Consider the following 55841-nt stretch of genomic DNA (forward strand, 5'->3'; position numbering starts at 1 on the left):
GACTCTCATCATCCTTCCCAGGATTGAGAGCCTCCATCAGACCCGGGGCGATTCAGTCGACCGCGCCTCCGCATAGGCCGCGAGCGCACGGAATCCACTCCAGGTCGTGTTTCCCCATACGCCCGCTTGGGCCCCGGTGTTGATGCCGACGAGCTCGCGCTCCGCGTCGTCGTGGATCTCGAGCCAATCGGTGAGGTAGGCCCTGGCCGCGAGGATGGCACCGTCCACGTCGTCGACGACGTCGGGCACGCTGTCACCCGGGTCGAACTCGGTCTCCCAGAAGAGCGTGTGGATCTGGCGTTCGGCCAGCGCGAGCCGAAGCCGGTCGAGGTGACCTTTCGCCTGGTTGAGCTGAACGTGGACCGAATCCAGTTCCTCTCGAAGTTCCTCGAGCTCGAGTTCTTGGTCGAGGTGAACGAGGCCGTCGCCCATGGCCTCGGGGGTCAGCGGCGTGGGCCGCTGGCTCGACTGGCGCTCGAACACCGTGAAGACCTGGTGCAGGGGGCGCCGCGTCGACATCGTCGCAGCGGCGTAGAGAATCCGGTCGACCACCGCGCTCTCGCGGGACTCGAGGAGCATGCTGGTGTAGTACCGATGGCGGTACGCCTGACTCGGCGCCAGGGGAGCGCCGGGCGCATAGACACGGATGGCGCCGTCCCAGACGGCCAGCGTGTCGAGCCGGTCGCGGAAGGCGCGCGTCGCGTCGGCGTCGAGGACGACGACCGTCGCGATGCCGCGAGCGCGGGTCGTGATGCGATCCGCGATCCGGGCGAGCCCCGCCGCCCTCACCTCGTCGTCGACGCCGCTGACGACGATGACGGGGAGGGATCGGGCTTCGTCCTCGAGGAACGTGACGAGCAGCTCGATTCCGTCGGCGTTGACGTCGACCGTGTCGAGGCGAACAAGAGAGTTGCCGAGTCTCGGCCTGGCACAGGCGGCGACGAGGCCGTCGACGACACGTGGCCGGCCGACCGACACCCGCCGAGTGACGTCCTCGGTCTCCACGTGGTTCTCGACGCAGATGTGCGTGTCAGAGCCGGTCAGGGCGACCCGCACGGTCGTCACCCAGACGGTGCGTGGCGCGTCGGTGCTCTCATCTGCAACCGAACCCTCCCACGCCGCCGTGACGCCGTCGGTGTCTCCGAGACCCTCGGCAGAGACATCCGCAACCCTCACCGTGCGGCACCCACGACCGTCCGGCCGGTCGAACTGCATCTCCTCGCCCTCGACGGCGGTGGCGCCGGTTCCCTCCAGCGCCCACTGCTCGAACACCCGGCGGCACGGGTCGATCCCGGGTCGGTCGTCGCCCGCGTCCGCCCATGACGCCCGATAGACGAGACTCACGGCGTTCACCTCCTCGACCCGGAGGTCGGCAGCCCCGCGCCACCGCCGCCCACAGCGGTAGCGTGATCGCCATCGTCACACCGAACACTGCGAGAACGACCCCGAAAGCATGGAGGAACCAATGGACTTCGGCACGTACGAGACCCTCCTCGTCGAGCAGGACGGGGACGCCCTCGTCGTCACCGTCAACCGCCCGTCGGCGATGAACGCCCTCGCGGCGCAGGTCGTCGAGGACCTGTGGGCGCTCACCGAGGTTCTCGCGGGGGTGGGGCGAGACGGCGAGTGGCCCGTGCGGGGCGTCGTCGTCACCGGCGCGGGGGAGAAGGCGTTCGTCGCCGGGGCCGACATCGTCGAGATGAAGGACATGACGCCCGAGCAGGGCGAGCACTACAGCCGCCGGATGCAGGAGGTCACGACCCGCCTCGAGGGGCTTCCCGTGCCGGTCGTCGCGGCCGTCAACGGCTTCGCCCTCGGCGGCGGCTGCGAGCTCGCGATGGCGTGCGACTTCATCTACGCGAGCCGCAACGCCAAGTTCGGGCAGCCCGAGGTCAACCTCGGTCTCGTCCCCGGCTTCGGCGGCTCGGTCCGCCTCACCGACCGCGTGGGCATCGGCATGGCCCGCGAACTCATCTACACCGGCCGTGCGATCACCGCCGAGGAAGCGCACCGCATCGGCCTCGTCAACGCGCTGTTCGACGCTCCCGCAGACGTGGTGGCGGGAGCCAAGGCCGTCGTCGCCGAGATGGCAGGCAAGTCGGCGGTGGCGATCGGCCTGTGCAAGAGGCTCGTCGACGAGGCGGCTCCGCTGCCCACCGCCGCCGGCCTGGATCTCGAGGCCAAGAGCTTCCGGGAGGCATTCGGCACCGAGGACAAGGCCGAGGGCGTGCGCGCCTTCGTCGCCAAGGAGAAGCCGAGCTTCCCGGGCCGCTGACCCCATCCCACCTGAGACCGGAGGGTGGCGCTGAAACCGGAGGTCTTCACCTCCCGTTTCAGCGCCACCCTCCGGTGTGAGGTGACGAGGCGGTCGGGGGAGTGGCCCCGAAAGCGGGCCACCACGCCCCGATTTGGCTCTGGCACGCGGGTCTGACACACTAGGACGGTTGCTTGACGGCAGCATGCGCTGATTCGCGCCCCTTCGTGGGTGGGCAGATCGCGCAGACGCCGTCCCTCGCGAGAGGTGACTAGCACACGGATCCGTCCGTGAACCGGCTGGCTCTCGCGATCATCAGACCTCCGGTTCCGGCCGGGGCGACCAATACCGAAGGTGAGCACTTCGTGCTGCCTTCGGCCCAGCGGTACGGTGCGACACACCCGACCGCGGGGGTCGGCCCCACCGAACCGGATCCGCAGTGGAACGACAGGGAAGAGAGACGTAACGACGATGGCGGGACAGAAGATCCGCATCCGGTTGAAGTCGTACGACCACGAGGTCATCGACTCCTCGGCGCGCAAGATCGTCGACACGGTGACCCGTGCCGGTGCCACCGTGGTCGGCCCGGTGCCGCTGCCGACGGAGAAGAACGTCTTCGTCGTCATCCGGTCGCCCCACAAGTACAAGGACAGCCGCGAGCACTTCGAGATGCGCACGCACAAGCGCCTCATCGACATCGTGGACCCGACGCCCAAGGCCGTCGACTCGCTCATGCGTCTCGACCTGCCGGCCGACGTCAACATCGAGATCAAGCTCTGAGGGCAGTGCAGATGAGCATTTCTTCCAAGATCGAGCGCCCCGTCACGGGCGTGCTGGGCGAGAAGCTCGGCATGACCCAGATGTGGGACGCCGACAACCGCCTCGTTCCCGTGACCGTGGTCAAGGCCGGCCCCTGCGTCGTGACGCAGGTGCGCACCGAGGACGTCGACGGCTACAACGCCGTGCAGATCGCCTTCGGCGCCATCGACCCGCGCAAGGTGAACCAGCCCATGTCCGGCCACTTCGAGAAGGCCGGTGTCACGCCGCGCCGTCACCTCGTCGAGCTGCGCACCTCCGACGCCGGCACCTTCAGCGCCGGCCAGGAGGTCACCGCCGAGGCCTTCGAGGCCGGGCAGCGCGTCGACGTCGTCGGCCGCACCAAGGGCAAGGGTTTCGCCGGTGTCATGAAGCGTCACGGCTTCGCCGGTGTCTCCGCCAGCCACGGCGCGCACCGCAACCACCGCAAGCCGGGCTCCATCGGCGCCTGCGCCACGCCCTCGCGCGTGTTCAAGGGCCACCGCATGGCCGGCCGCATGGGTGGGGTCCGCCAGACGACCCAGAACCTGCAGATCCACGCCGTCGACGCCGAGCAGGGCCTCCTACTCATCAAGGGTGCCGTCCCCGGCCCCCGCGGCGCCGTCGTGCTCGTCCGCACCGCTGTGAAGGGAGCGTGACCAGACCATGACGACGATCGACGTCCGTGACCACACGGGTGCCGCCGCCGGTCGCACGGTCGACCTGCCCGCCGAGATCTTCGACGTGCAGACCAACGTGCCGCTCATCCACCAGGTCGTCGTGGCCCAGCAGGCCGCGGCCCGCCAGGGGACGCACTCCACCAAGACGCGCTCCGAGGTCCGTGGTGGTGGCCGCAAGCCGTACCGCCAGAAGGGCACCGGCCGCGCCCGCCAGGGTTCGACCCGCGCGCCGCAGTTCGCCGGTGGTGGCACCGTCCACGGCCCGCAGCCGCGCGACTACAGCCAGCGCACCCCCAAGAAGATGAAGGCCGCCGCCCTGCGCGGGGCCCTCTCCGACCGCGCGCGTCACGACCGCGTGCACGTCGTCACCGGTCTCGTCGAGGGGGAGTCCCCCTCGGCCCGCAACGCCGCCACGCTGATGGCCGCGCTCACCGAGCGCACCAACCAGCTCGTGGTCGTCGGTCGCGGTGACGAGACCGCGATGCTCTCGGTGCGCAACCTGCCGTCCGTGCACGTGCTGTTCGCCGACCAGCTGAACACCTACGACGTCCTGTGCGCGGACGACATCGTCTTCACCGAGGACGCCCTCGAGGCGTTCGTCGCCGCCGCCACGAAGTCCAAGGAGGTCGCCAAGTGAGCGCCCTGAACAAGGACCCCCGCGACGTCCTGCTCTCGCCGGTCGTCTCCGAGAAGTCGTACACGCTGATGGACGAGGGCAAGTACACCTTCCTCGTCGATCCGCGCGCCAACAAGACCGAGATCAAGATCGCCGTCGAGCAGATCTTCGACGTCAAGGTCTCCTCCGTCAACACGTTGAACCGCCCCGGCAAGACCCGTCGGACCCGGTTCGGGATGGGTAAGCGCAAGGACACCAAGCGCGCCATCGTCACCCTCAAGGAAGGCTCGATCGACGTCTTCGGTGGCGCGCGCTGAGCGCGCGCCCGAAGCCGATCGAATCGCTAAGGGAGAACTGATCTCATGGGTATCCGTAAGTACAAGCCGACGACGCCGGGGCGTCGCGGGAGCAGCGTCGCCGACTTCGTGGAGGTGACGCGCGACCAGCCCGAGAAGTCGCTGGTGCGCCCGCTCGCGAAGACCGGTGGTCGTAACAACCAGGGCCGCATCACGACCCGTCACATCGGTGGCGGCCACAAGCGCGCCTACCGCGTCATCGACTTCCGTCGTCACGACAAGGACGGCATCCCGGCCAAGGTCGCTCACATCGAGTACGACCCCAACCGCACCGCCCGCATCGCCCTCCTGCACTACGCGGACGGCGAGAAGCGCTACATCATCGCGCCGAACCGCCTCAAGCAGGGCGATCGGATCGAGAACGGCCCCGGGGCGGACATCAAGCCGGGCAACAACCTGCCGATGCGCAACATCCCCGTCGGTACCGTCATCCACGCGATCGAGCTCCGCCCCGGCGGCGGGGCCAAGATCGCCCGCTCCGCCGGTGCGCGAGTCCAGCTCGTCGCCAAGGAGGGCCGCTACGCCCAGCTGCGTATGCCCTCCGGTGAGATCCGCAACGTCGACGTCCGCTGCCGCGCGACGATCGGCGAGGTCGGCAACGCCGAGCAGAGCAACATCAACTGGGGCAAGGCCGGCCGCATGCGGTGGAAGGGCAAGCGCCCCACCGTCCGTGGTGTCGTCATGAACCCGGTGGACCACCCGCACGGTGGTGGTGAGGGTCGCACCTCCGGTGGACGTCACCCGGTCAGCCCCTGGGGCCAGCCGGAGGGTCGTACCCGCCGTCCCAACAAGGAGAGCGACAAGCTCATCGTCCGTCGTCGTCGTACCGGCAAGAAGCGCTGATAGGAGCCCGCTGATATGCCTCGCAGCCTGAAGAAGGGCCCCTTCATCGACGACCACCTTCAGAAGAAGGTGGACGCCCAGAACGAAGCGGGCAGCAAGAACGTCATCAAGACCTGGTCGCGCCGGTCGGTCATCGCGCCCGACTTCCTCGGCCACACCTTTGCCGTCCACGACGGTCGCAAGCACGTGCCGGTGTTCGTCACCGAGTCGATGGTCGGGCACAAGCTCGGCGAGTTCGCGCCGACGCGCACGTTCAAGGGTCACGTGAAGGACGACAAGAAGGGTCGTCGTCGCTGATGGCCGCTACGAAGTCGAAGAAGAGCCAGGAGGACGCCGTGATGCTCGAAGCCCGGGCACAGGCCCGTGGCGTGCGCGTCACGCCGATGAAGGCCCGCCGTGTCGTGGACCTCATCCGTGGCAAGCAGGCCCCCGAGGCCCTCGCCACGCTGCAGTTCGCGCCGCAGTCGGCGAGCGAGCCCGTGTACAAGGTGCTCGCCAGCGCCATCGCCAACGCCCGTCAGAAGGCCGAGCGCGAGTCGGTGCCGTTCGACGAGCGTGCGCTGGTCGTCACGACCGCGTACGTCGACGAGGGCCCCACGATGAAGCGGTTCCAGCCGCGGGCCCAGGGCCGCGCGTTCCGCATCAACAAGCGCACGAGCCACATCACCGTGCAGGTCAGCCAGCTCGAGACGAATGGAGGCGTTCGCTGATGGGTCAGAAGGTCAACCCGAACGGCTTCCGTCTCGGCATCACCACCGACCACGTGTCCCGGTGGTTCGCCGACAGCACCAAGGACGGCCAGCGCTACCGCGACTACGTCAAGGAGGACGTGGCGATCCGCAAGCTCATGTCCACGGGCATGGAGCGCGCCGGCATCAGCCGCGTCGAGATCGAGCGCACGCGTGACCGCGTCCGCGTCGACATCCACACGGCGCGTCCGGGCATCGTCATCGGTCGCCGCGGCGCCGAGGCCGACCGCATCCGCGGTGAGCTCGAGAAGCTCACGGGCAAGCAGGTGCAGCTCAACATCCTCGAGGTCAAGAACCCCGAGATGGACGCCCAGCTCGTCGCGCAGGGCATCGCCGAGCAGCTCTCCGCCCGCGTCTCCTTCCGTCGCGCGATGCGCAAGGGCATGCAGTCCTCGCTCCGCGCCGGCGCCAAGGGCATCCGCGTGCAGGTCTCCGGCCGTCTCGGCGGCGCCGAGATGAGCCGCACCGAGTTCTACCGCGAGGGTCGTGTGCCGCTGCACACCCTCCGCGCGAACATCGACTACGGCTTCTACGAGGCCCGCACCACCTTCGGCCGCATCGGCGTGAAGGTCTGGATCTACAAGGGCGACCTGACGTCCAAGGAGCTCGCGGCCCAGCAGGCCGCCGCTCCGGGTCGCGCCGGCCGTGGTGGCCCGCGCGGCGAGCGTCCCGCCCGTGGGCGCCGTCCCGGCGGCGAGCGTGGCGGAGACCGTGGGTCCCACGCGCCGCGCACGAACGAGAGCACGGGTGGCAGCGAGACGGCCGTGACGTCGGGCGCCCCCGCGACCACCGAGGGAGCAGAGTCCTGATGTTGATTCCCCGTCGAGTCAAGCACCGTAAGCAGCACCACCCGACCCGTCGCGGCATGGCGAAGGGCGGCACCGAGATCGCGTTCGGTGACTACGGCCTCCAGGCGCTCACGCCGGCCTACGTCACCAACCGTCAGATCGAGTCCGCTCGTATCGCGATGACCCGCTACATCAAGCGTGGCGGAAAGGTCTGGATCAACATCTACCCGGACCGCCCGCTCACCAAGAAGCCGGCCGAGACCCGCATGGGATCCGGTAAGGGTTCCCCCGAGTGGTGGGTCGCCAACGTCAAGCCGGGCCGCGTCATGTTCGAGCTCTCCGGCGTCAGCGAGGAGGTCGCTCGCGAGGCCATGCGCCTGGCGATGCACAAGCTCCCCATGAAGTGCCGATTCATCGCACGTGAGGGTGGTGACAACTGATGTCGAAGGACCTGGCAGCGGACGCGATCCGCGAGATGTCCGATGAGAAGCTCGCCGACGAGCTCAAGAAGGCCAAGGGTGAGCTGTTCAACCTGCGGTTCCAGTCCGCCACCGGCCAGCTCGAGAACAACAGCCGACTTCGCGCGGTCCGCAAGGACATCGCGCGGATCTACACGATCATGCGTGAGCGCGAGCTCAACATCGGCGGCCCGAAGGTGGCGAGCTGACCATGACGACCACTCCGGAGGAGAACACCGTGACCGACGAGACCGTCGAGACCGGCGAGGGCCGTAACTTCCGCAAGACCGCTCGCGGGTACGTCGTCAGCGACAAGATGGACAAGACCATCGTCGTCGAGGTCGAGGACCGCGTGAAGCACGCCCTCTACGGCAAGGTCATGCGTCGCACCAGCCGCCTGAAGGCGCACGACGAGAACAACGAGGCCGGAATCGGCGACCGCGTGCTCATCATGGAGACGCGTCCGCTGTCCGCCTCGAAGCGTTGGCGCCTCGTGCGCATCGTCGAGAAGGCCAAGTGATCCCGGGGGCGTCAGCCCTCCACCAGGCCCTCTCAACAGACCTCGGCCAGGCAGCTGGCCAGTAAGTTCCGCAAGGCTCACCGGGGGATTCCCCCGACTGAGAACCGGCGCGACGACAGGAGTATGAAGTGATCCAGCAGGAGTCGCGACTTCGCGTCGCCGACAACACCGGTGCCAAGGAGATCTTGTGCATCCGCGTGCTCGGTGGCTCCGGCCGGCGGTACGCCGGTATCGGTGACGTCATCGTCGGCGCGGTCAAGGACGCCATCCCTGGCGGCAACGTCAAGAAGGGCGATGTCGTCAAGGCCGTCATCGTCCGCACGAAGAAGGAGCGCCGTCGTCCCGACGGTTCCTACATCCGATTCGACGAGAACGCGGCCGTCATCCTCAAGAACGACGGTGACCCGCGTGGTACCCGCATCTTCGGCCCGGTGGGCCGCGAGCTGCGTGACAAGAAGTTCATGAAGATCATCTCGCTGGCCCCGGAGGTGCTGTAACCCATGGCCAAGATGAAGATCAAGAAGGGTGACCTCGTTCAGGTCATCTCCGGCCGCAAGCAGGACAAGGGCGGCGACCGCGGCAAGCAGGGCAAGGTCATCGAGGTGTACCCGGAGACGCAGCGTGTGCTCGTCGAGGGCATCAACCGCATCACCAAGCACACCCGTGCGAGCCAGCGCGGCGCCGGCGGCATCGTCCAGGTCGAGGCCCCGATCCACGTGAGCAACGTGATGATCGTGGACCCGGAGACGAAGAAGCCGACCCGGATCCGCACGCGGGTCGAGACGGTCGAGCGCAACGGCAAGACGAAGACGCAGCGCGTCCGGGTCTCCGTGCGCTCCGGGAAGGACCTCTGATGAGCGAGACCACCATGAGCACGGCCCCCGAGGCCCGTCTGCGGCTCAAGTACCGCGACGAGATCAAGGGCAAGCTGCAGGACGAGTTCTCCTACGAGAACGTCATGCAGATCCCCGGTGTCGTCAAGGTCGTCGTCAACATGGGTGTCGGCGAGGCCGCCAAGGACAGCAAGCGCATCGAGGGCGCGGTCCGCGACCTCACGGCGATCACCGGTCAGAAGCCGGTCGTCACCAAGGCGCGCAAGTCGATCGCCCAGTTCAAGCTCCGTGAGGGCATGCCGATCGGCTGCCACACGACGCTGCGTGGCGAGCGCATGTGGGAGTTCCTCGACCGTCTCGTGACCGTGGCGCTGCCGCGTATCCGTGACTTCCGGGGTCTGTCGCCCAAGCAGTTCGACGGCCGCGGCAACTACACGTTCGGTCTCAACGAGCAGTCCATGTTCCACGAGATCGATCAGGACAAGATCGACCACGTGCGCGGTATGGACATCACCGTCGTCACGACGGCGACCAACGACGACGAGGGCCGTGCGCTGCTGCGTCACCTCGGATTCCCGTTCAAGGAGAACTGATCGTGGCCAAGACCGCACTGATCAACAAGGCCAATCGCAAGCCGAAGTTCAAGGTCCGCGCCTACACCCGCTGCCAGCGGTGCGGCCGGCCCCACTCGGTGTACCGCAAGTTCGGCCTGTGCCGAGTTTGCCTGCGCGAGATGGCTCACCGCGGTGAGCTGCCCGGCGTGACCAAGAGCAGCTGGTAACAGCTCGTCCACTCAACACACTTCTACACCGAAGGTCTGCCGCACAGCAGGTGCGGGAGAAACCGCGGTGAGGAAGGGCGGAGAAGCCCAAAATGACGATGACAGACCCCATCGCGGACATGCTCACCCGCGTGCGTAACGCCAACTCGGCGCACCACGACGCAGTGTCCATGCCGTTTTCGAAGCTCAAGTCCAACATCGCGGAGATCCTCACGTCCGAGGGTTACATCGCGGGTTGGAAGGTCGAGGACGCCGAGGTCGGCAAGACGCTGACCATCGAGCTGAAGTACGGCCCCAACCGTGAGCGCTCCATCTCCGGCGTGCGCCGCGTGTCCAAGCCCGGACTCCGCGTGTACGCGAAGTCGACCAACCTGCCCAAGGTCCTCGGTGGTCTCGGCGTGGCGATCATCTCCACGTCCTCCGGCCTCCTCACGGACAAGCAGGCCGCCAACAAGGGTGTGGGTGGGGAAGTCCTCGCCTACGTCTGGTAATCCGAGAAGTAGGAAGGAGACCAGGCAATGTCCCGAATCGGACGACTCCCCATCACCATTCCCTCCGGCGTCGACGTGACCATCGACGGCCAGGCCGTCTCGGTCAAGGGCCCCAAGGGCCAGCTGGCCATGAACGTGTCCGAGCCGATCCGCGTCGCCCGCGACGAGGACGGGGCCATCGCGGTCACGCGCCCCGACGACGAGCGCGAGTCGCGTTCGCTCCACGGCCTCACCCGCACGCTCATCGCCAACATGGTCGAGGGCGTCACCAACGGGTACGAGAAGAAGATGGAGATCTTCGGCACCGGTTACCGCGTGCAGAACAAGGGGGGCAACCTCGAGTTCGCGCTCGGCTACAGCCACTCGATCACCGTCGAGGCCCCCGAGGGCATCAGCTTCACGGTCGAGGGACCCACGAAGTTCGCCATCCAGGGCATCGACAAGCAGCTCGTCGGTGAGACCGCTGCCAACATCCGCAAGCTGCGCAAGCCCGACCCCTACAAGGGCAAGGGTGTGCGGTACGCGGGCGAGCACATTCGCCGCAAGGTCGGAAAGGCTGGTAAGTGATGGCACTCACGATCAAGCGCGGCAAGAGCAAGGCCGCTGCCCGCACGCGTCGCCACTTCCGTCTGCGCAAGCGCATCACGGGGACCGCGGTCCGTCCGCGCCTCGTGGTCACGCGCTCGTCGCGACACATGTTCGTCCAGGTCGTGGACGACGCCGAGGGTCGTACCCTCGCCTCGGCCTCCACCATGGAGGCGGACCTGCGCAGCTTCGACGGCGACAAGACCGCCAAGGCGCGCAAGGTCGGCGAGCTCGTGGCCCAGCGGGCCAAGGACGCCGGCATCGACGCGGTCGTGTTCGACCGCGGCGGCAACAAGTACCACGGGCGCGTCGCGGCGATCGCCGAGGGCGCCCGAGAGGGAGGTCTGTCGCTGTGAGCGCGATGTCGACCCGCAACGAGAAGAAGAGGAACGTCTGATGGCTGGACCCCAGCGCCGAGGCACCGGCGCCGGCGACTCCGCCGGCGCCACCAACGAGCGGGGCGACCGCCGCGGCGGTCGCGACCGCAACGACAACCGTCGCGGTGGACGTGACGACGAGCGCGGCCAGTTCCTGGAGCGCGTCGTCACCATCAACCGCGTCTCCAAGGTCGTCAAGGGCGGACGCCGGTTCAGCTTCACCGCCCTCGTGGTCGTCGGCGACGGTGACGGCACCGTCGGCGTCGGTTACGGCAAGGCCAAGGAAGTTCCGGCGGCGATCGCCAAGGGCGTCGAGGAGGCCAAGAAGGCCTTCTTCCGCGTCCCGCGCATCCAGAACACCATCCCGCACCCGGTCCAGGGTGAGGCCGCGGCCGGCGTCGTGCTCCTGCGCCCGGCGTCGCCCGGTACCGGTGTCATCGCCGGTGGTCCGGTGCGCGCCGTGCTCGAGTGCGCCGGCATCCACGACGTCCTGAGCAAGTCGCTCGGCTCGCAGAACGCGATCAACATCGTCCACGCGACGGTGGAGGCGCTCAAGCAGCTCGAGCAGCCCGAGGCCGTGGCCGCGCGCCGTGGTCTCCCGCTCGAGGACGTCGCCCCGGCGGCCATGCTGCGCGCCCGCGCCGCGGGGGTGAACGCCTGATGGCTCAGCTCAAGGTGACGCAGACGCGTTCCGAGATCGGTTGCAAGCAGAACCAGCGCGAGACGCTGCGCTCGCTCGGTCTCAAGCGCATCGGCGACGTCGTCGTCAAGGAGGACCGCCCCGAGATCCGCGGGATGGTCCGGACCGTGACGCACCTCGTCACGATGGAGGAGGTTGACTGACATGGCCGACGAGACCCAGGCCACCGAGCCGACCTCGGGCGCGGGCAAGGCCCACGCGCTCAAGGTCCACCACCTTCGCCCGGCTCCCGGCGCCAAGACCGCACGCACCCGCGTCGGTCGCGGTGAGGGCAGCAAGGGCAAGACCGCCGGTCGCGGTACCAAGGGCACGAAGGCCCGCTACCAGGTTCCGGAGCGCTTCGAGGGCGGCCAGATGCCGCTGCACATGCGCCTCCCGAAGCTGCGCGGGTTCACCAACCCCTTCCGCACCGAGTACCAGGTCGTGAACCTGGACAAGATCGGGTCCCTCTTCCCCGAGGGCGGCGACGTCACCGTCGACGCGCTCGTGGAGAAGGGTGCCGTTCGCAAGGGGCACCTCGTGAAGGTGCTCGGCCAGGGCGACATCAGCGTCGCGGTCAACGTCTCCGCCCACCGGTTCTCCGGGTCGGCGAAGTCGAAGATCGAGGCCGCCGGAGGCTCCGTCACGGAGCTCTGAGCGTCGCGCTGACCAGCGGCGATGAATGACGACAGCACCCCGCGTGCCGGTGACTCCGGACGCGGGGTGCTATCGTTTTCAAGGGGATTCGCCAGCCCTGTTCGTGATCGATCGACTTGTCGGAGCCGGCGAGGGGGACCCGCCGCCACGTGCTCCAGACCCCTGGGAGGGTTCACCAGTGCTCACCGCGTTCGTCCGTGCCTTCAAGACGCCGGACCTGCGTCGCAAGATTCTCTTCACCCTCATGGTGATGGCGATCTTCCGGCTCGGCTCGTTCATTCCCACCCCCGGCGTCAGCTACAACGACGTACAGCAGTGCGTGCAGACCGGCGGGGCGCAGGACAACCAGTTCCTCGGGATGGCCAACCTCTTCAGCGGCGGCGCGATGCTGCAGCTGTCCATCTTCGCGCTGGGGATCATGCCGTACATCACGGCCAGCATCATCATCCAGCTGCTCACCGTCGTCATTCCGCGCTTCGAGACCCTCAAACAGGAGGGGCAGAGCGGTCAGGCCAAGATGACGCAGTACACCCGGTACCTCACGATCGGTCTGGCGCTGCTGCAGAGCTCGACCTTCGTGACGTTCGCCCGCAACCCGGGTCACCTCTTCGGTGGCGGTTGTGAGCGCGTCCTCGTCGACGAGCACTGGACGACGCTGTCGCTCATCGTGCTCACGATGACCGCCGGCACGGGCCTCATCATGTGGATGGGTGAGCTCATCACCGAGAAGGGGATCGGCAACGGCATGTCGTTGCTCATCTTCACCTCGATCGTCGCCGGCTTCCCCGGGTCGCTCTGGGCCATCCAGCAGAAGGGTGGCAGCTGGGACGTCTTCTTCATCGTCATCCTCATCGGGCTGCTCATCATCTGTGCGGTCGTCTTCGTCGAGCAGTGTCAGCGCCGCATCCCGGTGCAGTACGCCAAGCGGATGATCGGGCGCCGGATGTACGGCGGCACCTCGACCTACATCCCGCTCAAGGTCAACCAGGCCGGCGTCATCCCGGTGATCTTCGCGAGTTCGATGCTCGCGCTCCCGGGCCTGGCCGTGCAGTTCTACCAGAGCAATCCCAACCCGCCGGCGTGGGCGACGTGGGTCAGCCAGAACCTCGTGCGCGGCGACCACCCCGTCTACATGGCGGTGTACACCCTGCTCATCATCTTCTTCACGTTCTTCTACGTCTCCATCTCCTTCAACCCCGAGGAAGTGGCGGACAACATGAAGAAGTACGGCGGCTTCATCCCCGGGATCCGGGCCGGTCGGCCTACGGTGGAGTACCTCAGCTACGTGCTCAATCGCGTCATCGTCGTGGGCGCCACCTACCTGGCGCTCATCTCGTTGATCCCGCTCATCGCCTTCGCCGGTCTGGGGGCGTCGCAGAACTTCCCCTTCGGCGGCACGTCCGTGCTCATCATGGTCGGCGTCGGGCTGGAGACGGTGAAGCAGATCGAGTCGCAGCTGCAGCAGCGCCACTACGAAGGGTTCCTACGCTGATGCGACTCATCATCCTCGGTCCGCCCGGTGCCGGTAAGGGCACGCAGGCCTCCCGTATCGCCGACCGGCTGTCGATCCCCGCGATCTCCACCGGCGACATCTTCCGCGCCAACATCAAGAACGAGACCGAGCTGGGTCTGCAGGTCAAGGAACTCCTTGCCGCAGGCCGGTTCGTGCCCGACGACGTCACCAACTCCATCGTCGAGAACCGTCTCGCCGAGGACGACGCGCGCAACGGTTTCCTCCTCGACGGGTACCCGCGGACGCTGGAGCAGGTCCGCGCGCTCGACGACATGCTCGCGAAGCACGGGACGGAACTCGACAAGGTGCTCGAGCTCGTCGTCGACGTCGACGAGGTCGTGGGTCGGCTGCTGCGTCGCGCCGAGATCGAGGGTCGCGAGGACGACACCGAGGACGTCATCCGTGAGCGGATGCGGGTCTACACCGAGGAGACGGCGCCGTTGTCCGCCGTCTACCGGGAGAAGGGTCTGCTCGTCGAGGTCGACGGCATGGGTGAGGTCGACGAGATCACCGCGCGGATCAGCGACGCCCTGGGCGCCTGAGCGTGTGGTCACCCCCGTGGTCCGAGCGGCTGCCCGCGCGCTCGCCCGATGAGGTCGAGGCGATGCGGGTCGCCGGAACCGTCGTCGCCGAGACGCTGGCCGCCGTGAAGGCGGCGTTGCGCCCCGGCGCGACCACGGGGGAGATCGACGCCCTCGCGGAGGCGTACATCCGCTCCCGCGGGGCCCGGCCGTCCTTCCCGGACGTGCCCGGCTACCGCCACACCCTGTGCGTCAGCGTCAACGACGAGGTCGTCCACGGGATCCCCGGCCCCCGCCGTCTCGAGGCGGGCGACGTCGTGAGCGTCGACTGCGGCGCGAGCGTCGAGGGTTGGCACGGCGATTCCGCGATCACCGCGGTGGTCGGTGGAGCACAGGCGGCCCGCCCCCAGGACCTCGAGCTCATCGACGCCTGCACCGACGCCCTGTGGGCCGGCATCGGGGCGTTCGTCGTCGGTGGCCGGCTCTTCGACGTGGGGGAGGCCGTCGAGGCCTCGGTCGATCACTCCGCCGCCCGACTGGGCCGGGAGACCTTCGGAATCCTCGACGGCTACGAGGGCCACGGGATCGGGCGGGAGATGCACGAACGGCCCGGCGTGCCCAACGTGGCGGTCCGCGCCAGGGGGCCCCGCATCCGACCCGGCGCCACCGTCGCGATCGAGCCGATGATCACCCTCGGCACCGAGGTGGGGCACACGCTCACCGACGGGTGGACGGTCGTCACCACCGACGGGTCCCGCGGCGCCCACGTCGAGCACACCGTGGCGGCCACGCCCGAGGGGCCGTGGGTCCTCACGGCGTCGGACGGGGGCCGGGCCGAACTCACCCGCCGGGGTCTGCCCTGCGGCGCACCGGCCTGACGTCGCGCCTCCTGGCAGGCGATTCGCCCGGCACGCACCTCGTGCACTAGACTTACACGTCGGCTCAGGTGTGTCGTCGTGCCCTCATGCCCGGAGGTCCCCTCCAGGTCCGCAGGCCGCGACGCCGAACCCCCGCTGCGGGGTGTCGACACACACTCATGAGACGAGTTTCCCCCTCCGACCGGTGGGGGTCCGACGGTCCGCCGTCGGAACGACAACGCCCCGATCGGGGCAGTCAGGGATTGCGGAGGACATGGCCAAGAAGGACGGCGTCATCGAGGTCGAGGGCACGATCGTCGAAGCCCTGCCCAACGCGATGTTCCGCGTGGAGTTGAGCAACGGCCACAAGGTCCTCGCTCACATCTCGGGCAAGATGCGTCAGCACTACATCCGGATCCTCCCCGAGGACCGCGTCGTGGTGGAGCTCAGCCCGTACGACCTCACTCGCGGCCGCATCGTCTTCCGCTACCGCTGAGACCCGCCGCCGGCGACCGCCGGTGGTACCGAACACCCTCCGGTGAACCAGGCGCGCGATCCGTCGCGGGCACGGTGAGCCGGAGACCGATCTGAAGACGGCAGGCACATGAAGGTTCAGCCCAGCGTCAAGAAGATCTGCGACAAGTGCAAGGTGATCCGCCGCAACGGCCGGGTCATGGTGATCTGCGAGAACCTGCGCCACAAGCAGCGCCAGGGCTGATCCCCCCACCACGCACCACCCGCTGATCCCGACGCGAGACAGCATCACGCTTCACCCGGCCCCGAACGAGAGTTCGGACGTCACCCCCGGCTCGGAGGCCGGGGACCGGGCGCCCCGCGCGCATCCGGAACGGTGAGGCCCCAGACCTCCGAGCGACAACAGGAGAACCACCTCAATGGCACGTATTGCCGGAGTCGACCTCCCGCGCGAGAAGCGCGTCGAGATCGCTCTCACCTACATCTTCGGCGTGGGCCGCACTCGCGCGAAGGAGGCTGTCGCCGCCGCCGGCATCGACCCCTCCACCCGCGTGCGCGACCTCTCCGAGCAGGACCTGGTCACGCTGCGCGACTGGCTGGACGAGAACGTCCAGACCGAGGGTGACCTCCGCCGCGAGATCGCCGCCGACATCCGCCGCAAGGTCGAGATCGGTAGCTACCAGGGTCTGCGTCACCGCCGCGGGCTCCCGGTCCGCGGCCAGCGCACCAAGACGAACGCGCGCACCCGCAAGGGCCCGAAGCGCACGGTCGCCGGCAAGAAGAAGGCGGGTAAGTGACGCACGGCTGAGGCCGATCGTCACCGGCGAGTCCATCGGATCACCCGATGCTCACCGCCTTCGACACGTCCACCCGGGCGAGCGCTCACCGCGCCCGCAGCGGAGTCGGACAGCCGGGGCTGCAGCCTCCGGACACCCACCCGAAGATTTCGTAGGAAAGAGAACACATGCCTCCCAAGAGCAGGACGGCCGGTGGCGCCAAGAAGGTGCGCCGCAAGGAGAAGAAGAACGTCTCCCACGGCCACGCGCACATCAAGAGCACGTTCAACAACACCATCGTCTCGATCACCGACCCCACCGGGGCCGTGATCTCGTGGGCCTCCGCCGGCCAGGTCGGCTTCAAGGGCTCGCGCAAGTCCACCCCGTTCGCCGCGCAGATGGCCGCCGAGGCCGCCGCCCGCCGCGCCATGGAGCACGGCATGCGCAAGGTCGACGTGTTCGTCAAGGGTCCCGGCTCCGGTCGTGAGACCGCGATCCGTTCGCTCACCGCCACCGGCCTCGAGGTCGGCGCGATCAGCGACGTCACGCCCATGCCGCACAACGGCGTCCGCCCGCCCAAGCGCCGCCGCGTCTGAGCGAACGAGAGGACTGAACACACATGGCTCGTTACACCGGCCCCATCACCAAGAAGTCGCGTCGCCTCAAGGTCGACCTCGTCGGCGGCGACAAGAACTTCGAGAACCGCCCGTTCCCTCCCGGACAGCACGGCCGCGGCCGTATCCAGGAGAAGGAGTACCTCCACCAGCTCCAGGAGAAGCAGAAGGCCCGCTTCACCTACGGCGTCATGGAGAAGCAGTTCCGCAACTACTACGAGGAGGCCGTGCGTCGGCCCGGCAAGACCGGTGAGGTCCTGCTGCAGATCCTCGAGTCGCGTCTGGACAACGTCGTGTACCGCGCGGGTCTGGCCCGGACGCGTCGCGCCGCCCGTCAGCTCGTCACCCACGGCCACTTCCTCGTCAACGGCCAGCGCGTCGACGTGCCGAGCTACCGCGTGAGCCAGTACGACATCATCGACGTCCGCCCCAAGAGCCGTGAGCTCTTCCCGTTCGAGCTGGCTCGCCAGACGTTCGGGGAGCGTCCGATCCCGGCGTGGATGAAGGTCGTGCCCGGCACGCTGCAGATCCTCATCCACCAGCTCCCGGTGCGTGAGCAGATCGACACGGTCCTCACCGAACAGCTGATCGTCGAGCTCTACTCGAAGAACTGATCGTCAACCGTGGGCCCGGTCGTGCGCGACCGGGCCCACGGTTCGCGACTCCCCGCCCGCCGGTGCGGACAGAGGCACCGACGGGCGACCGGCCCCGCGCCGGTCAGCTTGCACGAGCATCAAATAGCGGTTGCTCGTGGAAAGGAAGAATTCAGTGCTCATCGCACAGCGTCCCGTCCTCTCCGAAGAGGTCATCTCCCCGGCGCGTTCGCGGTTCGTCATCGAGCCGCTCGAGCCGGGCTTCGGGTACACCCTCGGCAACTCCCTGCGTCGCACGCTCCTCTCGAGCATCCCCGGCGCGTCCGTGACGAGCATCCGCATCGACGGTGTGCTCCACGAGTTCTCCACGATCCCCGGGGTCAAGGAGGACGTCACCGAGATCATCCTCAACATCAAGGGTCTCGTCGTCAGCAGCGAGCACGACGAGCCGGTCGTCATGTACCTGCGCAAGCAGGGCCCCGGCCCCGTCACCGCGGCCGACATCGCGCCGCCCGCCGGCGTCGAGGTGCACAACCCCGACCTGCACATCGCGACGCTCAACGACAAGGGCAAGATCGAGATGGAGCTGACCGTCGAGCGTGGCCGCGGCTACGTGTCGGCGCAGCAGAACAAGTCGGGGGAGGCCGAGATCGGCCGCATCCCCGTCGACTCCATCTACTCGCCCGTCCTCGCCGTGACCTACAAGGTCGAGGCGACGCGTGTCGAGCAGCGGACGGACTTCGACAAGCTCGTCGTCGACGTCGAGACCAAGAACTCGATGGCCCCGCGTGACGCGCTGGCCTCCGCGGGCAAGACGCTCGTCGAGCTGTTCGGTCTCGCCCGTGAGCTCAACGTCGAGGCCGAGGGCGTCGACATGGGCCCCTCGCCGACCGACGCGGCGCTCGCCGCCGACCTCGCCCTCCCGATCGAGGACCTCGACCTCACCGTGCGCAGCTACAACTGCCTCAAGCGTGAGGGCATCCACACCGTGGGTGAGCTCGTGGGCCGCAGCGAGGCCGACCTCCTCGACATCCGCAACTTCGGCGCGAAGTCGATCGACGAGGTCAAGGCGAAGCTCGTCGGCATGGGCCTGGCGCTCAAGGACAGCCCGCCCGGGTTCGACCCCTCCGCGATCGCGGACCGGTACGACGAGGACGAGGACAACGCGTTCGTCGAGGACGAGCAGTACTGACCGATCAGTGACTGGCCGCGTGCACGCGGATCGGTCAGCGACCATCACAGGAGAGATTCATGCCTACCCCCACCAAGGGTCCCCGTCTCGGAGGCGGCCCGAGTCACGAGCGCCTCATGCTCGCGAACCTCGCCACGGCGCTGTTCGAGCACGGCCGCATCCAGACGACCGAGACGAAGGCCAAGCGCCTGCGTCCCGTCGCGGAGCGTCTCATCACGTTCGCCAAGCGCGGCGACCTTCACAGCCGTCGCCGGGTCATGACGACCATCCGCGACAAGGGCGTCGTTCACGTCCTGTTCACGGAGATCGCCCCGGCCATGGCCGAGCGTCCCGGTGGCTACACGCGCATCACCAAGGTCGGCAACCGTAAGGGCGACAATGCGCCCATGGCGGTCATCGAGCTCGTGCGCGAGCCCTACTCGCCCAAGCAGGCCACGGTGAAGGAGGCGGAGGCCGCGACCAAGCGTTCCGCCGCCGACCGCGCCGAGGCGCCGGCCGCCCCCGCCGCGGAGGAGGTCACGCCCGCGGAGGAGTCCACGACCTCCGAGGCCGTGGAGCCGGAGATCACCGAGGCCCCCGTGGCCGAGGGTCCCGCCGGCGCCGAGGTTCCCGCCGAGGGCGAGGGTGTCACCGACGACGCGCCGGAGTCCGACGCGAAGGCCTGACGCCCACCACGACACGGCGGCGCATTCCCATCCGGGGGTGCGCCGCCGTCGGCGTCCCCAGGTCCGATCGTGATCGTGATCTTGGTGACGCACACGCGTGCTCGGACACCAGGGGGCTGCTCCGATCGGGGAGAGGAGGTCTAAGCTGAAGGACGACTGAAGGATCGTCGACAGGAGTGCAGGATGCGCGCATGGAGCAGCAGTCGCGGCGCCGGGGTGATCGGCAGTGTCGTCGTCGCCGCGTTGGCGGGCACGCCTGCGGTGGCCGCTCCTCATGCTGCGGCGTCGGCGCCCGCGGTGGAGATCGGCCCCTCGTTCGCCTCGACGGTGGGAGGCGCCGCTTCCGAGGAGGCCGGGCTGCCGTTCAGCGACCGTGACGTGCGACGGATGCTCGGCAAGTCCGCCGATGACGTCTCGTTCTCGGTGCGTGACCGCAGGACCGGGCAGACCTACACCTACAACGGGAGCTTCCGGAACTCCACGGCGAGCATCGTCAAGGTCCTCGTCCTCACCACTCTCGTCCACGAGCGCCGTGAGCAGGGACGTGGTCTCAGCACGTCGCAGAAGCGGCTCGCCGAACGCATGATCCGGTACAGCGACAACGACGCGACCTCCGCGCTGTTCCGGCAGGCCGGGGGCCGGTCGGCGGTGCAGCAGATGGCCGACGACCTCGGCATGACGCGCACGACGGTGCGCGGTGCCTGGGGCACGACGACGACGAGCGCGGCCGACCAGCGTCTTCTCATGGACAAGCTCGTCGACGGCACTCCGCACCTCAGCAAGGGCGACCGGGCGTACATCCTCGACCTCATGGGTCGGGTGACCCCCGAGCAACGGTGGGGCGTCGGGAGCGTCCCCACGGGCACCAAGGTGGCCGTGAAGAACGGGTGGTTGCCGCTGTCGCCCCACGGCTGGCGCATCAACAGCATCGGCAGCGTGCGCGGCTCGGGCCGCGACTACACCCTCGCGATCCTCAGCTGGGACAACGGCTCCATGGACTCCGGCGTCGCGCAGGCGCGCAGGGTGTCGAAGTACGTGTGGAACACCCTCGGGGGGTCGGCGGACGCCGGCTCCGAGCAGGCGACGCCGTCGGGTGGGCGCGCCACCCCGCCCTTCTGGGTGCGTCCGGGTGCCGCGGTGCCCCCGCACCCCATCGGCTGACGTGCGGGTTCGTCTCGACTTCGCCTACGACGGAACGGATTTCTCCGGCTGGGCGGCGCAGCCCGGACTCCGTACGGTCGAGGGCGAGTTGTCACTCGGCCTCGGGCGCATCCTGCGGGCGGATCCGTCGCCCTCGTTGACCGTGGCCGGTCGCACCGACGCCGGCGTCCACGCCCGCGGGGCCGTCGCCCACGTCGACGTCGAACCGGCCGGGTGGGCCGCGCTTCCGGGGCGTTCGGACCTCCCCCCGCACGACGCCGCGGTCCGGCGGCTCGCGGGGGTCCTGCCGCCGGACGTGGTCGTCCGACGCGCGCGTGAGGTGAGCGAGGACTTCGACGCGCGATTCTCCGCCCTCACCCGGCGGTACTCCTATCGGCTGTGCGACGCCCCCGAGTTGCTCGACCCCCTGCGTCGCCGCGACACCGTCACCGTGCGTCGGCCCCTCGACGCCGAGACGATGGACGCCGCGGCTCGGTCGCTCTGCGGCCTGCGAGACTTCGCGGCCTTCTGCCGACGACGCGAGGGAGCGACGACGGTCCGCACGTTGCTCGAGTATTCCTGGAGGCGGGAGGGGCCGCTGCTCCTGGGGACGATCGTCGCCGACGCGTTCTGCCACTCCATGGTCCGCGCTCTCGTCGGGGCGGTCGTGCCGGTCGGGGAGGGGCGACGGCCCGTGTCGTGGCCCGCCGAGGTGCAGGACCGGGCCCTGCGTGATCCCGGTGTCACCGTGATGCCTGCTCACGGGCTGTGTCTCGAGGAGGTCGCCTACCCCGACGACACCGCCCTCGCCGCCCGCGCCCGCACCGCCCGCGCGATCCGCACGCTGCCGGAGGAGTAGGGGGCGGCGCGCCCACGGGTGGTGGCGCCCAACCACCAGCGAGTCGACGTGCGGCCCATACGACGAGGTTGCCGTCGACGAGGGGAACTCCGACCAGGACGTGGCAAGGCCGTCTCGGACACGATGGGGGGCAGAGCGCTGCCGTCCCTGCTCGGGGGACCGGTGTCGGGGCCGGTGGTCGAGGTGGCGTCTGAAATGCAGCGGCACGGACGGTGGGCGACCCCTACCCTCGTGGGGGGCCGCCGTCGTCGCGCCCGGCCCCACCCCGCCGATGCCGACAGGACCGCCGATGCCCACCGCCGCACGCCCCCCGCTCGATCCCCGCACCGCGCAGGTGTTGAGGGTGCTCGTGGTGGCGACGTTCATCGTCATCCTCAACGAGACGATCATGGTCAACGCGCTGCCGGTGCTCATGGAGTCCCTCGCCATCGACGCCCGCGCCGCGCAGTGGATGTCGACGGGGTTCATGCTCACGATGGCCGTCGTCATCCCGACGACCGGGTGGTTCCTCCAACGTGTCGGACGCCGCACGGCGTTCGTCGTGGCGATGTCCTCGTTCTGCGTCGGCACGCTCCTTGCCGCGTGGGCGCCGACGTTCGAGACGTTGCTCATGGCCCGGGTCGTCCAGGCCTGTGGGACCGCGGTGATGATGCCGCTGCTGATGTCCAGCGTCCTCGCCCTCGTGCCCGAGCACAGTCGCGGCTCGGTGATGGGCAACGTCGCGCTCGCGATCTCGGTCGCGCCCGCCATGGGGCCGACGATCTCGGGGCTCATCCTCGGGTTCGCCTCGTGGCGGTGGCTGTTCGGCCTCGTGCTCCCGGTCGCCGCGCTCATCGGCGTCGTCGGCGCGCGGATGCTGCGGGCCGTCCCGGCGACGAGCGCCCCGCACCCCGACGACGCCCGGGAGTTCTCGGAGCACGACAACGCCGCGTCGTCCCCGGCCGACGTCGAACCCGCCCGCGCCCACGGCACGCCGGACCTGGCGAGCGTCGTGCTCACCGCGGTGGGGTTCGGTGGCCTCGTGTACGGCCTCAGCCACCTGGGCGGGGAGAGCGGTGCCGCCGTCGGCCCGCTGGGGATGCCGGTGATCGCCCTCCTCGTCGGTGCCTCGGGAGTCGCGCTCTTCGCGTGGCGTCAGGTGCGCCTCAGCGCTCGGTCGACCCCGCTGCTGGACCTGCGAGTCCTCGCCGTCGGGCGTTACCGGCTCTCCGTGGCCGTGATGGCGCTGTCGTTCATGGGTCTTATGGGCGCGATGATCATGCTGCCGCTGTACTTCCAGGAGGTGCGCGGCATGAGCACCCTCCAGGCGGGCCTCATGCTCATGCCCGGCGGCCTCACGATGGGTCTGCTCGGCCCGCTCGTCGGCCGGTTGTACGACCGGATCGGGCCGGCGCCGCTGGTCATCCCGGCGGCGATCGTGCTGGCCCTGGGGTTGGGGTTGCTGTCGTGGGCGGCCACGCACGGACCCTGGTGGTGGTTCCTCGGACTGCACATCGCGATGAGCGTGGCGTTGGCGTTCATCTTCACCCCGGTGTTCACCGCCGGCCTCTCGGCGCTCCCGCCGGGGCTGTACGAGCACGGCAGCGCGCTCCTCGGCACTCTGCAGCAGGTCGCCGCGGCGGCCGGGACGGCGCTCGTCATCACCGTGATGTCGGTGCGGGCCGGAGCGCTCGCGGCGGCCGGTGGGGCACCGACCGCCGCCCTCGGTGGGGGAGTGCAGCACGGCCTCGGGGTGGCGGCGCTGCTCGCCGCCGTCGTCGCGACGTTGTCGTTGTTGTTCCTGCGTTCCCGCCGCGACCCCGCACCGGCCTCGTCGTCCTGACCCCTGACGGAGGCCGGGCGTCGGGTGTCGGTCAGGGAAGGGCGATCCCGAGGGCCCAGGGGCCGATGAGCAGGGTGGCGATCGTGATGAGCACGACGCCGGTGACGTTGAGGACGAGGCCGCCCCTGGCCATCTCCTGGATCTTCACTGCGCCGGTGGCGAACACGATCGCGTTCGGTGGGGTGCCGACGGGGAGCATGAACGCGCAGGTCGCCGCGAGGGCGGCCGGCACCATGAGCAACATCGGGTCGACACCGATCGCCACCGAGACCGCAGCGAGGATGGGGATGAACGCCGCGGTGGTCGCCGTGTTGGAGGTGATCTCGGTGAGCATGAGGATGATGAACGCGACGCCCGCGACGAGCAGCAGCAACGGCAACCGGCCGAGGCCCTCCAGGTTGGAACCGAACCACTCGTCGAGCCCGGTGCGGGCGACGGCCCCGGCGAGGGTGAGGCCGCCGCCGAAGAGCAGCAGCACGCCCCAGGGCAGGCCCTTCTCCGCATCCGACCATTCGAGCAGCGGCCGCTTCTTGTCGCCGGGCAGGAGGAACAGGATGGTCGCGGCGCCGATGGCGATCGCCGCGTCCTCCAGGTTCCCGATCCAGGGCACGACGGAGGCGACGGCGTCGACGTTGGACAGCAGGCTCGGCACGACCCAGAGGAAGGCAGCGGAGAGGAAGACGAGGGCGACGAGCTTTTCACCCTGCGTCATCGGGCCGAGGTCGTCGATCTCGGACTGGATCATCTCCTCGCCGCCGGGGATCTCGTCGAGGTCGAAACGGAACAGCACGAGGGTGATGAGGAGCCAGGAGAGGGCGATGAACGCGATGACGAGCGGAAGGCCGAGCAGCATCCAGTCGAAGAAGCCGATCGAGCGGTCGAACTGATCGCTGAGGTAGGCGGCGATGAACGCATTGGGCACGCTGCCGAACAGGGTGCCGAGGCCACCGATCGAGGCCGACCAGCCGACCGCGAGGAACAGAGCGACGCCGAACAGTCGGACGTTGCGGTCGTCGAGGACGTCGCTGATCGCGTCGCCGTCCTCGATGCGCGCCATGTCGTCGGCCACGTCCTCCTCGCTGACGTCGGCGCGGGCAGACAGGGCGCGCTCGGCGACGAGCGCGAGGATGCTGATCGCGATGGGCAGCATCATGAGCGTCGTCGCGACGTTGTTCACCCACATCGACAGGCCCGCCGTGGCGATCATCATGCCCAGCACGATGCGGCGCGGGTGAGTGCCGACGGCCCGCAGGGTGTGCAGGGCGATGCGTCGGTGCAGGTCCCACTTCTGCATGGCCACGGCGATGAGGAAGCCGCCGAGGAACAGGTAGACGATCGGTTGGGCGAAGGGGGCGGTGGCCTCACCGATCTTGGTCTCGGTGAAGGCCGGCAGCAAGACGATGGGGGTGAGGGAGGTGACGGGCAGGGGCACGGCCTCCGTCATCCACCACGTCGCCATGAGGGCGCCGATCGCGGCGACGCGGCGCGCATCCTCCGACAGATCCGCCCCACCCAACGCGAGGTAGACGACGGCGGCCATGACGAGGCCGAGGAGTCGGAAGACCCAGGAGCGGCCGTGGGATCGGTCCGGTGTCGCGTCGGCCGACGGCCCTTGCGACGCGGGGGAGGTGGTCTCGCGGGTCTTCGACATGGGGCCGCCTTTCGGTCCGTGTTCCCGAAAGCCTAGAGGTGGTCGCGGGGCCCGGGGCCGAATCACCGCCCCGAACGTGATGGGCCGCCGGTGGAGCCCGGTGTGCTGAGAAGGTCGACGACGGTCACCACGTGGTGGGTGTGGAGCCGGGTGACGGCCCCCTCACAGGTCGGTGCCGGTCTCCTCGGCGGCAAGGCGCCAGACGGCCGCGGCGAGGGAGCGGTCCATGGCGGCGGGGGAGCGGGAGGCGTGGGCGGGGGCGCCGCGGAGGCCGCCCAGACCTCCGGGTCCGATGTAACTCACCGGCGGGAGGTCGGCCGTCGCGGCGACGAGGATCGAGGCGGCTGCCGTGTCGGCGGGCTGAGCGAAGGGCCGGCACGCCGCCGTGATGGCGCCGTCGAGACGGGCGTGCCCGGTGGCGTTCTGGAGGTTCGTCAACGCCCAGCCGGGGTGGGCGAGCTGCACTGTGGCGGGGTGGTGACGGTCGGTCAGCTTCTGCTGGAGGGCGAGCGCCCACAGCATGTCGGCGAGCTTCGACTGCCCGTAGGCGGCCGCGACGCTCCAGCGACGTCGGCGGAAGTGGGGGTCGGTGAAGTCGATGCGGCTCCGCTTGTGCGCGCCCGACCCGACGATGACGATGCGTCCGCGGATGTGGTCGACGAGCCGGTTCGTCAGCGCGAACGGGCCGAGGACGTTCGTCGCGAAGAGGAGTTCGTGGCCGTCGATGCTCTCCACGCGGCGCGCGGTGATCGTCCCGGCATTGTCGACGAGCACGTCGATCGGTTCCTCGACGCGGGCCGCGGCCTCGCGCACCGACGCCTGTGAGGCGAGGTCGACGTCGACCACCGAAGCGGCACCGATCTCCTGCCTCGTCGACTCACCGCGGGCAGCGCCGCGGGCGGTGATGAGGACCCGCGCGCCGACGCCGGCGGCGGCGCGGGCGACCTCACGGCCGAGACCGTTCGTCGCGCCGGTGACGAGCCACGTGCGTCCGGACTGGTCGGGCAGGGTGGTCGGCAACGACATGGGCCGACGGTACGACGCCGGGTCGATCACGTCGACGTGGACGTCCCCGCGTCGGGTCGCCGACCTCGGCGATGGCAGGCCCACGAGCGCGAGGGCCGGTTCCGACGGCCTTGGGCCGGCAGGTCGGCGGTCATCGCGCGAGGTGGACCTGCACTCCGGCGGCCCGGATCTCCTCGAGCGCGGACTCGGGCGCGTCCGGTGTGGTGACGAGGTCGTCGATCTCCTCCAGCGGGCCGACACGGAAGCTGGAGGTGCGGCGCACCTTGTCGCCGGTGGCGGCGAGGACGACCCGCGCGGCGGAGCGGATGACGGCCCGCTTGATCTCGGCGTCCTCGGAGGTCGTGGCGGTGAGACCGTGCGCGGGTGAGGCCGCGCACGCGCCGAGGACCGCCAGGTCCGCCCGGTAGTCCTCGAGCGCGCTCAGGCAGGCGGCTCCGCCGTAGTCGAGGCTCTCGCCCGTCGCGGCCCCGCCCGGGGTGACGATGGTCGGGGGCGGGCTCGCGGCGCCGAGCGCGGCGGCGGTCCGGAGCGACAGACAGAGCGCGGTGATCGGCCGTCCGGCGAGGGCCTGCGCGACGGCGACGAGGGTGGAGCCGTTGTCGAGCACGAGGGACATCTCGTCCTGGACGAGGTCGGCGACGACCGCGGCGACGGCGGCCTTCGCGTCGGCGTTCTCCGCGGCGCGGATCGCGTACGGCATCGGCGTGCCCCGCAGGTCGACGGCCACCGCGCCACCGTGCACCCGGCGCAGCAGTCCGTGGCCCTCGAGGTCGGTGAGGTCGCGTCGGATCGTCACGCCCGAGGCGCCCGTGAGGCGGGCGAGGTCGGCGACGGCGGTGGGGCGAGGGCTCAGCGCGCGAATGATCATCTTGTGCCTGAGCGATCGTTGCACGTGATCACTCAATCACGGATCGTGGCGGACATGGAGCACGACCCCCAGTCGACCGGCCACACCCCGTCCCGCGCCGCCGACTCAGCAGCCTCCGGGGTTCGCCCTCCCGGCGGGCGGTCGGTCGCCGGGTCTGCGCCGGTGACACCCTCGGCGCCCGAGGATCTCAGGCGCTCGCGTCGCCGGGCGCGGTTCGGCATCAGCCTCATGTTCTTCACCAACGGGATCATCTTCGCGATGCTCCTGCCGCGGTATCCGGAGCTCAAGGCCGCGATGGGGTTGAGCAACACGCAGTTCGGCGTCACGGTCATCGCCTTTCCCGCCGGCGCGATCCTGGCCGCGGGGCTCGCGGGTCCCCTCGTCCGTCGCTACGGCACCGGCGTGCTCATGGGGGTCGGCACCGCGCTGATCGCGGGGTTCGTCTTCCTCGCCGGCACGAGCTCGACGGCGGCGGTGTTCGCGGTGGCGCTGCTCGTGGCCGGGTTCGTCGATGCGATCGTCGATGCGGCCCAGAACATCCAGGGAGCCCTCGTCGAGCAGTGGGCCGAGCGCTCGATCATCAACTCGTTGCACGCCGTGTGGAGTCTGGGCGCTGCGACCGGGGGGCTCCTCGGTGCGTGGAGCGCCGGGGCGCAGATCCCCATCGGGGTGATGCTCGGGGTCAACGGCCTCGTGTGGAGCGGCGCGGCGGTGCTCGCGGCAGTTCTCTCGCGCGTACCGCTCACCGTCATGCCGACCGGGGACACGGGCGTCATGGGGTCGGCGGGCGACGGGGCGCGGGACGGAGCCGACGACGGAGAGGACGCCGGGGCGGGTTCGCCTGCCGGGTCGCGACCCTGGCGGCTCCTCCTCCCACTGATCGTCCTCGCGATCTGCGGCACGCTGCTCGAGGAGGTCGCGAGTTCGTGGGCGGCCCTCTACATGGGGGAGGTGTTGCAGGCCGGAGCGGGTGTGGCCGGGCTCGGGTACAGCGTCATGCTCGCCGCACAGTTCGTCGGGCGGGTCACCGGTGACCCGATGACCGACCGTTGGGGGCGGGTCGCCGTGGCCCGCGCGGGCGCGGTGACGATCGTCGTGGGCGCGGTGACCCTCGTGGTCGCGCCGAGCATCGCGGTCGGTCTTCTCGGTCTGACGCTCATGGGATTCGGGTGCGCCACCCTCGTGCCCGCGGCCTACGCGGCGGCGGCGCGGCTGCCCGGGTTCCCCCACGGCACCGGCGTCGCCCTGCTCAGTTGGCTCATGCGCCTCGGGTTCCTCGGCACCTCACCGATCATCGGCCTCATCGCCGACCACTCCGGCCTTCGCACCGCGATGACCGTGCCGCTCGTCGCCGGACTCGTCGCCGCCGCGATCACCCACCGCCTCGCCGCGGCGAGGCGTGTCCGCCCGGCGCCGTCGACGCGGTGACCGGTGGCCGCCAGACGAGCGCGACGACGACGAGCACGAGGACCACCGCGGTCGAGAGGATCGGTGTGCTCAGCAGTGGGTCCACGAGGATGAGTGCGGCGGCGAGCGGGACGACGACCCGCACCATCCGGTCCGCCTGTTCGCGGATCGCGATCCACCAGAGGCTCAGCAGGAAGACGGCCACCGGAATGGCGACGGCGTATCCGTCTCCGACCGTTCCCAGCGGGCTGTGGCCGGTGAGTGCGTCGATCTGGATCTCGATGCCGACCGACACCGCCGCCGCCGAGGCGAAGACGATGTAGTGGACGTAGCCGTACCGCAGCGATCGACGCATCCCACCGATGCAGTGGTGGTGCTCCGGCCAGAAGTAGATCCACCACAGCGTCGCCGTGATGGTGAGGACGAGCGCCGCCAGGGAGATGAGAGGGCCGTACGCCTGCTGCTCGGAGCGGGCGGCGAAGATGGCGTTGGCCGAGGCCAACAGGCTCTCGCCGAGGACGATGAGCGTGAAGAGCCCGTACCGCTCGGTGATGTGGTGCGGGTGCGACGGGGTGCGGCCGCGCGCCTCGGCGATCACCGGGATGGCGAGTTCCGCGGCGATCAAGACGCCCAGACACACTTGGGCCGGAGTCCCCGACAGGAGCAGCCAGGCCAACCAGAGACACTGGACGAGTGCGATACCGGCGGCATAGGTGAGCGTCGTCCGACGGGTGTGCCCTCCGGCCAGCGATGCGCGTAGCCACTGCGCGACCATCGCCAGGCGCATGATGACGTAGCCGAAGACGAGGATGCGGTAGTCGTTCTGCTGGAAGGTCGGTTCGATGCCCGCGGCGAGGGTGAGGACGCCGCCCATCTGCACGACCGTCAGGACTCGGTAGAGCCAGTCGTCGGCGTCGAACGAGGTGGCGAACCACGTGAAGTTCATCCACGCCCACCAGATCCCGAAGAACACCACTGCGTAACGGATGAGGCCGTCCCGCACGTGGCCCTCGGCGAGCGCGTGATGCAACTCGGCGGAGGCGGTACTCACCGCGACGACGAAGACCAGGTCGAAGAACAGCTCCAGCGTGCTCGCCGTGCGGCCGGGCTCGTGCGGGTCGCGCGGCGTCATCCGGACGAGCCTGGTGCTGGAGTCGCTCATGATCGTCTTTCGTGTCACGGGTGGACGGCTGGAGAACCTGACGCTGTGGTGGAATCCCCGCACGTCGCAGTACGCCGAGAGAGTACGCCTGCCGAACGGCCCCTCGCGGTCGTGAACCTGCCGATGTCGTCCACGGGTTCGATGGAGGCACATCGGGTCTCCGCGTGCGGGGTCTGTGCGCGTGTGGACCCCAGCGGCGACACCAGGTCGGGCAACGACCGACATCAGGGTCGGGGGGACGAGGAGGCGTAACCTCAGGACTGGTGATCGGTGCGAGGTCGGCGCAAGGAGCACCGGAGTGGTTGCCTCGACGAGGACGGGGAGGCGTGCGTCGGGATGTCCGTGATCGCGTGGCTCGACACGTCACCGGAGGAGCAGCGCCGTCGGCGCGAGGTCCTTCGGCTGTTCGAGCAGCACGAGAGTAGGGACGAACTCGGCCTCGGTCAGGTGCGCGACGTTCTGAGCGATGCCCTGTTCCCCGGCTTCTCCGTCCTTCACACCCGGGCTCGCTACTACCTGTTCATTCCGTGGTGCTTCCAGGCGGTCGGCGATTCGTCCGATCGCGCGGCACGCGTCGGGCGTACTGAGCGCGTCCTCGCCGACACGTTGGCGAGGACGCAAGCCCCGAGAAGCGGGGTGATCGGGGCACGCACCGGCCCGGCGGTGAAGACGCTGCCGTCCGCGATCTATTGGAGCGGGTTGCGCACCTTCGGTGTCCTCACCCGCGACGTCGCCCCCTCCCAGGTCACCGGAGCCGTCACCAGCGACGCCGAGGCGGACGAACTCGTCGGCCGGTCGCTCGGCGACTGGCATCCGACGCTTCCTGCCGCCCCGCGCGGATTCCCCCGCGAGGTCGACGGTGGGTTCGACCTCACTCGCGACGAGGCGACGTGGCTGAGAGAGAGAATGGTCGAGGGTGCCGGCGACACGCTCCTGGGGCATCTCGTCCGGTCGGGCCGGGCGCCCGAGCAGGGCAGCGTCACCCCGTGGAGTGATCCCCTGGCGGTCAGCGTCGCTGGTGGCGAGGCCGCGGCGGGGCTGCGGCACGCCGAGGTGTTCTCACGAGTCATGCACGGGGCCTCGATGCTGTACCTCATGCTCGTCGCCGAGGCCTACGCTTCCGCCGGATTCGCCGACGACGCCTTCAGCATCGAGCCGTACCGACAGCGGCTGAAATGGTGGGTGGACGGCGTGGATCGTCGGAACCTGCTCGATGGCTGGTCGTCCTTCGCCTTCTGGACGTATGTCCTCGCCCGTAACCCCCGTATCGGTCCGCGGACCAGGGCATTCGTCGACGACTGGCTCGACATCGTGCGGTCGGGGCGTCTTCCCGACATCCTTGATGATCACTCGGACCTCGCCCGTCGATCGCGCACTCTCGTCGGACGTCGCGAGCGCACGCTGAAGGCGGGCCAGTCGCGTCTGGTCAACCGGCGGCTCCTCCAGACCTGGTCACCGGCCGACATCGGTCGGCAAGGTCTTCGCGAGACGCCGCCGTCCACGCCACAGGTGACCTTCACCTACCGCTGGGCGAACGTGCGCGCCGTCCTCCGCGACATCGTCGACGGTCTCGAGCGTGGAAGGGAGCTAGGCCCGGACGATGTTCGAACCTGACTCTCGGGTTGTCCTCCTCGACCAACTCCGACCACCGGCCGGGTACTCACTCCACTCGGCGGTGGGGACGACTTTCAGCCTGTCGCTGCAGACGGCCCTGGTGCCACCCCTCGCCTTCGCCGCCTTCACGGTGCGTGACTCCATCGACCCGGTGGCCGTGCTCGAAGCGGCCCGATCCTGCACCGATCGCGTCGACGTCTTCTGTCAGGCAGGTCAGATCGCCGTTCCCCGCGCCCACTCCGACCTCATGGCCTTTCTCGAACCGATGGTCCACCCCGTCCAGGCCATGAGGCGCGGCTACCTTTTTCACCCCAAGGTGTGGTTCCTCCGCTATGCCGCCGACGAGAACGACCGCGACGTCCGATACCGGTTGCTCGTCGCCACTCGCAACCTCGTCGACTCCGACGCCTGGGACCTCGCCGTCACGCTCGACGGGGCACCCACCCGCGCGAACCGACCCGTCAACCGGCCCCTCTCGGCGTTCCTTCGCGCCCTCCCGGGCATGGCCGTCACGCCCCTGGGGCGCGATCGCGCCTCGCGGGTGGCGGATCTTGCCGATCAGGCCAAACGGGTCCAGTGGGACGTCCCCGACGGCATCGGCCGTGTGGACTTCCACGCCTGGGGCATCCCGAGGTTGACCCCGACCGCCGACTTCAGCGGCTACCGCCATCTCGTGATGTCGCCCTTCATGGACGCCGAGGGTCTTCGGCACGTCGCGCCGAGTCCGGACAGCGAGGTTCACATCGTCTCGCGGGGTGAGGCGCTCGACGCGATGGACGAGTCCGACCTCCCGATGGCTGGGCCCGGTCGCCCGCCTCGTCTCCTCGTTCTCGATCCCCTTGCCGGACTGATCGACTCGGACGAGGCGGAAGAAGCCCACGGGGAGGGGATGTCCGATTCCGACGGGGCGGAGTGCGACGGGGAACGAATGCCCACCACCCTCTCGGCGCAACGCGTCGGGCTTCACGCCAAGGCCACGATCGTCGAGCGCAACAACCGCGAGGCCCACCTGTTCGTCGGGTCGCCGAACGCCACTCGCGCGGCGTACGACGGCAATGTCGAGTTCGCCGTCGAATTCACGGGTCGGGCCGGCGCGATCGGGGTGCAGTCCGTCCTCGGCACCAGCCGTGTCGATACGGAGAAGGACACGGCGGACGCCGCTGCTCGCGGTCTCTCCGGCGTGCTCCAGCCCTACGAACGCCAACCGGCGAACGCCGAGGCCGAGGCGCGGCGACGGGCGCTCGCCAAGGTCCTGCGTCGCCTCGCTGCCGTGCCTCTGAGCGCCCGAGTGATCGACGACGGCGGGGCTTACGACGAGCGCGTGAGCGGGCAGGGATCCGTTCCGACGTGGCCGACGGAGATGTCCGTGCGAGCGTCGCTGCTCACGCGCCCGGCGGTCACCTGTGACATTGCGCCGGGGGAGGTCCTGGACGTGACGTTCGGCCCCGTGGACCTGGCGGAGGTGACTCCGTTCGTCGTCCTCATGGTCACGGACGCGGATGGCATGGTCGTTTCATCGGTCGTCCACGCGGCCCTGCTGGGGGACCCGCCGGACCGGTTGAACGCGATCCTGGCGCGACAGATCGACACCCCGGCCAAGTTCCTCCACTTCCTGCACCTTCTTCTCGCGCTGTCGGGCGATGGCTCCGACTGGACGACGTCCCGCGGCGTGACGGCTGGGACCGAATGGGGGACCGTGGCGGCGGTGGGGGTCCTCGAGAGCATCGCTGCGGCTCTTGCCAGAGGGTCACGACACCTCGAGGCGATGGATGGCCTCCTCGCCCGGCTCAACCGGACCGAGGCCGGGCGGAAGGTGATCCCGGAGGGGTTCGACGCCCTGTGGCAGCAGGTGCAGATGGCACGGGAGCGCCTCGATCGGGACGCGGAGCGATGACGGGCGGGTTCGACGCGACCCCCGTCCTCGCGGGGCTCACGACCTTCCAGCGCGACACCGTCGACCACGTCGTCGGCCGGTTCTTCGGAGCGGACCCCACCGACCGCTTTCTCGTCGCCGACCAGACCGGGCTGGGCAAGACGATGGTCGCCCGGGGGGTCATCGCGCGCACCATCGAGGCGCTGCAACACGATGCCGGGACGGATCGTGTGGACATCGTCTACGTCTGCTCCAACCAGGACCTCGCCAGACAGAACCTTCGCAAGCTCGCCGTCGGTGGCGGCGCGGCGTCGGAGTTCACCGCTCGCCTCTCGATGCTCGGGACCGTCGTCTCCGACTTCCCCCGTCGCGTGGCCGAGGGCCCGGCGCCGATCAATCTCGTGTCGTTCACGCCGGGCACCTCGTTCAAGCCGGGATGGCGGAGCGGCACCAAGGAGGAGCGCGCCCTGCTTCTCCTCATGCTCGAGTGCGAGCCGAGCCTCCAGCTCACGACGAACGCCGGACGGGCAGCAGCGGCGTTGCGCTTCCTCATGTGCGGGGTTCGCACCGTCGAGGCGTTCGAGGGGGTCGTCGCGGAGATGCGGAGCCAGGTTCCTCACCTCGACCAGTCCCTCGTGGACGCGTTCCGCGCCGGTCTCCGGCGGCCCGACCAGGGAGTCACACCGCTCGAGCGCGTGCGCGAGGAACTCGAGTCGGCCGCACGAGGGACCGACACCGGGCGGACCTGGCAGACCGTCGGGTGGCTCCGAGCCGTGATGGCTCGGGCGAGTGTCTCGCTCCTGACCCCGGACCTGGTGATCCTCGACGAGTTCCAACGCTTCCGAGAGCTTCTCGCCAAGGACACCGACGCCGGCGAGCTCGCTCACCACCTCTTCGACCACGCATCGAGTGCCGGATCCCGAGCCAAGGTCCTGCTGCTCTCTGCCACGCCGTACAAGCCCTTCACCTACGCCGAGGAGGTCTCCGCGGGCGAGGATCATCACCGCGACTTCATGAAGGTCGTACGGTTCCTCGGCGACGGTGACCCAGGCGACCCGGCCGGAGCCATCGAGGCTGCGCTGCGCTCCTACCGCGAGGGGGTGGTCCGCGGCGACCTCACCCGGGAGACCACCGAGGCGGTCCGCGCGGCGACTCTGCGGATCATGTGTCGGACCGAACGCCCGGACGGCGCCACGGTCTCGATGCGCCGGGAGGTCGCGCTGCCCATGGGGCCGCCCTCGGCGGACAACCTGCTCGGGTACGTCGCGCTGAAAGAGCTGTCCGACGTCGTCGGGGGACAGGTGAACCTCGGGTACTGGAAGGACGTGCCGTACTTCGCGTCTTTCATGTCCGGATACAAGCTGGCGGGCGCGGTGACGGGGGCGCTGTCAGGACCGGACGGGGACCGGGCGGCCCAGACACGGCGACTCCTCGCGCGTACACAGCGTCTCCACACGGCCGATGTCGACGCCAACGCGCCGATCGCCATGTCCCACCCCCGACTCGAGACCGTTCATCGGCACACCGTGGGGCGTGGATGGCCGAGGTTGCTGTGGGTGCCCCCCTCTCTGCCCTACCTCGAACCGGCCGGCGCCTATGCGGAGCCAGGGGCGTCCTCGGTGTCGAAACTCCTCGTGTTCTCGTCGTGGGCGGCCACGCCCACTGCCCTTTCCTCGCTGCTCTCGTATGAGGCGGATCGCGTCACAGCATCACCTCATCAGGGGGCGATGTCGGCCGATGAACGGGCGGCCGACAGGCGCAGCCGCGCGACGAGACTCAACTATCGGTGGAACGCGCAGTACGACCGGGCCGGATCGATGAGTGCCTTGGCCCTGTTCTGGCCGATGCCCGGGCTGGCGGGACTCGCAGACCCGTTGGCGCACCGCCGTGCGGTCGGTACGAGCCTCTCCATCGCCGCGTTCGAGGAACGTGTCATCGAGGCCTTGCGCACCGAGCACCCCACCGCCGAGGGCGACGACCCCCCGGCGACGCCCTGGGCCGAGGCGATGCGACGCCTCGACTCCCTCCCCGGCGGCCTCTCTGAGCGTGATGTCCGTGAGGCGCTCGACGCGCGCACCTGGGACCCTGAGACCGATCGCGACGCCGAGCTCGGCCTGCTTGCGCGGCACGTGTCGATCGCCCTTGCGGCGCGCGGGACACCGAGGCGGAACCGCCTCGACGGCGCGGGCCTTGTCTCGCTCGCGCGCCTCGCCGCCCACTCGCCGGGCAACATCGCATGGCGCGCCGTGCGCCGTCTCGTCGGGGCCGACACACCGATCATGGACGGCGAGCAGTGGATCGAGGCCGCCCGTCTTGCCGTCGCCATCCGCTCGCTGTTCGCACGCCCGGAGACGACGATGCTGCTCGACCCGACCGACGGCGACGGAAACACGCCGTACTGGCAGCGCATCCTTCGCTACTGCGCCGAGGGAAACCTGCAGGCAGTCCTCGACGAGCATCTGCACCACGTCGCGGTGTCCCTCGGGGGCTCGGTCACCGACGCGGACTCCCTGCACGTCGTCGTGGGAAACGTCGTGGAGGCGCTGTCGTTCAGAGCCGCGCGGTACGCACTCTTCGCCCCGGACACCGGAGGGACGAACCCGACGAGCTTCAGCACGCGTTTCGCGGTGCGGTACGGAAGTGGGCGGGGGGAGACACTGGAGGAAGGCGCGACCCAGCGCCAGCACCAGGTGCGCCAGGCCTTCAACAGCCCCTTCTGGCCGTTCGTCCTCGCCACCACGAGCATCGGACAGGAGGGCATCGACTTCCACTGGTGGTGCCGGTCGGTGCTGCACTGGAACACCCCCACCAACCCCGTCGACTTCGAGCAGCGTGAGGGCCGGGTGGACCGGTACGACGGGCTGGCGGTCCGACGCAACATCATGGCGACACACGCGCAGGACGTGTTCGCTGCCGAGGCGGATGACCCCTGGGCTGCGGCGTACGAGATCGCGGCGAATGCTCGACCGGACTTGGGCTCTTTCGCGCCTCACTGGGTCTACCCCGGCAAGGCGCAGATCGAGCGATACGTGGCTCCGTACCCGCTGAGCACCGACGGGGTCCGCCTGGAGAGGATCAGGCGCGACGTGGCCCGTTACCGTCTCACCTTTGGCCAGCCCCGCCAGGAGGACCTACTGGAGATCCTCCGCGACCGCCTCGGCGCCGACGGAGAGGTTCCCGACCACTGGCGCGTGGACCTGAGGCCACCTGCGAGGTAGCGGGAGGACCGCCGCTCCTCAAGGCGTCGGCCCGGGCAAGACCGGAAATCGAGACCGGAGCCGGATGTCGGCGCGCCGCGTGCCGGGCCCCAGCCCGGAATGCGCCCCATCCATCTCGAACCGAGGGGGTAGCGCGACCGGGTCCATGCTCGGGCATCGGCAGGCCGCACGGCCGGATGAGGACGAACCCGTCAGGTCACGTCACGTCTCACCAGGCTGTAGGCGACGGTCGCTCCACCCGGCACGCCTCCGAGAGCCTCCGGGTTGAGGTGGGATGACGAGGTGCGGGGCGATAGAGCAACTCAGCCCTCAGGTCTTCCACGCCCCCGCTTGACCTCGCTCCGGCGCTTCTTGCTCGCGAGACGGCGTTCCTTCGAGCCGCGGGTGGGGCGGGTGGCGCGGCGGGGTGGTGGCGGTGGCGCCATGGCCTCCCGCAGCAGCTGGGCCAGGCGCTCGCGGGCGATGCGGCGGTTCGCGAGCTGGCTGCGGCGCTCGGCGGCGGCGACCGTGATCCGACCCTCGACGAGACGTCCGGCCAGTCGCGCCAACGCCCGGGTGCGGTGGGTCTCCGGCAAGGACGGGGAGTTCGCGACGTCGAAGGTCAGCTCGACCCGAGAGTCCGCGGTGTTGACGCCCTGACCCCCGGGGCCGGAGGCGTGGGAGAACCGCTCCCGCAGCTCCGAGGCCGGGATGCGCACCCGGTTCGTCACCACCAGTTCCTCGTCCACCCGCCCATCGTCGCAGCACACCAACCGGGCAGGACCGCCCGGCACCCGTCGGGGCGGGGACGGGTTGCGTCACGCGCCCGCGTCAGTCGGTGACCTCGACGACGCCGTGGGCGCCGCTCTCAGCGTCGCTCATGACGTGCGAGACGACGGGGTAGCGCCCGGCCTCGGGGAACGACAGCTCGACGAAGCCACCCTGTGCCGGTTGCAGTGCGAGGGCCTGCGAACCGCCCCCGGTGGTGCCGAACGGGTCCTTGCCGCTCTTGAGGTGGTAGCCGCCCTCGGCGTAGACCGTGTCGAACTGGCCGCCGACGACGTGCAGACTCGACGGCACGTTCGGGCCGGTGTCGACGCTCCAGATGCGCACCCGCTCACCGACCTTCGCCCGGAGCGGGAACTCGTCGTACTGGTTGGCGATGCCGTTGAACATGACGAAGTCGTGACGGCGGGCAGCGATCTTCGCGGCGTCGATCGGCTGGGCGTCCTCCGGGCGCGCCGCCGCCCGCCCGTCTGCTCCCGCCGTGACGTAGGCCTCGGACTGCACGAGCACGTAGCTGCGGTCGACCGGCGGCAGGCCGTCGGGCTCGATGATCACCGCTCCCGCCATCCCGGCCGCGATGTGGTGACTCATCGGATGCGTCGAGCAGTGGTACATCCATGCGCCGGCCCGCCCCGCCGTGAACCGGTAGACGAGGGACTGCCCGGGCGGAATCGTCCGCATCGGGCGATCCGGCGCGAGGGCACCGGCGTGGAAGTCGATCGAATGGCCCATCGTGCCGTCGTTGACGAGCGTGATCTCGAAGACGTCCCCCACGCGCCCGTGCAGGGTGGGGCCGACGTGACCGCCGTCGAACGTCCACCGCGTCTGCCACACGCCAGGGGCGACCTCGAGGGGAACCTCGGTGGCACGCATGGTGATCCGGTGCACGGTCGGCGAGCCGCGCCGGGGTGGCAGTGGCGCGAGAACCGGGTCGACGTGCGTCGTCAGCCGGGTGTCAGGCACGGCGCGCACCGCCGCGGACGGTGCCGTGCCCATCCCGGTCATGTCGCCACCCTCGTGGCCGGCGTGCGCCCCCGCGCCGCCCGCGGCGGTCTCACCACCTCCTGGCCCACCGGTGACGAGGACGTCGAACACCATCCCCATCTGCCGGTGGCCGGCGATGCTGCACCACCCCGAGGTGGGCCCGGAGACGACGCCCGCGTCGACCTCCGCGCGTTCGCCCGGCGCGAGACGCCCGGAGGTCGCCTCACCGAGCACGAGGTCGTGCACCTGCGCCGGGTCGTCGTTGACGAGGTCGACGACGAGCCGATCCCCCGCCGCGACCGTCACCGACGCGGGGGTGAACCGCATGTCCTCGGCGCTCACCGCGACCCGGACGGTGCGGCCGGTCGGGGCCACCGGCTGCGCATCCGTCTGGGCGGTTCCACCCGTCGCCGCGAAACCGGCCGCGGCAGGGTCGACACCGACGCCGACGACCACCGCGACGCCGATGGCGGACAACGCGGCGACCACCTGACCCGCCGACCACAGCCGGGGCACCTCAGTGCCGACTGCGCCACCGTCAACGGGCTCTCCGGCGGCGACGGCCTCGCGCCCTCGCCGGTTGACGCGCACGGCCGCGACCACGAGCGGGAGGAACCACACGAGCCCGACGAGGCCGAGCAGCGAGGTCGTCACGCTCACCCAGCTCGGTACCGGCAGCACGAGGAAGAGCAGTCCCGTGTTGACGAGGACGAGACGCGCGGCGGCCTGCCGGTCGAACACCCGGCCCGTGGCCCGCACGACCGCAGGTCCTCCGCCGAGGACCGTCGGGACGAGGTGGGCGAGCGCGCCGCAGAGGATCTGCACGCCGACGCCGGCCGCGGCGACACCCGCGACGGGCGTGAGGTGGGCGACGACGTCGGCCCAACCTGCGTCGCCGGGGCGCATCGTCGCGAGGATCCACCCGAGCCATCCGAGCGCGACCATTCCCCACGGCAGCGACGCGGCGACGGAGGCGGCGGCGAACGACCGTGGGGGGCGGGCCCGGAGCGGGACGAGCAGCGCCCGTCCCCACCAGCACACCCCGACGACGTAGGCGAGGATACCGACGAGTGCGACGACCCGCGTCCCCGCGAGCGCGCCGCCGACGAGCCCGGACACCCCGACGAGCAGCGCCGGGAGCGCCTGTCGCGCGAGGGTCTCGGCGCGCGGGTCGATGCGGGCGTGAAGGAGGGTCGGCCAGAACGTCACGAGCGTCCCGAGAATCGTCAATCCCACCCAGCCGAGCAGGTTGGCCGACGCGTGCGCGAGGAGCAGACGCCCGTGGGCCGGGTCCGGCACCCCGCCGGGGGTCGACCCGAGGAGGCCACCGAGGAGCGCGCCGACGCCGAGCGCGGCCGAGGCGGCGACGTAGTAGTGCACGGTGATCCGAAAGCGGCCGGGCAGTCCACCGGCGAGCATGCGCCACAGGGTGATTCCGTGCCAGAGGACCGCGACCGCGACGAGCCCCGCCCCGAGGCCGACCGCCGGCGGGAGCCCTGCGGGCACCCCCACGAGGACGAGGCTCGAGCCGAGGAGCAGCGTGAGGATGCGCGCCGACTGCCGCGCGCGGTCGGCCTCCGTCGTGGGGACCTTGAGCAGCGCGTCGGCGAAGTAGCGGCTCCAGACGAGGATCGCGTGCGTGAGCGCCCCGAGCAGCACGAGGTGGATCATGAGCCACAGCGACTCCGGGACGAACCGGTGCACGAGGGCCACGCCGGCGGCGGCCGCCAGCCAGAACACCGAGGGGTAGTCCCGCAACGGCCAGCGCCGTCGACGCGACCCCGGGGAGGCCGTGCGCGGCGGGCCGACCGGACGACGGTCGCGGGAATCAAGGGACGCGGGCACGAGCGCTCACCACCAGGACGAGGGAGACGAGGACGAAGAGGAGAACGGCGAGGACGGTCAGTGCCGCGCCCCACCGGAAGAGCAGGTCGCCGCCACCGAGCGCCATGACGACGTCGCCGACGACCCGCACGAGAAGGCCGAGGTGTAGCGCCCCCAAGGGAATCCATGACACGGTCCGGTAGGGGAGCGGGGCGCCGACGACGGCGGGCAGGATCGTCGGCGCGTGGGCGATCACCATCGACATCCCGAACCCGAGGAACACCCCGTGGACGGCGATGTCGTACGACGGCCCCACCGGGACGCCCCCGACGAGCCACACGAGCGCCGCCACCCCCAGCCAGGCGTACCCCGCGAGGAGTGCCGTCGCGCTGAACCGGCGCAACCCCTCGGTCCGGACGAAGCGTCGGGCCACGTCGTCCCTCACCAGCCAGACGGTGAGCAGCAGCAGCACGGCGCCGAACGCCCGGGTCCCGCCCACCGGCCACACGAGGGCGACGAGGGCGGCGAGGACGAGAGCCGAGCCCAGTGTCAGCAGCCGCCTCGGGGCCGCGCGGCCCATCGTCAGCGCCGCGAGTTCGGTGCGTTCCGCGGCGATGGTGAGCACGACGAACGTCGCGAGCAGGCAGACGATCGCGGGAACCGGGGCCCACACCCACGTGACGGCAGACAGGAGGGCGGCAAGGGCGCCGAGGCCCTCGACCGCGACGACATCGGCACGTGCCCGCCGCCACAACGCGACGTAGACGGCCACGAACACCGCACATCCCTGGGTGAGGAGCAACGCCCCCACGACGACCGGTGCACCCGCGACCAGTGAGAGGCTCCCGGCGGCGAGGGTCGCGGGTGCGAGCAGCGCCCATGCGGCCCCGAGGGCCTGCGCGCGCTCGAGGGCGATGAGGGTGCCGAGGAATCCGAGCACCATGACGATCCCGTGCAACACCGCGAGCCGGGGCGACTCGACCGGTGCCCACAGGCCTGCGCGAGCGAGCCCCGCGTCGAGTCCGACGAGCAGGCTCGCCCCACCGAGGGCGAGAAGCGCGAGACGGGTTCGGCGTGGCCGGCGTCGGGACGACGGGACGGGGCGCGCAGGCGCGGTGACGGCGTGCATCGGGGCGACCGCGCCTGTCAGGCAGCGACCTTGGTGAACCTCACCCGCACGCCGTCACCTCCGGCGAGGTCGCCGTCTCGGTCGACGTATCCGATGTCGACCGTCTCGCCGTAGGCCTCGCGCACCTGCTGCAGGAGGGGGAGCGGGTCGTGCGGGGCGAGCAGCACCAGGCCGGAACCGGGCCGCACCTGCGAGATCGCGCCGAGGATGGCACCGTGCCGGATCGCTCCGGGAATGACCCGGGCGTCGAGCACCGGCAGCTCGTCGTGGCCGCATCCGCACCCGCAGCCGTGGTCGGGCGAGGAGGTCTCGGTGAGGGGCAGGGGAGTGCGGGACATGGCGTCTCCTTCGATCGGGTCGTGACGCCGTGAATATTACAGAAGAAATCCGCTTTAAATGCTGGGGCCTGGCGAAGGGCCGACCCGTCCGCCCCTCACCACCTCGCGGGGGTCATCCCTGCGCGACCGCGGGCTCGGCGTCGCGCCGGCGCTCGGCGTCGTAGGAGCCGGGGTGGGGTGGGGTCGGGACGAGCCAGGCCGAGGGGTCCTCGCCCTCGAGGCCGGCGACGAGTTCGTAGGTCGTGGCGCCGTCGATGTGTTCGCGGATGATGTCGGCGTGTCCGGCATGGCGCGCGATCTCCTCGACGAGGTGAAGCAGCCCCCAGCGGACGTTCCAGGCGTCGAGATCCTGCGGCCACCATGGGGCATCGGTGGGGACGGGGACCTCGGCGTCCAGGTCCAAGTCGGCGGCCGCATCGGCGATCCGCGCTCGCAGCCGGTCGAATTCGGCGACCAATGCGCCGAGGGTCTCCTCCGGCTGCATGACGAACTCCTCCGCGTAGAGCCGGCCCGCCTCCTCGGCGGGCTGCGTGTCGCGCTCAGTGCGCTCGGGGGCGGACTCGAAGCGGGCGAACCACTGGTCGGTGCAGCGGACGACGTGCTTGAGCAGGCCCCCGACCGACAGGGCACTGGTGGTCGGGGTGGCGCGGGCCTGGTCGTCGGTGAGGCCGAAGGCGACCGCACGCATCCCGTCGAGCTGGCTGAGGACGAACGTGCGCAGGGCCTCACCCTCGTCGCGGGCGGTGGCGGGGGTGAGAGCGGGCATGGGGGTCTCCAGACGTCAAGGGTCGGGTCAGGGCAGGTCAGGGCAGGGCAGGGCGCCGCGGGGCGGGGCGGGGCGCTCGGGCGGCTCAGCGGGTGTGGGCGTACAGATCTCGGAGCAGGGCGATCTCGGCGCCGTGATGGATGACCTCGCGATGGATGTGCTGGACGAGGGTGAGCATGGGGCGGTCGGCCCACGGACCCTCGGCCTCGCCGACGGGGCGCGCGAGGTCGTCCTCGGTGAGGGCGGCGACCCCCGCACACCAGCGGCGGTACTGCTCGTCGAGGTGCGCCAGGGCGCCGGCGGCGTGCAGCGGGTAGTCGAAGGTCATGTAGTCGGTGGGCGGTGCGCCGAAGTGAGCGGCGTTCCGCACGCCGAGCACGCCGACGACGAGGTGGCCGAGGCGCCATGCGATCGTCGTGAACGGCGCGGGATCGGGCTCGGGGTAGGCGAACTCGATGACCGCGTCGCCGCTGCCGCCTTGGATCTGCGCCGACGATTCACCGCGTGGGCGCACGTTCCAGCAGTCCGCCACGGGCTCCCAGCGGTACTCCTCGTCGGTGAGCCCGTCGAAGCGTGGGCGGAGCTGTTCGCGCCAGTGCCACTCGAGTTGCTCGAGCAGGTGAGCCGAAAGCGGCCCGTCGATCGCCGGCGTGGCCGGAGTCCGGTCGATCGGGTCGTCGGGGGCCGGGGCGGGGGATGAACTCGTCATGGCACGAGCGTCCACCGCTCTCCGGACAGATCCTGTCCTCTGTCTGGGTCATCCTCGTGACATGGCCGATCCCACGGTGCGACTCATGCGCCTGCTCACCCTGCTGCAGCAACGTGCGGCGTGGGCCGGTCCCGACCTCGCCGAGCGGCTCGGCGTGTCGACCCGTGGGGTGAGGCGCGACATCGAGCGGCTCCGCCGACTGGGATACCCAGTGGAGTCCGAACGCGGGGCCGGTGGCGGGTACCGCCTCGTCGCCGGGAGGGCGATGCCGCCGCTGGTCCTCGACGACGACGAGGCGGTGGCGATCGCCGTCTCCCTGCGTGTGGCAGCCGGAGGCACGGTCGCCGGGATGGAGGAGACCGCCGTGCGCGCCCTCGCCAAGCTCGACCAGGTCGTGCCCGCGCGGTTGCGGGAGCGGATCGACGCCGTCCGCATGGCGACGGTGCGTGCCGACTCCGGCGTCGTCGCCGTCGACGCCGAGGTGTTGACGGCCCTGGCCCGCGCCTGCCGAGACACGGTGCAGGTGCGTTTCGCCTACACCCGAGCCGACGGCAGCGAGGCGGGTGAGCGCCGCGTCGAGCCCTACCGGCTCGTGACGACCGACCGGCGCTGGTACCTGTTCGCCTGGGATCTCGACCGTGATGACTGGCGTGTGTTCCGCCTCGACCGGATGGGTGAGGTGCGTGCGACGACCTGGCGGTTCACCCCTCGTGACGCCCCCGACGCCGCCGAGCACGTCGCCCGCGGGACGAGCCGTGACGCCTACCCCCACCTCGTCCGTCTTCGTGTCCACGCCCCGGCGACCGCGGTGCGGCAGGTCTACCCGCCGACGACAGCCAATGTCCGTCCCGATCCGTCCGCGCTCGACGGTGCCTCGTGTCTTGTGGACGTGGGAGCGATGGACCTCGATCACGCCGCCCGCCACCTCGCTTGGCTGCCGTGGGCGTTCGAGGTGCTGGACCCACCCGAGGCGGCCGACGCCGTGCGGTCGCTGGCCGATCGGTTGGCCGAGGCCGCTCGGTTCGACCGCTAGGCAGGGTCCACCGGCAGTGGGGAGGGCGTCGGACCTCACCCGCGTGGCCGACGGGGGCCCGCCCCGAAAGGGAAGTGGCAATTTCGACGGAGTCGAAGGTCCGAGGCCATGGGTGCGGGGCCGTGACCAGCGCTGATTCCGGAGACGTTCAGGCGCGGGGGAGGTCGACTCCGCCGAGATTGTCACGTCGATCCCACGATGCCCGCGAGGTCGAGTGACGAACCGGGGCGCCTGGGCGCCCGTTGGGTGCGTCACGGTCCGCGAGCCGCGAGAAGCGCGCAGACCTCAGGAGGGAGGCTCAGGTCCGGCCCAGGCTCGGGGGCGGGTCCACGGGGAGCGGGCACGTGTAGAACGTGACCCGCTTGGCCGACGGATTGCCGGCGCCGACGCGGCGGTAGCGCGCGAGCAGTTCGGTCATCTCGGCGCGGAGGGAGGCGAGTTGCTCGTCGGTGACGAGGACGAGGTGATCCTCCAGCCCGCAGGCCTCCTGCCAGCCCAACGGCCACTCCGGGGCGTCGGTCAACCACGCCTGGGCCTTCTGCGCGAAGTGCCCGACGTAGTCCCGCGCGAGCCAGTCGAGAGCGGCCTCGTCGTCCTCGTCGTCGCCGACGTCGAGAGCGCGGTCCTCGGTCGCGACCTCCCACAGCCGCCGGCGGCCGATCGTGCCCGCGTCCGCGACGAGTCCCACCTCCGCCATTCGTCGCAGGTGGTAACTCGTCGCGCCACTGTTGGTGCCGAGCACGCGCGCGAGGTCGCTCGCCGTCGCGGACCCCAGTGCCCGGAGTTCGGCGAGGAGTCGAGTGCGCAGCGGGTGGGCGAGGACGCGCAAGGCCGACCGGTCGACCGGGTGCTCGGGGGCGACGCCGGGACGGGTCTCAGGGTCGGGCACCGGTCGTCCTCCGATACTCGGCGTCGGCGGCTCGCCGACGGTGGAGCGCGGATGTTGGCCGTTTCATGCAGAGAATGTTTGCATAGAATCGCTGCATGAGGTCGCGGTTGCCGGGTCCCATGCGAGGAAACCGCAGGTGAAGGGCCCTGCCTCGTCGTTTTGGAGGGCAGGGTCGTCGCTCGATAAACTGGTGGAGTTGTCGTGCGAGCGACTGTCGCGCGATCCAGGCCCTCGGGTCGGATCCCCGCCGCGGTGTCGTCCCCATCGTCCTTCGGTGCCTCCGGCGTCGAGGCGTCCGGATGCACGCACGACCGTCCAACACCCGAGCAAGCAAGGCTGATAACCGTGCGTACCTACACCCCCAAGCCGGGCGAGATCGAGCGCAAGTGGCACGTCATCGACGCCACCGACGTCGTTCTCGGCCGTCTGGCCTCCCAGGCTGCGCAGTTGCTGCGCGGCAAGCACAAGCCGACGTTCGCCCCCCACGTGGACACGGGCGACTACGTCATCATCATCAACGCCGACAAGGTCGCCCTCACCGGCGCCAAGCTTCAGCAGAAGAAGGCCTACCACCACTCCGGGTACCCGGGTGGTCTGCGGGCGACCTCCTACACCGAGCTCATGGCCAAGAACCCGACGCGCGCCGTCGAGAAGGCCATCCGCGGCATGCTTCCGAAGAACTCGCTGGCTCGTCAGCAGCTCAGCAAGCTCAAGGTCTACGCCGGCGACACCCACCCGCACCAGGCGCAGCAGCCTGAGCCCTTCGAGATCTCGCAGGTCGCCCAGTAATCACTGGGTGATACGCCACGAGGAGAACCGTGACTGACAACACTCCGGACACCGAGCTCGAGAACGACGAGCCCACGCTGTCCAGCTACACCTCCGAGTCCAGCGCTGCGCCGACCGACGAGCCCGTCCGCCGCCCGTCCGCCTCGGCGCCGGGCTCCGCGACCGGTCGTCGCAAGCAGGCCATCGCCCGCGTGCGCATCGTCCCCGGCACCGGCACGTGGAAGATCAACGGCCGCACCCTCGAGGACTACTTCCCGAACAAGGTGCACCAGCAGATCGTCAACGAGCCCCTCAAGGTGCTCGAGCTCGACGGCGCCTACGACGTGCTCGTGCGCGTCGGCGGCGGTGGCCCCTCCGGCCAGGCCGGCGCCGTCCGCCTCGGTGTGGCCCGCAGCCTCAACGAGGTCGACGCCGAGCTCAACCGCGCCGCCCTCAAGAAGGCCGGCTTCCTCACCCGTGACGCCCGCGTCCCGGAGCGCAAGAAGGCCGGTCTCAAGAAGGCCCGCAAGGCGCCTCAGTACTCCAAGCGCTGATCCCCGCTGGCGCGGTGCTCAGCGGTTGGCTCCACAAGCGCTGATCCCCGCTGGCGCGGTGCTCAGCGGTTGGCTCCACAAGCGCTGATCATGCGCTGAGAGCCGCTCTCGTGCGGCACGTCGATGCCGTCACCTCCCTCGGAGGTGGCGGCATTCGTCGTGTCCCCGTGCGCTCCGGACCCGGCGTGCCGGGACCTCGCCGGGACGTGGCCGTGGGCCAGGGCTCCCGCCGGTACGATGGATCGGCTCGTGCCACCGGCGCGAGCGGGCTCCCTGCGACGTCCGACCGGCCCACCGGCCGTGGTCCCGACGTCGCCGTGGCGATCTGCCGCCCCGGAGCCACGGACGAGAGGGAGACATTCATGGGAGCACGTCTGTTCGGCACCGACGGTGTCCGTGGACTTGCCAACAAGGACCTCACCGCCGACCTGGCGTTGAGCCTGTCCGTCGCCGCCGCCCGCGCCCTGGGAGACAGGGGAGCCTTCGGTGGTCAACGCGCCGTCGCCGTGGTCGGTCGCGACACCCGCGCGTCGGGCGAGTTCCTCGGCGCGGCGGTCTGCGCGGGATTCGCCTCGGCGGGCGTCGACGTCCTCGACGCGGGCGTGCTGCCCACGCCCGCCATCGCCTACCTCACCGCACGGATGAAGGCCGAGATGGGCGCCGTGCTCTCGGCCAGCCACAACGCGATGCCCGACAACGGGATCAAGTTCCTCGGCAAGGGTGGGCACAAGCTGTCCGACGCCACCGAGGACGAGATCAGCGCCCACATGGACGAGCCCTGGACCGACCGTCCGCAGGGCGCCGCCGTCGGTCGTATCCGCCCGTTCCCGCAGGGCCGCGACTTCTACCTCGAGCACCTGCGCGACAGCGTGCCCACCCGGCTCGACGGCCTCCACGTCGTCGTCGACGCGGCCCACGGCGCGGCGAGCGTCGTCGGTCCCGCCGCGTTCGAGCAGGCCGGGGCGACGGTCGACGTCATCGGCGGATCACCCGACGGCCTCAACATCAACGACGGTTACGGGTCCACCCACCTCGACAAGCTCAAGGAGGCCGTCGTCGCCCGCGGCGCCGACATGGGGTTCGCGTGGGACGGCGACGCCGACCGGTGTCTCGCCGTCGACGCCGACGGCACCGTCGTCGACGGCGACCAGATCATGGGGATCCTCGCGCTCGCGATGCGCGACGCCGGTCGCCTTCGCGACGACACTCTCGTCGTCACGGTGATGAGCAACCTCGGGCTCCTGCAGGCGATGGAGCGTGAAGGCGTCGTCACGACGCAGACGGGTGTCGGGGACCGTTACGTCCTCGAACAGATGCGCACCAAGGGCTTCAACCTCGGTGGTGAGCAGTCCGGGCACGTCATCATGCTCGACCACGCGACCACCGGTGACGGCGTCCTCACCGCGCTCATGGTCGCGGCCCGCGTCGTGGAGACCGGCCGCACCCTCGCCGACCTCGCGCAGGTCATGACGCGGCTCCCGCAGGTCCTCGTCAACGTGAGGGGGGTCGACAAGAACCGCGTGGAGTCCGACGCGGAGTTGCAGCAGGCGGTCAGCGACGCGCAGGCGGAGCTGAGCGGCGCCGGCCGGGTGCTGCTCCGCAAGTCCGGGACCGAGCCGCTCGTGCGGGTGATGGTCGAGGCGGACACCGCCGACCGCGCGCAGGGGGTCGCTGAGCGTCTCGCCTCCGTGGTCAAGGAGCGCCTCGCGCTCTGAGAAGTCCTGAGCCCCGCGCGGAGGGGGTGGACCTCGCCCCCATGCGGAGCTCGCCCCACCACGCACCGACGCGCGTGTCGGGCGCGATCACGACGGCCGGCCCGGAGGATTCCTCCGGGCCGGCCGTCGCGGATCCGCCGTCGCTCAGCTCTCCACGTTCCCGATGACCTCGATGACGCGGGCGCGGCCGACGGCGAGGTCGTACGCGAGGCCGATCATCGCGCACCTGCCCTCGGCGATGGCCGCGGCGATGATGAGGGACCGCTCGGCGATGAGATGGATGGTCTGGCGGACGTGCTCGGCCTCCACCTCGTCGCCCGTGGCGTCGCGGCCCGCGGCGTGCTGGGCCGCGACGACGCTCGGCGTGACCCGCTCGACGATGTCGCGGATGTACCCACCCGGCATGGAGCCGTCGGCGTAGTGCTGCATCGCCGCCTTGATCGCGCCGCACGAGTCGTGCCCGAGGACGACGATGAGCGGGACCTTGAGGATCTCCGTGGCGAACTCGAGCGAGCCGAGGACCCCCTCGCTCAGGACGTGCCCGGCGGTGCGGACGACGAACAGGTCGCCCAGGCCCTGGTCGAAGATCACCTCGGCCGCGACCCGTGAGTCGCCGCAGCCGAAGAACGTCGCGAACGGTGCCTGGCCGACGGCCAACTCACCGCGACGGTCGACACCCTGATTGGGGTGCGCGAGGGTGCCGACGACGAAGCGCTCGTTGCCCGCCTGCAGTTCCGCCCAGGCCTCCGCCGGGGTGCTGGGCCGATCCACGGTGCTCATGCCTCGTCCTCTCCGGCGCCGACCGGTGTCTCGCCGGCACCGGCATCGACGTCCTTCATCTCACCGTCGGCGGTCTCCCCGGCGCGAAGACCGGGACGCGGCGCGATGGTCTGCTGGATGGCCTTGGGGCCCACGGTGGCGAAGAAGTCGTTGCCCTTGTCGTCGACGACGATGAACGCGGGGAAGTCCTCGACCTCGATCTTCCACACCGCCTCCATGCCGAGCTCGGGGTACTCGAGCACTTCGACCTTCTTGATGCAGTCCTGCGCGAGGCGCGCGGCCGGGCCGCCGATCGACCCGAGGTAGAAGCCGCCGTGCTTCGCGCAGGCGTCGGTGACCTGTCGGCTCCGGTTGCCCTTGGCGAGCATCACCATCGAGCCGCCCTCGGCCTGGAACTCGTCGACGTAGGAGTCCATCCGCCCCGCCGTCGTGGGGCCGAAGGAGCCGGAGGCCATCCCCTCGGGCGTCTTGGCCGGCCCGGCGTAGTACACCGGGTGGTCCTTGAGGTACTGCGGCATGCCTTCGCCGGCGGCGAGACGCTCACGGATCTTCGCGTGGGCGATGTCGCGGGCGACGACGAGCGTCCCGTCGAGGGAGACGCGGGTCTTGATCGGGTACCTGCCCAGCTCGGCACGGATCTCGTCCATGGGGCGGCGCAGGTCGATCTTGACGACCGCTCCGGCCCCGGTGGACCCGGCGCCGACGGCGTCGCCCTCGAGGTGCTCGGGCGTGGTGTCGGGCAGGTAGGAGCCGGGCTCGGTCTCGAGCTGCTCGATGAAGACGCCCTCGGGGGTGATCTTGCCGAGGCACTGACGGTCCGCCGAGCACGACACCGCGATCGCCACCGGCAGGGAGGCGCCGTGGCGGGGGAGGCGGATGACGCGGACGTCGTGGCAGAAGTACTTGCCCCCGAACTGCGCGCCGATGCCGAGCTCACGGGTGATCTGCAGGATCTTCTCCTCCCATTCCACGTCGCGGAATCCGTGACCCGTGGCCGCGTCGCCGTGGGTGGGCAGGGAATCGAGGTACTTCGCGCTCGCGTACTTCGCCGTCTTGAGGGCGAATTCCGCACTCGTGCCGCCGATGACGACGGCGAGGTGATAGGGCGGACAGGCCGCCGTGCCGAGAGAGGCGATCTTCTCCCGGAGGAAATCGGGGAGGGTCTTCTCGTTGAGGATCGCCTTGGTCTCCTGGAAGAGATAACTCTTGTTGGCCGAGCCGCCACCCTTGGCCATGAAAAGGAACTTGTACGTGTTCTCGTGCCCGGGAAGGGTGTCCGCGTACAACTCGATCTGCGCGGGCAGGTTGCTGCCGGTGTTCTTCTCCTCGAACATCGACACCGGCGCGTTCTGGCTGTAACGGAGGTTGAGCGTCGTGTAGGCGTCGTAGACACCACGCGCGAGGGGCCGCTCGTCGACGCCCTCGGTGAGGACGCGTTGGCCGCGTTTGCCCATGATGATCGCGGTGCCCGTGTCCTGACACATCGGCAGGACACCGCCGGCGGCGATGTTCGCGTTCTTGAGCAGGTCGAGGGCGACGAACTTGTCGTTGTCGCTGGCCTCCGGGTCGTCGAGGATCCTGCGCAACTGCGCGAGGTGCGCCGGACGCAGGTAGTGGGCGATGTCGTGCATCGCGGTCTCGGCGAGCAGGCGCAGAGCCTCCGGCTCGACCAGGAGGAACGTCGCGCCGTCGGGACCCTCGACGGTGGACACCCCGGCATCGCTCAGTTTGCGGTAGGGCGTGGGGTCCTCGCCCAGAGGAAGAAGGTCCTCATACGCGAACTCGGCCATCGAACATGCTCCTTCTCGTCTGACTGCGGCTGCCGCTGGGGCGGCCCGGCATCGGCCTCGCGCGCGCAATCGGCCGCCCGTGGCCCTGTTCAGCCTAGTTCGTCGAGTGTTGTACGCACCGACCGGCGACAAAGAGTGTTAGACAACGAGTGGACTGTCGATGAACGCCCGGGCGACCCGTTCGAGAGTTCCCACGTCGGTGGTCCAGCCGAGACGAAGGAGTCGTGGTGCCCAGACGAAGGACCAGATCCGTTGCGGTCCTCGCGGTGATCTGCGTGGCGGCGACGGGCGCACTGAGCGCATGTGGCGGACAAGACACCTCCGAGGATTCCAGCACCCTCACCTGGTACATCAACCCGGACTCGGGCGGTAACGACCCGAACAAGACGGGACAGGCCCACCTCGCGAAGGTGTGCACCGATGCGGCGCAGGGCAAGTACCGGATCACCACCCAGGTGCTCCCCAACAGTGCGAGCGACCAGCGGCAGCAGTTGCTGCGTCGTCTCGCGGCAGGCGATCAGGGCGTCGACATCATGTCGATGGACCCCGTGTTCGTCGCCGAGTTCGCCGAGGCCGGGTTCCTCACCGAGGTCCCGCAGGACAAGCAGGCCGCCCTCACCGAGGATGCAGTCAAACCGATCGTCGAATCGGCGAAGTGGAAGGACAAGATGGTCGCCGCCCCGATGTGGGCGAACACCCAGGTCCTCTGGTACCGCAAGTCCATGGCCAAGGAGGCCGGGCTCGACATGGACAAGCCGGTCACGTGGGACCAGCTCATCGAGGCGGCCACGAAGCTCAAGTCGACGATCGGCGTCCAGGCCAAGCCGTACGAGGGCTACACCGTGTGGATCAACGCGCTCATCGAGTCCGGCGGGGGCCACATCATCCAGAACGAGGGCGCCTCGGCCGACGACATGAAGCTCGGGCTCGACACCCCTCAGGGCAAGAAGGCCGCCCAGATCATCGGCGACATCGCACGCGGGGGGCTCGGTGGCCCGGCCATGGGCTCCTCGGACGAGACCGCCGCGCTCGACGGGTTCGCCGGCGGCGGGGCCTTCCTCGTCAACTGGCCGTACACGTGGTCCGCGCTCCCCGAGAAGGGCACCGACCTCAACGACATCGGCTTCGCGCGCTACCCCCAGGTGGAGGCCGGGAAGGAGTCCCGCCCGCCGCTCGGTGGCATCGAGCTCGGCGTCAACTCCGCGAGCACGAACAAGGACGCGGCCTGGGAGGCCATCCAGTGCATCACCAGCCAGGAGAATCAGAAGGCCTACATGCTCGGGACCGGTAACCCCGCGGCCCGCAAGAAGGTCTACGACGACCCGGAGATCCAGAAGGCGTTCCCCATGGCGACGCTCATCCGCGAATCTCTGGACGCCGGTGGGGCCCGCCCGTCCTCGCAGTACTACGGCGACATCTCCACCGCCCTCTACAAGCAGTTCAGCCCGCCCGACTCCGTGGGCGAGGGCACGCCGGCCGCCGCGGCCGACTTCATCCTCAAGGTCCTGAAGGGGGAGGCACTGCTGTGAGCTCCGTCGCCACCACCGCACCCGCGGGCCAGCCGCGGGAGACCGACAGACGCGGTAAGCCCGCGATCTCCGACCGCGCTCGCGGCGAACGTGCCCTCGGCTGGAAGCTCGCCGGGCCCGCGTTCGTCATCATGCTGCTCGTCACGGCCTACCCCATCCTCCAGGCCATCTGGAACAGCTTCTTCAGCTACCGGCTCACCGACCCCGCCGCGCGCAAGCTCGTCGGGTTCGGCAACTACGCGACGATCCTGTCGGACTCCCTGTTCTGGCTCGCCGTGGGGAACACGCTGTTCATCACCGTCGTCACGGTCGTCATCGAACTCATCATCGGTTTCGCCCTCGCGATGCTCATGAACCGCGTCGTGTGGCCACGCAAGGCGCTGCGCACGATCGTGCTCATCCCCTACTCCATCATCACGGTCGTCTCCGCGTTCGCGTGGTTCTACGGATTCCAGGTGAGCACCGGGTTCATCAACCACTGGCTGAACGCGATCACCGTCGGAACCTTCCCGCTCGACTTCAACTGGTTCGGCCACTGGTGGAGCGCGATGTTCGTCATCTGCGCCTCGGAGATCTGGAAGACGACGCCGTTCATGTCGCTCCTGCTGCTCTCCGGTCTCGCGCAGATCGACGGGGCGATGGAGGAGGCCGCCAAGGTCGACGGCGCCACCTTCTGGCAGCGCATGTTCAGGGTGATCCTGCCGAACATGAAGGCCGCGATCATGGTCGCCGTGCTCTTCCGCACCCTCGATGCGTTCCGGATCTTCGACAACGTGTTCATCATGACCCAGGGCGCACAGGGGACGACGACGTTCTCCCTGCTCGCCTACGACCAGACCATCAACCGCGTCGAGATCGGCATGGGTTCGGCCATCTCGGTGCTGCTGTTCCTGTCGGTCCTCCTCATCGCCGCGATCTTCGTGCGCGGGTTCAAGGTCGACCTCACCGGTGGAAGGGGCTGAGCGCGATGGCCAGTACTTCGAAGAACTCCTCGACCACGCTCCTGGGGATCGCCTCCCTGTTCGTCATCCTCTTCACGATGATCCCGCTGCTGTGGATCTTCTCCCTGTCGATCAAGAGCCCGGCGGCGCAGGCGACCCCCGAGCTCAACACCTTCGGCAACTTCTTCCCGAAACCGTCGGAGATGTCGTTCGACAACTACAAGCTCATCCTCACCGGCGGCGCGAGCGAGCTGTTCATCCCGGCCCTCATCAACTCACTCGTCGTCTGCCTGGTCGCCACGCTCATCTCGGTGATCCTCGCGACGTTCTGCGCCTACGCCATCGCCCGCCTGAACTTCCCGGGCAAGAAGGTCATCCTCGTCACCGCGCTCGCGGTGTCGTTCTTCCCCGTCATCTCCCTCGTCACCCCGCTGTTCGACGTGTGGAGCAAGATCGGGCTGTTCGACACCCAGATCGGCCTCATCATCCCCTACCTCTCCCTCACCCTTCCGTTGGCCATCTGGACGCTCTCGGCGTTCTTCCAACAGATCCCCTGGGAGATGGAGCAGGCGGCCCAGGTCGACGGCGCGACGAGCTGGCAGGCCTTCCGCAAGGTCATCGTGCCGCTCGCGAGCCCGGGCGTGTTCACCACGGCGATCATCACGTTCTTCACGGCGTGGAACGACTTCGTCTTCGCGATCTCCCTCACCAGTGACAGGGCGCGCACCGTGCCGGCCGCGCTCGCGTTCTTCACCGGCGCCTCGCAGTTCGAGCAGCCCTTCGGGGCGATCTCCGCGGCGGCCGTCATCGTGACGATCCCGGTCGTCATCCTCGTGCTGCTCTTCCAGCAGCGCATCGTGTCCGGCCTCACCTCGGGTGCGGTCAAGGGCTGACGCCCGGCCGCGTGCTCTCGACAAGGAGTCACCACCCTCATGTCCCAGATTCAGCTCAACAACATCGTCAAGAAGTACGGTGACGGTTTCCCCGCGGTGAACGACGTCAGCCTCGACATCGCGGACGGAGAGTTCATGATCTTCGTCGGTCCGTCGGGCTGTGGAAAATCCACCCTGCTCCGCATGATCGTCGGCCTCGAGGACATCACCTCGGGTGACATGTTCATCGACGGCAAGAAGGTCAACGACCTCGCGCCGCGCGACCGCAACCTCGCCATGGTGTTCCAGAACTACGCGCTCTACCCCCACCTCTCGGTGTTCGAGAACATCGCGTTCCCGCTACGCCTCGAGAAGGGCAAGCACGACGAGAACGTCATCCGTCAGAAGGTGCAGAACGCCAGTTCCATGCTCGAGCTCGACGAACACCTCGAGCGCAAGCCGGGCAACCTCTCCGGTGGTCAGCGGCAGCGTGTGGCCATGGGCCGCGCCATCGTCCGGGACGCCGATGCGTTCCTCTTCGACGAGCCGCTGTCGAACCTCGACGCTAAGCTCCGCGGTCAGATGCGCACCGAGATCGCGCGGATGCAGCGCCGCATGGGCATCACGACGATCTACGTCACCCACGACCAGACCGAGGCGATGACCCTGGGCGACCGGGTCGCGGTGCTCAAGAAGGGCGTCCTGCAGCAGGTGGCGAGCCCTCGGGAGCTGTACGAACAGCCGGTCAACCTGTTCGTCGCCGGCTTCATCGGCACCCCGCCGATGAACTTCCTGCCGGCGCGGGTCAACGGCAACGTCCTGTCGCTGCCCTTCGTCGACGTCCCCGTCTCCGGGGACCTCGCGAAGCAGGTCGAGGGCAAGGACCTCGTCATCGTCGGCATCCGCCCCGAGTACCTCAAGGACGCCTCGCTCGGCGACCAGCAGGCGCAGGGGGCGGTGTCCTTCGAGGCGCCGGTCGATCAGACCGAATGGCTCGGCAACGAGCAGTACGCCTACATCCCCTACGAGGCGGACGCCGCCGTGCAGCACAAGCTCGACGAGCTCGACCGAGAGCTCGACGGCGAGGGCATGCGCACGCAGATGGTCGTCAACCTCGACGGCCGTTCCCGCATCCGCGAGGGCGACAACGCCCAGCTCTACTTCGATCCCGCACTGATGCACGTCTTCGACCCCGAGTCGGGGGCCTGTCTCACTCGGGACGACGAGCGGGCCGCGCAGATCGCGAAGGAGTCCGAGGAGGACCGCCGTCGTGCGCTCGAGCGGGCTCGCGAGCGCGAGGGTGTGGACGGCAACCGCCGGAACGGACGTCAGGGCGAGGACGCGCACGGCACGCACGACGACGCGGGACGCGAGGGCGGCACCGACCGTGCCTCGGGTGCTGCTCGCGCCTAGTCGCCTCGTTCGGATCGACGGGGTCCACCGCGTCTCGCGGTGGGCCCCGTCGATCCGTCAGGGGTGAGTTCCGGCAAGGGTGAGTGCCGTCAGAGGTGAGTTTCCTCGGTCGCGACCTCGGTGACCCCAGAGTGGACCGTCGCAGCGGCATCGACCTCGACATCGGCGTGGGTGGCCAGGTGGACGAAGACGTCCTCCATCGTCGGGTCCACCGGTCTCACCTCGGCGCCGGGGAATCCGGCGCCAGCGAGTCGGTCGGCGAACTCCGCGGGAGTGGTGGGGGAGCCCTCGCCGAGCGAGACCCGGAGCCGTGCCCCTGCGGCGTAGGCCTCCGTGACCTCGTCCTGCCTCTCGATCCATGAGAGCGCCGAATCGGCGTCCCCCACCACGGCGACCTCAAGGAGCCGGTTCCGCATCGTCGCCGCGCGGATCTCCGACGGGGTGCCGTCGGCGATGATCCGCCCTCGATACATGAACGCGAGCCGGGTGCAGTTGCTCGCCTCCTCCATGTAGTGGGTCGTGACGAACAGCGTGACGCCGCCGCCGGCGAGGTCGTAGAGGCGGTCCCAGAACTCCCGCCGCGCGACGGGGTCGACGCCCGAGGTGGGTTCGTCGAGGAAGAGGATCTCGGGGCGGTGGATGGTCGCGGCGCCGAGCGCGAGTCGCTGCCGGACTCCGGTCGAGAGGGTCCGGGGGAGGTCGCCCTCCCGGCCGGTGAGCCCCGCGACCGCGATC

General features: G+C 69.8%; 62 protein-coding genes (1 of these 62 running past the window's edge). 47 read left to right on the forward strand and 15 right to left on the reverse strand.

Annotated elements, in window-relative coordinates; genetic code table 11:
• Positions 1–36 precede the first annotated feature (36 nt).
• Complete coding sequence (locus RT054_RS14550) at positions 37–1344, reverse strand: hypothetical protein (protein WP_313024950.1); 1308 nt, start codon at positions 1342–1344, stop codon at positions 37–39.
• 109 nt (positions 1345–1453) lie between these two features.
• Between RT054_RS14550 and RT054_RS14555 the strand changes: the two genes are divergently transcribed.
• The 35 genes from RT054_RS14555 (at position 1454) to RT054_RS14725 (ending at position 23488) form a co-directional block, all read left to right on the forward strand.
• Positions 1454–2275, forward strand: a complete 822-nt coding sequence (locus RT054_RS14555) for an enoyl-CoA hydratase-related protein (protein WP_312718620.1) — start codon at positions 1454–1456, stop codon at positions 2273–2275.
• A gap of 450 nt (positions 2276–2725) precedes the next feature.
• A complete protein-coding gene (rpsJ, locus tag RT054_RS14560) occupies positions 2726–3034 on the forward strand; it encodes a 30S ribosomal protein S10 (RefSeq protein WP_006502853.1) in 309 nt (102 codons plus the stop codon).
• A gap of 11 nt (positions 3035–3045) precedes the next feature.
• Complete coding sequence (rplC, locus tag RT054_RS14565) at positions 3046–3708, forward strand: 50S ribosomal protein L3 (protein WP_313024955.1); 663 nt, start codon at positions 3046–3048, stop codon at positions 3706–3708.
• Between the two features lie 7 nt (positions 3709–3715).
• A complete protein-coding gene (rplD, locus tag RT054_RS14570; protein WP_312718612.1) occupies positions 3716–4366 on the forward strand; it encodes a 50S ribosomal protein L4 in 651 nt (216 codons plus the stop codon).
• Entirely contained in the window at positions 4363–4662 is a 300-nt protein-coding gene (gene rplW / locus RT054_RS14575; protein ID WP_312718611.1) for a 50S ribosomal protein L23, read from the forward strand. Before rplD ends, rplW begins: the two co-directional genes overlap by 4 nt.
• Positions 4663–4707: 45 nt before the next feature.
• Positions 4708–5544 (forward strand): 50S ribosomal protein L2, encoded by an 837-nt coding sequence (gene rplB, locus RT054_RS14580; RefSeq protein ID WP_312718610.1) that lies wholly within the window; start codon positions 4708–4710, stop codon positions 5542–5544.
• Positions 5545–5559: 15 nt separating this feature from the next.
• A complete protein-coding gene (rpsS, locus tag RT054_RS14585) occupies positions 5560–5841 on the forward strand; it encodes a 30S ribosomal protein S19 (protein WP_312718609.1) in 282 nt (93 codons plus the stop codon).
• A gap of 41 nt (positions 5842–5882) precedes the next feature.
• Positions 5883–6254, forward strand: a complete 372-nt coding sequence (rplV, locus tag RT054_RS14590) for a 50S ribosomal protein L22 (RefSeq protein WP_312718629.1) — start codon at positions 5883–5885, stop codon at positions 6252–6254.
• Complete coding sequence (gene rpsC, locus RT054_RS14595; protein ID WP_313024961.1) at positions 6254–7102, forward strand: 30S ribosomal protein S3; 849 nt, start codon at positions 6254–6256, stop codon at positions 7100–7102. Before rplV ends, rpsC begins: the two co-directional genes overlap by 1 nt.
• Positions 7102–7521 carry a 50S ribosomal protein L16 gene (gene rplP / locus RT054_RS14600; RefSeq protein ID WP_312718606.1) on the forward strand — a complete coding sequence of 140 codons (420 nt, stop codon included), beginning with the start codon at positions 7102–7104 and terminating at the stop codon, positions 7519–7521. Before rpsC ends, rplP begins: the two co-directional genes overlap by 1 nt.
• A complete protein-coding gene (rpmC, locus tag RT054_RS14605; protein ID WP_312718605.1) occupies positions 7521–7748 on the forward strand; it encodes a 50S ribosomal protein L29 in 228 nt (75 codons plus the stop codon). The genes rplP and rpmC overlap by 1 nt, the downstream gene beginning before the upstream one ends.
• 2 nt (positions 7749–7750) lie before the next feature.
• Positions 7751–8059, forward strand: coding sequence for a 30S ribosomal protein S17 (gene rpsQ / locus RT054_RS14610; RefSeq protein WP_312718604.1), 309 nt, complete (start codon positions 7751–7753; stop codon positions 8057–8059).
• A gap of 128 nt (positions 8060–8187) precedes the next feature.
• Positions 8188–8556: a 50S ribosomal protein L14 gene (gene rplN, locus RT054_RS14615; protein WP_009483065.1), complete on the forward strand. Its 369-nt coding sequence runs from the start codon at positions 8188–8190 to the stop codon at positions 8554–8556.
• A gap of 3 nt (positions 8557–8559) precedes the next feature.
• Positions 8560–8913: a 50S ribosomal protein L24 gene (gene rplX / locus RT054_RS14620; RefSeq protein WP_312718601.1), complete on the forward strand. Its 354-nt coding sequence runs from the start codon at positions 8560–8562 to the stop codon at positions 8911–8913.
• Positions 8913–9485: a 50S ribosomal protein L5 gene (rplE, locus tag RT054_RS14625; protein ID WP_313024969.1), complete on the forward strand. Its 573-nt coding sequence runs from the start codon at positions 8913–8915 to the stop codon at positions 9483–9485. Before rplX ends, rplE begins: the two co-directional genes overlap by 1 nt.
• A 2-nt stretch (positions 9486–9487) precedes the next feature.
• Positions 9488–9673, forward strand: coding sequence for a type Z 30S ribosomal protein S14 (locus RT054_RS14630; protein WP_040160195.1), 186 nt, complete (start codon positions 9488–9490; stop codon positions 9671–9673).
• Positions 9674–9765: 92 nt separating this feature from the next.
• The gene (gene rpsH, locus RT054_RS14635; RefSeq protein WP_312718593.1) at positions 9766–10164 is read left to right on the forward strand and encodes a 30S ribosomal protein S8; all 399 of its coding nucleotides are present in this window, start codon (positions 9766–9768) and stop codon (positions 10162–10164) included.
• A 27-nt stretch (positions 10165–10191) separates the two neighbouring features.
• Complete coding sequence (rplF, locus tag RT054_RS14640) at positions 10192–10731, forward strand: 50S ribosomal protein L6 (RefSeq protein ID WP_312718591.1); 540 nt, start codon at positions 10192–10194, stop codon at positions 10729–10731.
• Entirely contained in the window at positions 10731–11105 is a 375-nt protein-coding gene (gene rplR / locus RT054_RS14645) for a 50S ribosomal protein L18 (RefSeq protein ID WP_312718590.1), read from the forward strand. The genes rplF and rplR overlap by 1 nt, the downstream gene beginning before the upstream one ends.
• 40 nt (positions 11106–11145) lie before the next feature.
• Complete coding sequence (gene rpsE, locus RT054_RS14650; RefSeq protein ID WP_312718589.1) at positions 11146–11787, forward strand: 30S ribosomal protein S5; 642 nt, start codon at positions 11146–11148, stop codon at positions 11785–11787.
• Positions 11787–11969, forward strand: a complete 183-nt coding sequence (rpmD, locus tag RT054_RS14655) for a 50S ribosomal protein L30 (RefSeq protein ID WP_312718587.1) — start codon at positions 11787–11789, stop codon at positions 11967–11969. The genes rpsE and rpmD overlap by 1 nt, the downstream gene beginning before the upstream one ends.
• A 1-nt stretch (position 11970) precedes the next feature.
• Positions 11971–12462, forward strand: a complete 492-nt coding sequence (gene rplO, locus RT054_RS14660; RefSeq protein ID WP_312718586.1) for a 50S ribosomal protein L15 — start codon at positions 11971–11973, stop codon at positions 12460–12462.
• A 178-nt stretch (positions 12463–12640) separates the two neighbouring features.
• Positions 12641–13954 carry a preprotein translocase subunit SecY gene (gene secY, locus RT054_RS14665; protein ID WP_312718584.1) on the forward strand — a complete coding sequence of 438 codons (1314 nt, stop codon included), beginning with the start codon at positions 12641–12643 and terminating at the stop codon, positions 13952–13954.
• Positions 13954–14517 (forward strand): adenylate kinase, encoded by a 564-nt coding sequence (locus tag RT054_RS14670; protein WP_312718582.1) that lies wholly within the window; start codon positions 13954–13956, stop codon positions 14515–14517. The genes secY and RT054_RS14670 overlap by 1 nt, the downstream gene beginning before the upstream one ends.
• A 2-nt stretch (positions 14518–14519) precedes the next feature.
• A complete protein-coding gene (gene map, locus RT054_RS14675; protein ID WP_313024982.1) occupies positions 14520–15374 on the forward strand; it encodes a type I methionyl aminopeptidase in 855 nt (284 codons plus the stop codon).
• Positions 15375–15627: 253 nt separating this feature from the next.
• On the forward strand, positions 15628–15849 hold the full coding sequence (gene infA, locus RT054_RS14680) for a translation initiation factor IF-1 (RefSeq protein WP_048696677.1): 222 nt from the start codon (positions 15628–15630) through the stop codon (positions 15847–15849).
• A gap of 108 nt (positions 15850–15957) precedes the next feature.
• Entirely contained in the window at positions 15958–16071 is a 114-nt protein-coding gene (gene rpmJ, locus RT054_RS14685) for a 50S ribosomal protein L36 (protein ID WP_006592630.1), read from the forward strand.
• A 175-nt stretch (positions 16072–16246) separates the two neighbouring features.
• A complete protein-coding gene (rpsM, locus tag RT054_RS14690) occupies positions 16247–16624 on the forward strand; it encodes a 30S ribosomal protein S13 (RefSeq protein ID WP_312718575.1) in 378 nt (125 codons plus the stop codon).
• Positions 16625–16791: 167 nt separating this feature from the next.
• Positions 16792–17199 carry a 30S ribosomal protein S11 gene (gene rpsK / locus RT054_RS14695; protein ID WP_284304218.1) on the forward strand — a complete coding sequence of 136 codons (408 nt, stop codon included), beginning with the start codon at positions 16792–16794 and terminating at the stop codon, positions 17197–17199.
• A 23-nt stretch (positions 17200–17222) separates the two neighbouring features.
• On the forward strand, positions 17223–17831 hold the full coding sequence (rpsD, locus tag RT054_RS14700) for a 30S ribosomal protein S4 (RefSeq protein ID WP_312718574.1): 609 nt from the start codon (positions 17223–17225) through the stop codon (positions 17829–17831).
• Positions 17832–17985: 154 nt separating this feature from the next.
• Positions 17986–19002: a DNA-directed RNA polymerase subunit alpha gene (locus tag RT054_RS14705; RefSeq protein WP_312718573.1), complete on the forward strand. Its 1017-nt coding sequence runs from the start codon at positions 17986–17988 to the stop codon at positions 19000–19002.
• A 59-nt stretch (positions 19003–19061) separates the two neighbouring features.
• Positions 19062–19667 (forward strand): 50S ribosomal protein L17, encoded by a 606-nt coding sequence (gene rplQ, locus RT054_RS14710; protein ID WP_312718572.1) that lies wholly within the window; start codon positions 19062–19064, stop codon positions 19665–19667.
• Between the two features lie 183 nt (positions 19668–19850).
• Positions 19851–20828, forward strand: a complete 978-nt coding sequence (locus tag RT054_RS14715; protein WP_312718571.1) for a serine hydrolase — start codon at positions 19851–19853, stop codon at positions 20826–20828.
• Between the two features lies 1 nt (position 20829).
• On the forward strand, positions 20830–21666 hold the full coding sequence (gene truA / locus RT054_RS14720; protein WP_313024993.1) for a tRNA pseudouridine(38-40) synthase TruA: 837 nt from the start codon (positions 20830–20832) through the stop codon (positions 21664–21666).
• 289 nt (positions 21667–21955) lie between these two features.
• Positions 21956–23488, forward strand: a complete 1533-nt coding sequence (locus RT054_RS14725; protein WP_313024996.1) for an MFS transporter — start codon at positions 21956–21958, stop codon at positions 23486–23488.
• Between the two features lie 31 nt (positions 23489–23519).
• Here the strand turns inward: RT054_RS14725 and RT054_RS14730 are convergent, their stop codons facing one another.
• The 3 genes from RT054_RS14730 to RT054_RS14740 form a co-directional block, all read right to left on the reverse strand.
• Entirely contained in the window at positions 23520–25139 is a 1620-nt protein-coding gene (locus RT054_RS14730) for an SLC13 family permease (protein ID WP_313025000.1), read from the reverse strand.
• A gap of 162 nt (positions 25140–25301) precedes the next feature.
• Positions 25302–26165, reverse strand: coding sequence for an SDR family NAD(P)-dependent oxidoreductase (locus RT054_RS14735; protein WP_313025003.1), 864 nt, complete (start codon positions 26163–26165; stop codon positions 25302–25304).
• A gap of 130 nt (positions 26166–26295) precedes the next feature.
• Positions 26296–27033, reverse strand: coding sequence for a DeoR/GlpR family DNA-binding transcription regulator (locus RT054_RS14740; protein ID WP_313025007.1), 738 nt, complete (start codon positions 27031–27033; stop codon positions 26296–26298).
• A gap of 54 nt (positions 27034–27087) precedes the next feature.
• Here RT054_RS14740 and RT054_RS14745 point away from each other — a divergent pair, with 54 nt between their 5' ends.
• Positions 27088–28461, forward strand: a complete 1374-nt coding sequence (locus RT054_RS14745) for an MFS transporter (RefSeq protein ID WP_313025009.1) — start codon at positions 27088–27090, stop codon at positions 28459–28461.
• Here the strand turns inward: RT054_RS14745 and RT054_RS14750 are convergent.
• On the reverse strand, positions 28406–29602 hold the full coding sequence (locus tag RT054_RS14750) for a low temperature requirement protein A (protein WP_313025012.1): 1197 nt from the start codon (positions 29600–29602) through the stop codon (positions 28406–28408). The two genes, RT054_RS14745 and RT054_RS14750, sit on opposite strands and share 56 nt — an antisense overlap.
• Positions 29603–29938: 336 nt before the next feature.
• Here RT054_RS14750 and RT054_RS14755 point away from each other — a divergent pair, with 336 nt between their 5' ends.
• The 3 genes from RT054_RS14755 (at position 29939) to RT054_RS14765 (ending at position 36307) form a co-directional block, all read left to right on the forward strand.
• Positions 29939–31216 (forward strand): DUF6361 family protein, encoded by a 1278-nt coding sequence (locus tag RT054_RS14755; RefSeq protein WP_313025015.1) that lies wholly within the window; start codon positions 29939–29941, stop codon positions 31214–31216.
• Between the two features lie 61 nt (positions 31217–31277).
• Complete coding sequence (locus tag RT054_RS14760; RefSeq protein ID WP_313025018.1) at positions 31278–33110, forward strand: hypothetical protein; 1833 nt, start codon at positions 31278–31280, stop codon at positions 33108–33110.
• Positions 33107–36307, forward strand: coding sequence for a hypothetical protein (locus RT054_RS14765; RefSeq protein WP_313025020.1), 3201 nt, complete (start codon positions 33107–33109; stop codon positions 36305–36307). Before RT054_RS14760 ends, RT054_RS14765 begins: the two co-directional genes overlap by 4 nt.
• 302 nt (positions 36308–36609) lie before the next feature.
• Here the strand turns inward: RT054_RS14765 and arfB are convergent, their stop codons facing one another.
• The 6 genes from arfB to RT054_RS14795 all read right to left on the reverse strand — a co-directional run bounded on the left by arfB (position 36610) and on the right by RT054_RS14795 (position 42822).
• Positions 36610–37035, reverse strand: coding sequence for an alternative ribosome rescue aminoacyl-tRNA hydrolase ArfB (arfB, locus tag RT054_RS14770; RefSeq protein WP_313025023.1), 426 nt, complete (start codon positions 37033–37035; stop codon positions 36610–36612).
• A gap of 82 nt (positions 37036–37117) precedes the next feature.
• The gene (locus tag RT054_RS14775; protein ID WP_313025027.1) at positions 37118–39901 is read right to left on the reverse strand and encodes a multicopper oxidase domain-containing protein; all 2784 of its coding nucleotides are present in this window, start codon (positions 39899–39901) and stop codon (positions 37118–37120) included.
• Positions 39885–41009 (reverse strand): hypothetical protein, encoded by a 1125-nt coding sequence (locus RT054_RS14780; RefSeq protein ID WP_313025031.1) that lies wholly within the window; start codon positions 41007–41009, stop codon positions 39885–39887. Before RT054_RS14780 ends, RT054_RS14775 begins: the two co-directional genes overlap by 17 nt.
• 17 nt (positions 41010–41026) lie before the next feature.
• Positions 41027–41347, reverse strand: a complete 321-nt coding sequence (locus RT054_RS14785) for a DUF2249 domain-containing protein (protein WP_312718553.1) — start codon at positions 41345–41347, stop codon at positions 41027–41029.
• A 112-nt stretch (positions 41348–41459) separates the two neighbouring features.
• Positions 41460–42113, reverse strand: coding sequence for a DUF664 domain-containing protein (locus RT054_RS14790; RefSeq protein WP_312718551.1), 654 nt, complete (start codon positions 42111–42113; stop codon positions 41460–41462).
• An 85-nt stretch (positions 42114–42198) separates the two neighbouring features.
• Positions 42199–42822, reverse strand: coding sequence for a DinB family protein (locus RT054_RS14795; protein ID WP_313025035.1), 624 nt, complete (start codon positions 42820–42822; stop codon positions 42199–42201).
• 61 nt (positions 42823–42883) lie between these two features.
• Between RT054_RS14795 and RT054_RS14800 the strand changes: the two genes are divergently transcribed.
• The gene (locus RT054_RS14800; RefSeq protein ID WP_313025039.1) at positions 42884–43855 is read left to right on the forward strand and encodes a YafY family protein; all 972 of its coding nucleotides are present in this window, start codon (positions 42884–42886) and stop codon (positions 43853–43855) included.
• Positions 43856–44153: 298 nt separating this feature from the next.
• Here RT054_RS14800 and RT054_RS14805 read toward each other — a convergent pair whose 3' ends face one another.
• A complete protein-coding gene (locus RT054_RS14805) occupies positions 44154–44744 on the reverse strand; it encodes a helix-turn-helix domain-containing protein (RefSeq protein WP_312718548.1) in 591 nt (196 codons plus the stop codon).
• A 345-nt stretch (positions 44745–45089) separates the two neighbouring features.
• Here RT054_RS14805 and rplM point away from each other — a divergent pair, with 345 nt between their 5' ends.
• The 3 genes from rplM to glmM all read left to right on the forward strand — a co-directional run bounded on the left by rplM (position 45090) and on the right by glmM (position 47781).
• Entirely contained in the window at positions 45090–45533 is a 444-nt protein-coding gene (gene rplM / locus RT054_RS14810) for a 50S ribosomal protein L13 (RefSeq protein ID WP_312718546.1), read from the forward strand.
• A 29-nt stretch (positions 45534–45562) separates the two neighbouring features.
• Positions 45563–46066 (forward strand): 30S ribosomal protein S9, encoded by a 504-nt coding sequence (rpsI, locus tag RT054_RS14815; RefSeq protein ID WP_312718544.1) that lies wholly within the window; start codon positions 45563–45565, stop codon positions 46064–46066.
• Positions 46067–46428: 362 nt separating this feature from the next.
• Entirely contained in the window at positions 46429–47781 is a 1353-nt protein-coding gene (glmM, locus tag RT054_RS14820) for a phosphoglucosamine mutase (protein ID WP_313025047.1), read from the forward strand.
• Positions 47782–47925: 144 nt separating this feature from the next.
• Here glmM and RT054_RS14825 read toward each other — a convergent pair whose 3' ends face one another.
• Both RT054_RS14825 and RT054_RS14830 read right to left on the reverse strand, forming a co-directional pair.
• Positions 47926–48561, reverse strand: coding sequence for a carbonic anhydrase (locus RT054_RS14825; RefSeq protein WP_312718541.1), 636 nt, complete (start codon positions 48559–48561; stop codon positions 47926–47928).
• Positions 48558–50351: a fumarate hydratase gene (locus RT054_RS14830; protein WP_313025052.1), complete on the reverse strand. Its 1794-nt coding sequence runs from the start codon at positions 50349–50351 to the stop codon at positions 48558–48560. Before RT054_RS14830 ends, RT054_RS14825 begins: the two co-directional genes overlap by 4 nt.
• Positions 50352–50578: 227 nt before the next feature.
• On the opposite strand from RT054_RS14830, the gene RT054_RS14835 reads away from it, so the two are divergent.
• The 4 genes from RT054_RS14835 to RT054_RS14850 are packed head-to-tail and all read left to right on the forward strand — an operon-like array spanning position 50579 to position 55106.
• Positions 50579–51880: an extracellular solute-binding protein gene (locus tag RT054_RS14835; protein ID WP_312718537.1), complete on the forward strand. Its 1302-nt coding sequence runs from the start codon at positions 50579–50581 to the stop codon at positions 51878–51880.
• Positions 51877–52842, forward strand: coding sequence for a carbohydrate ABC transporter permease (locus RT054_RS14840; RefSeq protein ID WP_396837320.1), 966 nt, complete (start codon positions 51877–51879; stop codon positions 52840–52842). The genes RT054_RS14835 and RT054_RS14840 overlap by 4 nt, the downstream gene beginning before the upstream one ends.
• A 5-nt stretch (positions 52843–52847) precedes the next feature.
• Positions 52848–53714 carry a carbohydrate ABC transporter permease gene (locus RT054_RS14845; RefSeq protein ID WP_313025057.1) on the forward strand — a complete coding sequence of 289 codons (867 nt, stop codon included), beginning with the start codon at positions 52848–52850 and terminating at the stop codon, positions 53712–53714.
• Positions 53715–53753: 39 nt separating this feature from the next.
• Positions 53754–55106, forward strand: coding sequence for a sn-glycerol-3-phosphate ABC transporter ATP-binding protein UgpC (locus tag RT054_RS14850; protein WP_312718535.1), 1353 nt, complete (start codon positions 53754–53756; stop codon positions 55104–55106).
• A gap of 89 nt (positions 55107–55195) precedes the next feature.
• Here RT054_RS14850 and RT054_RS14855 read toward each other — a convergent pair whose 3' ends face one another.
• Positions 55196–55841, reverse strand: partial view of an ABC transporter ATP-binding protein gene (locus tag RT054_RS14855; RefSeq protein ID WP_313025062.1) — the 3' portion only. The gene runs 383 nt beyond the window's last position; the window shows 646 of its 1029 coding nt (coding positions 384–1029); its start codon lies beyond the right edge, outside the window; the stop codon is at positions 55196–55198.

It is taken from the genome of Mobilicoccus sp. (assembly GCF_032060985.1).
Taxonomy (GTDB): Bacteria; Actinomycetota; Actinomycetes; order Actinomycetales; family Dermatophilaceae; genus Mobilicoccus.

Bases quoted from the DNA above. Each gene is read 5' to 3' on its own strand.
- RT054_RS14555 (WP_312718620.1), top strand. From the start codon at position 1,454: ATGGAGGAACCAATGGACTTCGGCACGTACGAGACCCTCCTCGTCGAG.
- rpsJ (WP_006502853.1), top strand. From the start codon at position 2,726: ATGGCGGGACAGAAGATCCGCATCCGGTTGAAGTCGTACGACCACGAG.
- rplC (WP_313024955.1), top strand. From the start codon at position 3,046: ATGAGCATTTCTTCCAAGATCGAGCGCCCCGTCACGGGCGTGCTGGGC.
- rplD (WP_312718612.1), top strand. From the start codon at position 3,716: ATGACGACGATCGACGTCCGTGACCACACGGGTGCCGCCGCCGGTCGC.
- rplB (WP_312718610.1), top strand. From the start codon at position 4,708: ATGGGTATCCGTAAGTACAAGCCGACGACGCCGGGGCGTCGCGGGAGC.
- rpsS (WP_312718609.1), top strand. From the start codon at position 5,560: ATGCCTCGCAGCCTGAAGAAGGGCCCCTTCATCGACGACCACCTTCAG.
- rplV (WP_312718629.1), top strand. From the start codon at position 5,883: ATGCTCGAAGCCCGGGCACAGGCCCGTGGCGTGCGCGTCACGCCGATG.
- rpsC (WP_313024961.1), top strand. From the start codon at position 6,254: ATGGGTCAGAAGGTCAACCCGAACGGCTTCCGTCTCGGCATCACCACC.
- rplP (WP_312718606.1), top strand. From the start codon at position 7,102: ATGTTGATTCCCCGTCGAGTCAAGCACCGTAAGCAGCACCACCCGACC.
- rpmC (WP_312718605.1), top strand. From the start codon at position 7,521: ATGTCGAAGGACCTGGCAGCGGACGCGATCCGCGAGATGTCCGATGAG.
- rpsQ (WP_312718604.1), top strand. From the start codon at position 7,751: ATGACGACCACTCCGGAGGAGAACACCGTGACCGACGAGACCGTCGAG.
- rplX (WP_312718601.1), top strand. From the start codon at position 8,560: ATGGCCAAGATGAAGATCAAGAAGGGTGACCTCGTTCAGGTCATCTCC.
- rplE (WP_313024969.1), top strand. From the start codon at position 8,913: ATGAGCGAGACCACCATGAGCACGGCCCCCGAGGCCCGTCTGCGGCTC.
- rpsH (WP_312718593.1), top strand. From the start codon at position 9,766: ATGACGATGACAGACCCCATCGCGGACATGCTCACCCGCGTGCGTAAC.
- rplF (WP_312718591.1), top strand. From the start codon at position 10,192: ATGTCCCGAATCGGACGACTCCCCATCACCATTCCCTCCGGCGTCGAC.
- rplR (WP_312718590.1), top strand. From the start codon at position 10,731: ATGGCACTCACGATCAAGCGCGGCAAGAGCAAGGCCGCTGCCCGCACG.
- rpsE (WP_312718589.1), top strand. From the start codon at position 11,146: ATGGCTGGACCCCAGCGCCGAGGCACCGGCGCCGGCGACTCCGCCGGC.
- rpmD (WP_312718587.1), top strand. From the start codon at position 11,787: ATGGCTCAGCTCAAGGTGACGCAGACGCGTTCCGAGATCGGTTGCAAG.
- rplO (WP_312718586.1), top strand. From the start codon at position 11,971: ATGGCCGACGAGACCCAGGCCACCGAGCCGACCTCGGGCGCGGGCAAG.
- RT054_RS14670 (WP_312718582.1), top strand. From the start codon at position 13,954: ATGCGACTCATCATCCTCGGTCCGCCCGGTGCCGGTAAGGGCACGCAG.
- infA (WP_048696677.1), top strand. From the start codon at position 15,628: ATGGCCAAGAAGGACGGCGTCATCGAGGTCGAGGGCACGATCGTCGAA.
- rpmJ (WP_006592630.1), top strand. From the start codon at position 15,958: ATGAAGGTTCAGCCCAGCGTCAAGAAGATCTGCGACAAGTGCAAGGTG.
- rpsM (WP_312718575.1), top strand. From the start codon at position 16,247: ATGGCACGTATTGCCGGAGTCGACCTCCCGCGCGAGAAGCGCGTCGAG.
- rpsK (WP_284304218.1), top strand. From the start codon at position 16,792: ATGCCTCCCAAGAGCAGGACGGCCGGTGGCGCCAAGAAGGTGCGCCGC.
- rpsD (WP_312718574.1), top strand. From the start codon at position 17,223: ATGGCTCGTTACACCGGCCCCATCACCAAGAAGTCGCGTCGCCTCAAG.
- rplQ (WP_312718572.1), top strand. From the start codon at position 19,062: ATGCCTACCCCCACCAAGGGTCCCCGTCTCGGAGGCGGCCCGAGTCAC.
- RT054_RS14715 (WP_312718571.1), top strand. From the start codon at position 19,851: ATGCGCGCATGGAGCAGCAGTCGCGGCGCCGGGGTGATCGGCAGTGTC.
- RT054_RS14725 (WP_313024996.1), top strand. From the start codon at position 21,956: ATGCCCACCGCCGCACGCCCCCCGCTCGATCCCCGCACCGCGCAGGTG.
- RT054_RS14730 (WP_313025000.1), bottom strand. From the start codon at position 25,139: ATGTCGAAGACCCGCGAGACCACCTCCCCCGCGTCGCAAGGGCCGTCG.
- RT054_RS14735 (WP_313025003.1), bottom strand. From the start codon at position 26,165: ATGTCGTTGCCGACCACCCTGCCCGACCAGTCCGGACGCACGTGGCTC.
- RT054_RS14740 (WP_313025007.1), bottom strand. From the start codon at position 27,033: ATGATCATTCGCGCGCTGAGCCCTCGCCCCACCGCCGTCGCCGACCTC.
- RT054_RS14745 (WP_313025009.1), top strand. From the start codon at position 27,088: ATGGAGCACGACCCCCAGTCGACCGGCCACACCCCGTCCCGCGCCGCC.
- RT054_RS14750 (WP_313025012.1), bottom strand. From the start codon at position 29,602: ATGAGCGACTCCAGCACCAGGCTCGTCCGGATGACGCCGCGCGACCCG.
- RT054_RS14755 (WP_313025015.1), top strand. From the start codon at position 29,939: ATGTCCGTGATCGCGTGGCTCGACACGTCACCGGAGGAGCAGCGCCGT.
- RT054_RS14765 (WP_313025020.1), top strand. From the start codon at position 33,107: ATGACGGGCGGGTTCGACGCGACCCCCGTCCTCGCGGGGCTCACGACC.
- RT054_RS14780 (WP_313025031.1), bottom strand. From the start codon at position 41,009: ATGCACGCCGTCACCGCGCCTGCGCGCCCCGTCCCGTCGTCCCGACGC.
- RT054_RS14785 (WP_312718553.1), bottom strand. From the start codon at position 41,347: ATGTCCCGCACTCCCCTGCCCCTCACCGAGACCTCCTCGCCCGACCAC.
- RT054_RS14790 (WP_312718551.1), bottom strand. From the start codon at position 42,113: ATGCCCGCTCTCACCCCCGCCACCGCCCGCGACGAGGGTGAGGCCCTG.
- RT054_RS14795 (WP_313025035.1), bottom strand. From the start codon at position 42,822: ATGACGAGTTCATCCCCCGCCCCGGCCCCCGACGACCCGATCGACCGG.
- RT054_RS14800 (WP_313025039.1), top strand. From the start codon at position 42,884: ATGGCCGATCCCACGGTGCGACTCATGCGCCTGCTCACCCTGCTGCAG.
- glmM (WP_313025047.1), top strand. From the start codon at position 46,429: ATGGGAGCACGTCTGTTCGGCACCGACGGTGTCCGTGGACTTGCCAAC.
- RT054_RS14825 (WP_312718541.1), bottom strand. From the start codon at position 48,561: ATGAGCACCGTGGATCGGCCCAGCACCCCGGCGGAGGCCTGGGCGGAA.
- RT054_RS14830 (WP_313025052.1), bottom strand. From the start codon at position 50,351: ATGGCCGAGTTCGCGTATGAGGACCTTCTTCCTCTGGGCGAGGACCCC.
- RT054_RS14845 (WP_313025057.1), top strand. From the start codon at position 52,848: ATGGCCAGTACTTCGAAGAACTCCTCGACCACGCTCCTGGGGATCGCC.
- RT054_RS14850 (WP_312718535.1), top strand. From the start codon at position 53,754: ATGTCCCAGATTCAGCTCAACAACATCGTCAAGAAGTACGGTGACGGT.